General features: G+C 62.3%; 45 protein-coding genes and 3 pseudogenes. 22 read left to right on the top strand and 26 right to left on the bottom strand.

Going from position 1 to position 41,033, the window contains the following annotated elements:
- Positions 1-146: 146 nt before the first annotated feature.
- The 8 genes from LPA37_RS25310 to phnS form a co-directional block, all read right to left on the bottom strand.
- Positions 147-707, bottom strand: a complete 561-nt coding sequence (locus LPA37_RS25310; protein WP_228983470.1) for a phosphonate degradation HD-domain oxygenase — start codon at positions 705-707, stop codon at positions 147-149.
- Positions 708-711: 4 nt separating this feature from the next.
- Positions 712-2,166, bottom strand: a complete 1,455-nt coding sequence (gene phnY, locus LPA37_RS25305; RefSeq protein WP_229014013.1) for a phosphonoacetaldehyde dehydrogenase — start codon at positions 2,164-2,166, stop codon at positions 712-714.
- On the bottom strand, positions 2,163-3,422 hold the full coding sequence (phnA, locus tag LPA37_RS25300) for a phosphonoacetate hydrolase (protein ID WP_228983464.1): 1,260 nt from the start codon (positions 3,420-3,422) through the stop codon (positions 2,163-2,165). The genes phnY and phnA overlap by 4 nt, the downstream gene beginning before the upstream one ends.
- Before the next feature lie 22 nt (positions 3,423-3,444).
- Positions 3,445-4,200: a phosphonate utilization associated transcriptional regulator gene (locus LPA37_RS25295; RefSeq protein WP_228983462.1), complete on the bottom strand. Its 756-nt coding sequence runs from the start codon at positions 4,198-4,200 to the stop codon at positions 3,445-3,447.
- Between the two features lie 79 nt (positions 4,201-4,279).
- Positions 4,280-5,143, bottom strand: a complete 864-nt coding sequence (phnV, locus tag LPA37_RS25290; protein WP_228983460.1) for a 2-aminoethylphosphonate ABC transport system, membrane component PhnV — start codon at positions 5,141-5,143, stop codon at positions 4,280-4,282.
- Positions 5,133-6,056 carry a 2-aminoethylphosphonate ABC transporter permease subunit gene (locus LPA37_RS25285; RefSeq protein WP_228983458.1) on the bottom strand — a complete coding sequence of 308 codons (924 nt, stop codon included), beginning with the start codon at positions 6,054-6,056 and terminating at the stop codon, positions 5,133-5,135. The genes phnV and LPA37_RS25285 overlap by 11 nt, the downstream gene beginning before the upstream one ends.
- On the bottom strand, positions 6,034-7,134 hold the full coding sequence (gene phnT, locus LPA37_RS25280; RefSeq protein ID WP_228983455.1) for a 2-aminoethylphosphonate ABC transport system ATP-binding subunit PhnT: 1,101 nt from the start codon (positions 7,132-7,134) through the stop codon (positions 6,034-6,036). The genes LPA37_RS25285 and phnT overlap by 23 nt, the downstream gene beginning before the upstream one ends.
- A gap of 50 nt (positions 7,135-7,184) precedes the next feature.
- The gene (gene phnS, locus LPA37_RS25275) at positions 7,185-8,273 is read right to left on the bottom strand and encodes a 2-aminoethylphosphonate ABC transporter substrate-binding protein (protein WP_228983452.1); all 1,089 of its coding nucleotides are present in this window, start codon (positions 8,271-8,273) and stop codon (positions 7,185-7,187) included.
- Between the two features lie 279 nt (positions 8,274-8,552).
- Between phnS and LPA37_RS25270 the strand changes: the two genes are divergently transcribed.
- Positions 8,553-9,719, top strand: a complete 1,167-nt coding sequence (locus tag LPA37_RS25270) for a 2-aminoethylphosphonate--pyruvate transaminase (protein ID WP_407672620.1) — start codon at positions 8,553-8,555, stop codon at positions 9,717-9,719.
- 51 nt (positions 9,720-9,770) lie between these two features.
- On the opposite strand, the gene LPA37_RS25265 is transcribed toward LPA37_RS25270, so the two are convergent.
- Positions 9,771-10,526, bottom strand: a complete 756-nt coding sequence (locus LPA37_RS25265) for a DeoR/GlpR family DNA-binding transcription regulator (RefSeq protein ID WP_228983451.1) — start codon at positions 10,524-10,526, stop codon at positions 9,771-9,773.
- A 155-nt stretch (positions 10,527-10,681) separates the two neighbouring features.
- Between LPA37_RS25265 and LPA37_RS25260 the strand changes: the two genes are divergently transcribed.
- Positions 10,682-12,238 carry an ABC1 kinase family protein gene (locus LPA37_RS25260; RefSeq protein WP_229014012.1) on the top strand — a complete coding sequence of 519 codons (1,557 nt, stop codon included), beginning with the start codon at positions 10,682-10,684 and terminating at the stop codon, positions 12,236-12,238.
- 123 nt (positions 12,239-12,361) lie between these two features.
- Positions 12,362-13,231, top strand: a complete 870-nt coding sequence (locus LPA37_RS25255) for a DMT family transporter (RefSeq protein ID WP_229014011.1) — start codon at positions 12,362-12,364, stop codon at positions 13,229-13,231.
- A 185-nt stretch (positions 13,232-13,416) separates the two neighbouring features.
- Here LPA37_RS25255 and LPA37_RS25250 read toward each other — a convergent pair whose 3' ends face one another.
- Positions 13,417-14,403: a L,D-transpeptidase gene (locus LPA37_RS25250; protein ID WP_229014015.1), complete on the bottom strand. Its 987-nt coding sequence runs from the start codon at positions 14,401-14,403 to the stop codon at positions 13,417-13,419.
- A gap of 317 nt (positions 14,404-14,720) precedes the next feature.
- On the opposite strand from LPA37_RS25250, the gene nadE reads away from it, so the two are divergent.
- Positions 14,721-15,572: an ammonia-dependent NAD(+) synthetase gene (gene nadE / locus LPA37_RS25245; protein WP_228983448.1), complete on the top strand. Its 852-nt coding sequence runs from the start codon at positions 14,721-14,723 to the stop codon at positions 15,570-15,572.
- A gap of 36 nt (positions 15,573-15,608) precedes the next feature.
- Here the strand turns inward: nadE and LPA37_RS25240 are convergent, their stop codons facing one another.
- The 4 genes from LPA37_RS25240 to LPA37_RS25225 form a co-directional block, all read right to left on the bottom strand.
- A complete protein-coding gene (locus LPA37_RS25240) occupies positions 15,609-15,872 on the bottom strand; it encodes an RNA-binding protein (RefSeq protein ID WP_228983447.1) in 264 nt (87 codons plus the stop codon).
- A 12-nt stretch (positions 15,873-15,884) separates the two neighbouring features.
- A complete protein-coding gene (locus LPA37_RS25235; protein ID WP_229014010.1) occupies positions 15,885-16,094 on the bottom strand; it encodes a hypothetical protein in 210 nt (69 codons plus the stop codon).
- 406 nt (positions 16,095-16,500) lie between these two features.
- Entirely contained in the window at positions 16,501-18,156 is a 1,656-nt protein-coding gene (locus LPA37_RS25230; RefSeq protein WP_229014009.1) for a S10 family peptidase, read from the bottom strand.
- Positions 18,157-18,274: 118 nt separating this feature from the next.
- On the bottom strand, positions 18,275-19,834 hold the full coding sequence (locus LPA37_RS25225) for a S53 family peptidase (RefSeq protein ID WP_229014008.1): 1,560 nt from the start codon (positions 19,832-19,834) through the stop codon (positions 18,275-18,277).
- A gap of 292 nt (positions 19,835-20,126) precedes the next feature.
- On the opposite strand from LPA37_RS25225, the gene LPA37_RS25220 reads away from it, so the two are divergent.
- Positions 20,127-20,642: a DUF1993 domain-containing protein gene (locus LPA37_RS25220; protein ID WP_229014007.1), complete on the top strand. Its 516-nt coding sequence runs from the start codon at positions 20,127-20,129 to the stop codon at positions 20,640-20,642.
- Positions 20,643-20,817: 175 nt separating this feature from the next.
- Here the strand turns inward: LPA37_RS25220 and LPA37_RS25215 are convergent, their stop codons facing one another.
- The gene (locus tag LPA37_RS25215; protein WP_229014006.1) at positions 20,818-21,138 is read right to left on the bottom strand and encodes a YnfA family protein; all 321 of its coding nucleotides are present in this window, start codon (positions 21,136-21,138) and stop codon (positions 20,818-20,820) included.
- Between the two features lie 159 nt (positions 21,139-21,297).
- Between LPA37_RS25215 and LPA37_RS25210 the strand changes: the two are divergent.
- Positions 21,298-21,468, top strand: a pseudogene (locus LPA37_RS25210) (DUF1289 domain-containing protein); the annotation flags it as partial.
- A gap of 43 nt (positions 21,469-21,511) precedes the next feature.
- Here LPA37_RS25210 and LPA37_RS25205 read toward each other — a convergent pair.
- Positions 21,512-22,141: a LysE family translocator gene (locus LPA37_RS25205; RefSeq protein ID WP_228983435.1), complete on the bottom strand. Its 630-nt coding sequence runs from the start codon at positions 22,139-22,141 to the stop codon at positions 21,512-21,514.
- Positions 22,142-22,277: 136 nt separating this feature from the next.
- Here LPA37_RS25205 and LPA37_RS25200 point away from each other — a divergent pair, with 136 nt between their 5' ends.
- Together LPA37_RS25200 and LPA37_RS25195 are read left to right on the top strand one after the other, a co-directional pair.
- Positions 22,278-22,745: an Lrp/AsnC family transcriptional regulator gene (locus LPA37_RS25200; RefSeq protein ID WP_229014005.1), complete on the top strand. Its 468-nt coding sequence runs from the start codon at positions 22,278-22,280 to the stop codon at positions 22,743-22,745.
- Between the two features lie 91 nt (positions 22,746-22,836).
- Entirely contained in the window at positions 22,837-23,070 is a 234-nt protein-coding gene (locus LPA37_RS25195; RefSeq protein ID WP_228983428.1) for a hypothetical protein, read from the top strand.
- 16 nt (positions 23,071-23,086) lie between these two features.
- Here the strand turns inward: LPA37_RS25195 and vapC are convergent, their stop codons facing one another.
- Both vapC and vapB read right to left on the bottom strand, forming a co-directional pair.
- Positions 23,087-23,497, bottom strand: coding sequence for a type II toxin-antitoxin system tRNA(fMet)-specific endonuclease VapC (gene vapC, locus LPA37_RS25190; RefSeq protein ID WP_229014004.1), 411 nt, complete (start codon positions 23,495-23,497; stop codon positions 23,087-23,089).
- Positions 23,497-23,727, bottom strand: a complete 231-nt coding sequence (vapB, locus tag LPA37_RS25185; protein ID WP_229014003.1) for a type II toxin-antitoxin system VapB family antitoxin — start codon at positions 23,725-23,727, stop codon at positions 23,497-23,499. Before vapB ends, vapC begins: the two co-directional genes overlap by 1 nt.
- Before the next feature lie 80 nt (positions 23,728-23,807).
- Here vapB and LPA37_RS27940 point away from each other — a divergent pair.
- Positions 23,808-23,913: pseudogene (locus tag LPA37_RS27940) on the top strand (IS630-like element ISCARN69 family transposase); the annotation flags it as partial.
- Between the two features lie 148 nt (positions 23,914-24,061).
- Here the strand turns inward: LPA37_RS27940 and LPA37_RS25180 are convergent.
- Complete coding sequence (locus tag LPA37_RS25180; protein WP_229014002.1) at positions 24,062-24,955, bottom strand: LysR family transcriptional regulator; 894 nt, start codon at positions 24,953-24,955, stop codon at positions 24,062-24,064.
- Between the two features lie 155 nt (positions 24,956-25,110).
- Here LPA37_RS25180 and LPA37_RS25175 point away from each other — a divergent pair, with 155 nt between their 5' ends.
- Positions 25,111-25,437 carry a carboxymuconolactone decarboxylase family protein gene (locus tag LPA37_RS25175; protein WP_228983420.1) on the top strand — a complete coding sequence of 109 codons (327 nt, stop codon included), beginning with the start codon at positions 25,111-25,113 and terminating at the stop codon, positions 25,435-25,437.
- 72 nt (positions 25,438-25,509) lie between these two features.
- On the top strand, positions 25,510-26,514 hold the full coding sequence (locus LPA37_RS25170; RefSeq protein WP_229014001.1) for an aldo/keto reductase: 1,005 nt from the start codon (positions 25,510-25,512) through the stop codon (positions 26,512-26,514).
- 51 nt (positions 26,515-26,565) lie between these two features.
- Here the strand turns inward: LPA37_RS25170 and LPA37_RS25165 are convergent, their stop codons facing one another.
- Entirely contained in the window at positions 26,566-27,465 is a 900-nt protein-coding gene (locus LPA37_RS25165) for a LysR family transcriptional regulator (RefSeq protein ID WP_228983416.1), read from the bottom strand.
- A 151-nt stretch (positions 27,466-27,616) separates the two neighbouring features.
- Between LPA37_RS25165 and LPA37_RS25160 the strand changes: the two genes are divergently transcribed.
- The 8 genes and pseudogenes from LPA37_RS25160 to LPA37_RS25125 all read left to right on the top strand — a co-directional run.
- Positions 27,617-28,600, top strand: a complete 984-nt coding sequence (locus LPA37_RS25160; RefSeq protein ID WP_228983415.1) for an aldo/keto reductase — start codon at positions 27,617-27,619, stop codon at positions 28,598-28,600.
- 70 nt (positions 28,601-28,670) lie between these two features.
- On the top strand, positions 28,671-29,165 hold the full coding sequence (locus LPA37_RS25155; protein ID WP_228983414.1) for a hypothetical protein: 495 nt from the start codon (positions 28,671-28,673) through the stop codon (positions 29,163-29,165).
- Between the two features lie 11 nt (positions 29,166-29,176).
- Complete coding sequence (locus tag LPA37_RS25150; RefSeq protein ID WP_228983472.1) at positions 29,177-29,539, top strand: nucleotide pyrophosphohydrolase; 363 nt, start codon at positions 29,177-29,179, stop codon at positions 29,537-29,539.
- A 214-nt stretch (positions 29,540-29,753) separates the two neighbouring features.
- Positions 29,754-30,482 (top strand): FadR/GntR family transcriptional regulator, encoded by a 729-nt coding sequence (locus LPA37_RS25145; RefSeq protein ID WP_228983413.1) that lies wholly within the window; start codon positions 29,754-29,756, stop codon positions 30,480-30,482.
- 122 nt (positions 30,483-30,604) lie between these two features.
- Positions 30,605-31,096, top strand: a complete 492-nt coding sequence (locus tag LPA37_RS25140) for a VOC family protein (RefSeq protein WP_229014000.1) — start codon at positions 30,605-30,607, stop codon at positions 31,094-31,096.
- 103 nt (positions 31,097-31,199) lie between these two features.
- Positions 31,200-31,601, top strand: coding sequence for an SRPBCC family protein (locus LPA37_RS25135; RefSeq protein ID WP_229013999.1), 402 nt, complete (start codon positions 31,200-31,202; stop codon positions 31,599-31,601).
- A 248-nt stretch (positions 31,602-31,849) separates the two neighbouring features.
- Positions 31,850-32,602 (top strand): SDR family oxidoreductase, encoded by a 753-nt coding sequence (locus tag LPA37_RS25130; RefSeq protein WP_228983410.1) that lies wholly within the window; start codon positions 31,850-31,852, stop codon positions 32,600-32,602.
- Between the two features lie 104 nt (positions 32,603-32,706).
- Positions 32,707-32,784 (top strand): annotated as a pseudogene (locus LPA37_RS25125) (3-oxoacyl-ACP reductase); the annotation flags it as partial.
- Positions 32,785-32,934: 150 nt separating this feature from the next.
- Here the strand turns inward: LPA37_RS25125 and LPA37_RS25120 are convergent.
- The gene (locus tag LPA37_RS25120) at positions 32,935-34,677 is read right to left on the bottom strand and encodes an IlvD/Edd family dehydratase (protein WP_229013998.1); all 1,743 of its coding nucleotides are present in this window, start codon (positions 34,675-34,677) and stop codon (positions 32,935-32,937) included.
- 342 nt (positions 34,678-35,019) lie between these two features.
- Here LPA37_RS25120 and LPA37_RS25115 point away from each other — a divergent pair, with 342 nt between their 5' ends.
- From LPA37_RS25115 to LPA37_RS25105, 3 genes are read left to right on the top strand one after another with little or no spacing between them, the layout of a single operon-like run.
- Positions 35,020-36,099, top strand: coding sequence for a sugar ABC transporter substrate-binding protein (locus LPA37_RS25115; protein WP_228983408.1), 1,080 nt, complete (start codon positions 35,020-35,022; stop codon positions 36,097-36,099).
- Between the two features lie 8 nt (positions 36,100-36,107).
- On the top strand, positions 36,108-37,100 hold the full coding sequence (locus LPA37_RS25110; protein ID WP_407672619.1) for an ABC transporter permease: 993 nt from the start codon (positions 36,108-36,110) through the stop codon (positions 37,098-37,100).
- The gene (locus LPA37_RS25105; RefSeq protein WP_228983406.1) at positions 37,100-37,870 is read left to right on the top strand and encodes an ATP-binding cassette domain-containing protein; all 771 of its coding nucleotides are present in this window, start codon (positions 37,100-37,102) and stop codon (positions 37,868-37,870) included. Before LPA37_RS25110 ends, LPA37_RS25105 begins: the two co-directional genes overlap by 1 nt.
- Before the next feature lie 151 nt (positions 37,871-38,021).
- On the opposite strand, the gene LPA37_RS27765 is transcribed toward LPA37_RS25105, so the two are convergent.
- The 5 genes from LPA37_RS27765 to LPA37_RS25085 form a co-directional block, all read right to left on the bottom strand.
- A complete protein-coding gene (locus LPA37_RS27765; protein WP_407672618.1) occupies positions 38,022-38,456 on the bottom strand; it encodes a HipA domain-containing protein in 435 nt (144 codons plus the stop codon).
- Positions 38,392-38,649: a HipA domain-containing protein gene (locus LPA37_RS27760; protein ID WP_267478195.1), complete on the bottom strand. Its 258-nt coding sequence runs from the start codon at positions 38,647-38,649 to the stop codon at positions 38,392-38,394. The genes LPA37_RS27765 and LPA37_RS27760 overlap by 65 nt, the downstream gene beginning before the upstream one ends.
- A 135-nt stretch (positions 38,650-38,784) precedes the next feature.
- Positions 38,785-39,636, bottom strand: coding sequence for a 3-hydroxybutyryl-CoA dehydrogenase (locus LPA37_RS25095; protein ID WP_229014014.1), 852 nt, complete (start codon positions 39,634-39,636; stop codon positions 38,785-38,787).
- A gap of 34 nt (positions 39,637-39,670) precedes the next feature.
- Positions 39,671-40,858, bottom strand: coding sequence for a beta-ketothiolase BktB (gene bktB, locus LPA37_RS25090; protein WP_228983404.1), 1,188 nt, complete (start codon positions 40,856-40,858; stop codon positions 39,671-39,673).
- Positions 40,859-40,917: 59 nt separating this feature from the next.
- A partial coding sequence (locus LPA37_RS25085) for a 4Fe-4S dicluster domain-containing protein (RefSeq protein WP_148092860.1) occupies positions 40,918-41,033 on the bottom strand: 116 nt, incomplete at its 5' end.

Raw genomic sequence — 41,033 nt, 5'->3', positions numbered from 1 at the left:
CCCTTGCCGAAAGCGCGAAAGATCGAGATTCTAGCCACCTCCTCCATGCCTGGCAAGCGTTATTTTTGAGAACATCAAGGCGACGCCTGAACACGGCGATTGAGGTGAACAGAGGGGTGGTTTCCGCTAACCAGAGATGTCGTCGATCAGACGATGGCCGGCTTTTCCATCAGCCGTCCGACGATCCGCAGAAAGTGATCGACGGAAGGTGTGTCGCGATTCGCTTCTTTCGCGCGATCGTCCCATTTGCGCAGGCGCAGTGCATCTTCCGCCCAGGGTCTGGCCAGGAAGATCTGAGCTTCTTCGCTGCTATAGATACCCCCCTGCAATTCGAGGCTTCGCACAGAATCGGCCGAGAGCTGCCCGAAGTACGTCTCATCGATCGCGCAAAGGCAGCGCTTGGCGTCCACATGCAGACGGATCGGTTCGAGTACCGCCTCAGGCAGCACTGGCCGCAGGAACGGTAACGCGAAATATTGATGCAGGTCGTCGATGCCGCGCACCGTCGGCGTCTCGCCCTGCTGGTTCAGCAGGTGTCCGAGATCGTGCAGGAAAGCCGCGGCGATCAGTGCATCGCTCGCACCTGCTTCTTCCGCGAGCGCGCCACTCTGCAATGCGTGTTCGAGCTGCGTGACCGGCTCGCCGCTATAGGCGAGTTCGCCGTACTGCTCGAACAACGTACGGATGTCGTCCAGACTTAATGCCACGCTCTTACTCCCACGGTAACGAAAACGTCTTGAGGTTCGTGAAGCTCTTCATCGCTTCCTGTACGCCTTCCTTGTAGCCAAGGCCTGAATCCTTGATACCGCCAAACGGCGTCAGTTCCGACCGGTAGCCCGGCACTTCCCATACGTTCACCGTGCCAACACGCAGTTCGTTGACGAAACGGATAATCGCGTCCTGACGGTTCGTGCAGACGCCCGATGACAATCCGAACGCCGTGCCGTTGCTGATCCGGATCGCGTCGTCGAGCGTATCGAAGGTGATGACCGGCGACACCGGACCGAACGTTTCCTCGCGCACGAGCGCCATCGAAGGGTCGACCTGATCGAGAACCGTCGGCGAATACAGCGCACCGCGACGCTGGTTGCCCACGAGCAGCCGCGCGCCCTGCGCGACCGCTTCGTTCACGCGCGATTCGAAGAACATCGCAGCAGCTTCGTCGATGACGGTACCCATCTGGCTTGCCGTGTCGAACGGATCGCCGTAGGCCCAGGCGCGTGTCTTCTCCACCACGAGCTCGGTGAAACGCGCCGCGACGCTCTTCTGCACGAGCATGCGTTTGACCGCCGTGCAACGTTGCCCGGAGTTCTTGTACGAGCCCTGCACCGCCAGCGTGGCCGCGCGTTCGAGGTCGGCGTCCTCGAGCACAATCAGCGGATCGTTGCCGCCCAGTTCCAGCACGACGCGCCGGTAGCCCGCTCTCGCCGCGATGTGTTTGCCGATTGCCACGCCGCCCGTGAACGACACGAGTTCCGCGCGCGGATTCGTCACAAGCTCGTCGGCGATTTCGCGCGGATCGCCCGTCACGACCTGCAGCATCGGCGCGGGCAAACCGGCTTCGTACAGGATGTCCGCGAAATAGTACGCAGACAGCGGCACTTTCTCCGACGGCTTCAGCAACACGCAGTTGTTGGTCGCGATCGCCGGCGCCACCTTGTGCGCAACCTGATTCATCGGATGGTTGAATGGCGTGATCGCGACGATCACCCCCGCGAGCGGCTCGCGCTGCGTAAACACGCGACGCTTCTTGCCATGCGGCGTGAGATCGCACGAAAAACTCTGGCCGTCGTCGCGCAACGCTTCGATCGACGCAAACTTCAGCACGTCCGCAACGCGTCCGATCTCGTAACGCGAATCCTGCTTCGACAAGCCGGATTCGCGCGAAATCAGATCCGACGCTTCTTCAGTGCGTTCCCGCAGCAGTGCGGCAGCGCGCTCAAGAATGTGCGAGCGTTCGTAGCGCGTGAGCGTCGACTGATACGCGGCTGCGTATTCGAATGCGCCGCGCACATCGTCGACACTTGCAAGCGGCACGGTACCCACACGCAGCCCCGTATAAGGATCGAATACATCGAGCGTGCGATCGCGCATCGCGCGCTCGCCCCTCAGACGCAGCGCTTCTGCACGAAACGCGGGGTGATCCTTATGTGTGAGCGCATTCATGATTTCACCACATGGTTGAGCGCAAGATCGAAGATGTCGAAATTACGCAGGCGCCGGCCTTGCGTCGCGGAACGCTCAATCGGGCGATTGAAAAGCAGCGGCACGGTCTGCTCGGACAAACCGCCGTGCGAGCGCAGCGGCACCGTCAGACCCGAAAGATCGTGCTGCTCGCGGCGCGTGCCCAGCACGACGTTGCGCGTGCTGACCACGACGATGTCGCCCACGCGGTCGTTCGGCAATTCGAAACGCTCGCATGCGGCCTTGTTGTCGAGCACGACCTCGACGCCCGGCAGACCGCCAATGCGTTCGATGACCTGTGCGGCGCTGACGTCACGCGGCAGATAAACCGTCGCGAACGAACCGAGCGCGCCGTGGTGAACCACGTAGGGATCGGTGATCGGCAGAATCACGCGCGCGGTCCGCGCGCCGAGCCAGTCGTCCAGCACATCCTGCAGATAAATCACATTGGGCTCGCCCGTCTCCGGATCGTGCTTTGCGTTCATGCCGTGGTCGGCGGTCAGCGCGACCACCCAGCCAAGTGCGTCAAGCTGGGCGAGGTAGCCGTCCATCATCGCGTAGAACGCATTTGCGCCTTCGGTGCCCGGCGCGGACTTGTGCTGCACGTAATCGGTGGTCGACAGATACATCAGGTCGAGCTTGCGGGTTTCAGCGAGCCGCACGCCCGCCGCGAACACGAATTCCGACAGTCCGGCGCTGTAGACGTCCGGCACCGGCAGGCCGACCAGATCGAGTACGTTGTCGATGCCGTTTTCCTCGCGCGTCACGCTGTCGGCCTTTTCGGCGGAAAAGCAGATGCCTTTCATCTGCCAGCCAAGCAGACGGCGCAGCTTGTCTTTCGCCGTCACGACCGCCACTTTCGCGTCCACTTCCGACGCCGCGGCGAGCAGCGTGCCGGCACGCAGATACGCGGGGTCGTTCATCATGACTTCGGCGCCCTTGCCGCCGTTCGCGTCCGGATCCCAGAAGTAGTTGCCGCAAATACCATGCACCGAAGGCGGCACGCCACACACGATCGACAGGTTATTCGGGTTGGTAAAGGATGGAATCACGCAGTCGCCCTTGAAGGCCGCACCGCCCTTCAACATCTTGCCGAGGAACGGCGCGACGCCGGCCGCGACCGCGGCTTCCAGATAGTCGTATTCGCAACCATCGACGCACACGACAACAACCGGCGTGGACGGAAAGGCGTACTGGCGGCCATTGGCTTCGAAACTGCGTTGAGTCTGGTTTGACATCGTCTTCATCCATTCGCGTCGATCACGCGCGTTCTTCATCAGTCGAGACTGGAACGGCCGCTACCGCAGACCGCATCGACCGCGCTCCAGCCGGTTCACAAGCTTCATGCGCACGCTGCCGGCCACCGTTCACGTGCGCGCGCATCAGCGCCGCCGCGTGTTCCGCATCGCGCGCGGCAAGCGCCGCGAGGATCGCGCGGTGCTCGTCCAGCGAGCGCTCCATCGCATCGTCATGCGCGACAAGCGCCGCACGACGGAAAAGATTCAGTTCGCCAACCAGCCGCCGGTAGGTCTCGTACAGCTTGCCGTTGCCCGTCGCGACCACGATCGTGTCGTGAAACGCGACGTTGGCGCGCGTGTACGCGTCCTTATCCTGCACGGCGAGCGCGTCCTGCATGCTCTCCACCCAGCCGCGCAGCTTCGCGAGCTGTATTCCGTCGAGACGCGCCGCCAGCATCCGGCACGCCGCTTCTTCCAGCACCGCGCGCACGGCGTAAATCTCGTCGGCCTCAGCGAGCGTCACGGTACGCACGAACACGCCACGGTTTTTCTCGGTACGCACGAGCCCGGCCTGCTCCAGCGCGCGAAACGCTTCCCGCACCGGCCCGCGCGATACCTGCAACCGCGCGGCCCAACCGGCTTCGTTGAGCTTGTCGCCAGGCGCGAGGTTGCCGTCGGCGATCTGGCGCTCGATCGCATCGCGCACCAGGGTTGTCAGCGAATGCCTGCGCACCACGTCAATTGCATCGACGGCAACAGTTTGCATATTTTCGGTCATTTCGACATATTTTGCCACATCGATATGCGCGATGCGCCAACGAGGGCACATCGCGGGAAAATTTTTGAACGGCGGCCGGTCAGTCCACGCGACGGCGTGGTACGCGAGCGGCAATCAGCAGCAGCGCAGCGAGCGAGACGAGCAGAAGAATCAGCGAAAGTGCGGAAGCCGGCAGGTAATAACCACGCTCGACCTGTCCAACGACGACGATCGGCACGGTTGCAAAACCCGGCGGATAAACAGTCAGCGTCGCGCCCAGTTCACCGAGCGATAACGCAAAGCCGAGCGCGAGACTCGCGCGGATCGCCGGTACGAGCTGCGGCAGCACCACGCGACGCAACACCATCGCAGGCGGCGCACCGAGACTGGCCGCCGCTTCGCGCAGGATGGTCAATTCGGGGCGCAACGCGGCGCTTGCGCAGCGATAGCAGAACGGCAAGACGAGCGCGAGCTGCACGAACACGACGATCGCAGCCGAACTCGACAGGTCGACGGGCGCCTTGTGATACGCGATCAGCACGGCCAGACCGAGCACGACGCTGGGCACGCCGTTGGGCATCATCGCGATCGTATCGACGAGCACGCCAAGCCCGCGGCGATCGCGTCCTTCGAGCGCCAGCGCAAGCCACAAGCCAAGCGCGGTGCCGAGCACGGCAACGCCGAAGCCGATTTCGAGGCTCGTGGTGAGCGCATCGAAATCGCTGGAACCAAGGCGTTCGAACCAGCGCATGCTGAAACCATCGGGCAGGATCGTGCCCGACCAGTGCGCCGCGACGCTCGAGAGCGCGACCACGACCACAGGCAACACGAACAGCCAGAAACACAGCAGCGCAGCGAGACCGAGCAGCACGGAGCCCGCGAAACGCACCAGTATGTTGCGCTTCACCGGCCGTGCGCGATGATGGATTGCCGGCAGCGGAACCGGGTCGAGTTCAGCGTCCATGGCCTGCGCCTCCTGCCTTGCGTCGGTTGACCTGGCGATACAGCGCGTAAAGCGACAGCGACATCGCCAGCATGACGACGGCGCCCGCCGCCGCGGTGGGCAGATCGAGGTCGACCGTCGCCGAACTGTAGATCGCCACCGGCAGCGTGATCAGATGCGCGCTGCCAAGCACGAGCAGAATGCCGAACTCGTTGAGCGTCAGCAGGAAACAGAGAATCGTGCCGGCCGCGATGCCCGGCCACGCGAGCGGCAGGATCACGCGAAACGCGACCATCCAGCCGTGCGCGCCGAGGCTGCGCGCCGCTTCGATCAGACGCATGTCGAGCGTGGCGAACGAAGCGAGTGTCGGACGCACGACGAACGGCGCGTAAAACACCACTTCAGCGAGAATCACGCCGCCAATGCCGAACAGAAAGTCGAGCGGCGGGTTCTCCAGATGAAAAAGCCGTTGCAGCCCGATACTGACCGAGCCCTGCGAGCCGTACAGAAAGATCAGCGTGAACGCGACGAGAAACGATGGAAACGCCACGAACAGTTCGAGGAACCGCGTCACCATCCGCGCGCCGGGAAACGGCTTGAAGAACAGCAGCGACGCCAGCGCGACGCCCAGCAGCGACGCGAGCCCGGCGCTCGCGAACAGGATCCACAACGTCGTGCCGACGACGCCGCTCGTCTCCGGATTCTGGAAGAACTGCGCGTACGCGTGAACACCGAACCCGTGCGGGCCGGAGAGGCTCAGCAACACGAGCCGCACGAGCGGATAAATCACCAGCGGTCCAAGTACGACGACGAGGAGAAACAGCAGATGCCATTGCGCCGCGCGCTCGCGGCGGCGCACCGCCGCCCGGTGCGCCGCGCCGCTGGCCGCGCGATGTGCGTCGGCGAGCGCTTCAGGGCTGGATAAGGACGACATCGTCAGCCTCATAGTGCAGGGAAATGCGCTCGCCCTTCTCCGGCATCATGCCGTGGCTGCGTTGCATCTGGACGAGAACGGGATCGTTCGGCATGGCGTCGAGCGTGACCGATACCGACAGCACCGCGCCGTACCACTCCACGGAAGCGATCGTGCCGTGCAACTGCCCTTCGCCCAGCGGCACGATGCGCATGCTCTCCGGGCGCAGGCACGCCACGCGTTCACGTTCGTTGTAGCGGGCATCGCCCATCGCGAACGCGACCTGCGGCGGCATCAGGTTCGCCGCGCCCAGATAACGCGCGACAAACGCGTCGTTCGGCGCGTCATACAGCTGTTGCGGCGTGCCGAGCTGCGCGATACGGCCGTCGCGCATCAGGAGCGTCCGGTCGGACAGCACGAGCGCGTCGTCCTGATCGTGTGTCACGCAGACGATCGTCAGGTTCGGCAGGCGCTCATGCAGCGCCTTGAGTTCAGAGCGCACCGACGCGCGCAGATTGGCGTCGAGCGCGGATAGCGGTTCGTCGAGCAGAAGTACGTCGGGCTCGATCACGAGCGCGCGCGCCAGTGCGACGCGCTGCTGCATGCCGCCCGACAGCTGCGCGGGCATCACGTGCCCGGCGTCGCCCAGCTGCACGAGCTTCAGCACATCCGCGACGCGTCGCGCGATATCCTTCGCGGGCGTGCGGCGCGCCTTCAGCCCGAACGCGACGTTCTCGTACACGGAAAGATGCGGAAACAGCGCGTAGCTCTGGAACAGCAGGCCCAGATTGCGACGATGCGGCGAGACATGCGTCAGGTCGCGACCCGCGACCGTCAGCGTGCCCGCCAGTCCGTCGGCTTCGATGAAACCGGCGATAAAGCGCAGCAGCGTCGTCTTGCCGCAACCGCTGCGGCCCAGCACGGTCAGTAATTCACCGCGCTGGATCGTCAGCGACAGATCATCGAGTACCGTGCGCGAACCGAAGCGCACCGTCAGATGATCGATCTGCACGCCGCCCGGCGTGCCCGAACGCGCATCGCCGAGCGCGTCCGGTTCGGCGCCAAGCGCGCCTGGATGAGCAAGACTGGCCGTATTCACCGGTTTCATCCTCCAACATGGATAGTGCTAGTACAGGGAACGATCGCGCGTTACTTCGGTTTGACGACTTCGAGCTGCTTGCCCGACGAACCGATCACGTCATTCTTCCAGCGTGCCGTCCAGTCAGCCTTCTTCGCCATCACCTGATTCCAGTCCACCGGGATCACCTTCACGCCTGCCGTCGCCTTCTTCACGATTTCGCCGTTCTTGCCGGTCAGCGCAACGTCCGTACGACCCGGGATACCGAAAATATCCGGCACCTTCGACTGCACTTCCTTCGACATCAGGTAGTCGATCAGCTTCTTGCCTTCCGCCTGGTTCGGGCCGTTCTTGATCAAACCAATGGCATACGGCAGCTGGAACGTCGTCGGCTGGCCGCCTTCGTGCGCGAGGAAAATCGGCTTGAGCGACAGGCCGCCGTTGGCCGCGTCGTCGAGGTCCATCTGCAGGTCGCCGTTCGCGAGCGCGATTTCGTTACGCGAGAGCAGCACGTCGAGGTAACCCGTGCCCTTCGTGTGGAACTTCGCGCTCTGCTCGAGCTTCTTCAGGTAGTCGAACGCCTTGTCTTCGCCCATCAGCGCGGTCGTGAGAATGATCACGGCCATGCCGTCGCCCGCCGTTGCCGGGTTCGAATACGCCACCTTGCCGGCGTAATCCGGATGCAGCAGGTCGGCGAACGTCTTCGGCTGGGTCTTCGTGACTTCCGGGTTGATCGCGAACGTGAAATAGTTGTTCACGAACGTCGCCCACGCGCCATCCGACGCCTTCGCGATCGCCGGCACGTTCTTGTAGTTCACGCTTTCGTAATTCTGCAGGAGGCCCGCCTGGCCCGCCTGCTGGATGAACGGCGGCAGCGTGACGAGCACGTCGGCCTTCGGCGCATCCTTTTCGATCGTCGCGCGGTTCACCACTTCGCCGCTACCCGCGGTGACGATGTTGACCTTCACGCCTTCTTTCTTCTCAAACGCGGGCAGCACGTCCTTGTAGAGGTTCTCAAGGCCGTCGGCGGTGTACAGCACCACCGCGTCAGCCGCGTGTGCCGGCAAGGCCGCGCCGCCGAATGCCGCCGCGGCCACGAGTGCCGGAAGCAGTTTGCGGACGATGCCGGCCGTCGTGTGAAGGTGATTCTTCTCTGTCATGTCGCTCTCCGAAAGGCAAAAACCAGACGGTCGGGAAAACCCCATACCTGTTGTGATTGAAACGGCGCGTACGCCGTGCCCGTTTTTTTTTGCATTGCCACAGCCAGATTGCAGATTGCTGACAACCTTACTGATTCATTTCCAGCGAGACGTCCGGCCGGCGGATTGTTCCGTAACCCCATGCCTTGCCTGACCGGGCACGGCAAGAATCACAGGTTTCCGTGACAGCGGCATGACTATTTTCACGAATTCCAAAAAATGACACAATTCGCCAATAATATGCATATTGCTCGCGCACGCAAAGTGCGCATTTCATCTGACTACGGAGGTTGTGTGATTCTCGGAAACGATCCAATCCTGCTGACGCCGGGGCCGCTTTCGACCTCGCCCGAAACCCGCCAGGCGATGTTGCGTGACTGGGGATCGTGGGACGTCGCCTTTAACCAGATGACGCAAACCGTCTGCGCCGACCTGCTCGAAATCGTACATGGCGAAAATGACTACGTGTGCGTGCCGATGCAGGGCAGCGGCACATTCTCCGTGGAAGCCGCCATCGGCACGCTGGTGCCGCGTAACGGTTGCGTGCTCGTGCCGAACAACGGCGCGTACTGCACGCGGATCATCAAGATCCTGCAGCGCATGGGTATCGCGTACGTGGAGCTTGCGCTGCGCGACGACGAGCCGGCGAGCGCCGCCGCGATCGAGGATGCGTTCAACAGCGACGCGCGCATCACGCACGTCGCCCAGGTGCATCTGGAAACGAGCGCGGGCCTCCTGAATCCTCTCGATGACATCGCCACGCTGTGTCAGCGTCATGGCAAAAGCCTGATCGTCGACGCAATGAGTTCGTTTGGCGCGCTGCCGATCGATCTGCGCAAAGGCGGCATCGACGCGCTGGTATCGGCGAGCGGAAAGTGCCTCGAAGGCGTGCCGGGCATGGGCTTCGTGATCGTGAAGCGCAGCGTGCTGCTGGCGAGCGAAGGCCAGTCGCCGTCGCTCGCACTCGATCTGCACGACCAGTACGCGTACATGCAGAAGACCACGCAGTGGCGTTTCACGCCGCCGACGCACGTCATCGCCGCGTTGCGCAATGCGCTCGACCGCTTTATCGCCGAAGGTGGCCAGCCGGCGCGCGGAGCGCGTTACCAGCAGAACTGCCGAACGTTGATCGACGCGATGAAAGCGCTCGGCTTCGAGCCGTTCCTCGCGGCCGACGTGCAGGCGCCGGTGATCGTCACGTTCCACGCGCCGAAAGACCCGGCGTGGCGTTTTGTGGACTTTTACGCGGCCGTGCGAGATGCCGGTTATATCCTGTATCCGGGCAAGCTCACGCAGGTGGAAACGTTCCGCGTGGGCTGCATCGGTGCTATCGATGCGAACGAACTGCACAGCGCGGTGGCTGCGATCGACCGCTCGCTCAAAAAACTGGGCGTGCGCATGCGCTGACGGCAGACGCGGCGGCGGAATGCAGGGGAAGGCCGTGGAAATGCGGGTGCCTCAGGCGATCAGGATTTCCGGGCCGCGCGTCGCGATCGCTTTCGCCAGCGCGCGGTCCGGCGCCAGCTCGGTCACGAGATAGCGGGCCGACTCGAAACCATTGATCCGCACGGGCGTGACACGGCCGAACTTCGAGTTGTCCGCGACGACGATCACCATTCCGGCTGCCGCGATCATCCGGCTGCGCACTTCGGCGGCCATGCGCGAGTAATCGGTGAGCCACGCATCGGCTGAAATACCGCCCGCGCCGATCAGCGCGAAATCCGCGTGGTATTGGGCCAGCTGATGGATCGTATCGAGGCCGAACGTGGCGTCTTCCAGATCCGACAGCTCGCCGCCGAGCAGCGTCACGCGATTGTCGTTGCGTCTGCCGAGCAGCAGCGCGATGCGCCAGTCGTTGGTGTAGACGGTGAGCCGGTGCCGGTCGGTCAGCGCGCGCGCGACGGCCTGCGTCGTGCTGCCCGAATCGATGATGACCGATGCGCCGTCGGGAATGAACTGCGCGGCGCGTTCGCCGATCGCGCGCTTGGCGCTGGCGTTCGCTGCTTCACGCGTATCGAGATCGGGCTCGCGACGGTCGCTCGACAGCGCGCCGCCGTGAGTTGTCACGATCAGGCCGCGGCCGGCCAGCGTATTCAGATCGCGCCGGATCGTCTCGCGCGAAACGTTCAGCTCGCGAACGAGTTCAGCGACCGACAACGCGCCGTTTCTGGCGACCTGCGACAGGATGTATTGATGACGTTGTTCTGCGAGCATCTCTGGGGGCGCCGGGCTGACGGCACACGTGAGTTCGGAAGGCCGGCGTATTGTATTACGCGATCCGCGGGAACGCTCCGCCCCATGTGCTTCCCTGCTACCCTGTGCGCTCCCGTCACGCATCGTCGATGCGCGCTCCGTCACACGAACTACCGATGCGCCCACTGTTTCGCCGACTCCTGCTGCTGTTTCACGCTTTGCGCTACGGCGCGCGGCTTATCTGGCTCGCGGCGCCGGAACACCACAAGCTGCGCTGGGCCGCGACACTTGTAAGCCGTCTGCATGGATCGGACAAGGCGCGCGCAAGCCTTCATGGCGCGCTGCCGCAACTCGGCCCGCTCGCCAGCGCGTTCGCCGCCGCGCTCGTCGAACATCCGGAGCTCGCGGGTGGCACGCTGCACGACGTGATCGACGCCGTCGACCACATGCAGGCGCCGCTACCGCCGCAAGCGGTCGAACGCGCACTGGAGGCGGCCTTCGAACGCCCGCTCACCACGCTGTTCGCATCCGTCGATCTCGTGCCTGCACGCAACGGCTTTGCCGAACAGACGCATATCGCACGTCTGATCGCGCCCGTCGACGGTCACTGCAACGTGTCGATCAAGCTGCTGCGCGAGGCGGAAGTCGAGCAGATCAGCGACGAGGCCGCGCTCCTGCGCTGGGTCGCGCGCTGGCTCGAGAAGTTTTCGGGCACCGCGCGCCGGCTGCAACTGCGCTCGCTCTCCGGATCGTTCACGCAGGAGTTGCTGCGTCGCTTCGACCTGCGCGCCGAAGCGGCCAATCTCAGCCAGACCGGTCATCACTTCGATCGCGACACGCGGATCGCCGTACCAGCCGTGATCTGGGACCTGTGTACGCCCACCACGCTCGTCGCGCAGCGGATCGACACCCTGTCGGTCGCGAACGTCATTGGACTGCACGCACATCACATCAAGCTCGCGACGCTCGCCGCGCATATCATCGAAGTAGTCAGCGAGCAGACGTTCGAGCATGGCTTCTTTCACGCGGCGCTCGACGCCGAACGCGTGCGGGTGAGTATCGAACCCGATACATGCGGACGCCTCGTGCTGGCGGATTTCGCGATCATGTCGAGCCTCTCCTCGCAGGAGCGCCACTTTTTCGTTCATGGCGCAAGCGCGCTTTTCGGGCAGCAATACGGTCACCTCGCCGACCTGCACCGTAATGCCGGTCACGTGCCGTCCAGCACACGCACCGAGGTGCTCGAAGCGGAACTGCGCACCCGCGCGGAAGCCCATTTCGCGGATGAACCCGAAGCGCGTTCAGCCGGCGCACTGTTCCATCATCTCCTGCATGCGGTGCAGCCATTCGGGGGCGCCGTGTCCACGCGCCTCGCGAATGCGCAGCGCTCGTTCGAGCAGGCCGAGGCATTGGCGCGCGCGCTGCACCCCGGCGTCGATACATGGAACATCGCGCGACGCACGCTCGCGGGCATCGCGCGACGCGATCTCGGCCATCACGGCTGGATCAGGCGCATTTCGCAGGAATTGCCGCACCTCGCGCATATCGTGCCGCGCATGCCGCAGCTGGCCGTGCTCTACCTCCAGCATCAGCACGACCAGACACGCTCACAGCGCGATGCCGAACTGACGCGCGAACTGGGCCGCGAAATCAGGCGCACCCGCGCGCTGCTCTGGGCGTGCGCCGTGAGCGGCGCCGTGCTGGGCGCAGGCGCGATTCTGCTCGCGCAGTAACGCCGGCCGGACTTCGCGCGCCCGTCGCCCAGCTTACGCGCCGCAGTGCAGGTTCGAACAAGACGCACCGTCCACGGTGGATCACACTGCCGTTTTCGTTCGTCGCGAGCCGTTCGCCGTTCCATGTTCGTAGCCATCAATGCTGTGCTGTTCGTCGTGCTGTGGTCGACGGGCTTTGTGGTCGCCCGCGCGATCACGCCGTTTGCCGATCCGAATCTCTTTTTGCTGGCGCGCTTTGGCGGAACCGCCGTGCTGTTCACGCTCGTGGCGCTCGCGACGCGCGCCGCGTGGCCACGCGGCCGCGATCTGGGCAAGCATCTGCTCGCCGGTGCGTTGTTGCAGGGCGTGTATCTCGGTGCGGGTTACTGGGCCGTCGCACAGGGGATGAGCGCGGGTGTGATGGCGCTACTCGGCGCGCTCCAGCCGCTGCTGACCGCCGCCGTCGCCGCGCCGCTCCTTGGCGAACGCCTGTCCCCGCGCGGCTGGAGCGGCATGGTACTTGGCCTGACCGGCGTCGCGCTCGTACTGGAGCCGAAGCTCGCTGCCGCCGCGCCCGTGCCGCACGGGAGTGCACCGCCGTGGCTTGTCATCGTCATTTCGATTCTTGCTGTCGTTTCGATCACGGCGGGCACGCTGTTTCAGAAGACGTCGCTCGCGAAGGCCGATCTACGCAGCGCGAGCGCCGTGCAGAATCTGGGCGCGGCCGCCGTCGCCGCAGTGCTGGCGCTCGCGCTCGGCGAGCACCGCTGGATTTCCTCGACATCGCTGTGGGCATCGCTTGCGTGGGGCATCGTGATGCTTTCGGGCGTCAGCGTGACGCTGCTTGTCTGGATGGTCCGTCGCGGCGACGCGTCACGCGCGACGGCGCTCCTGTTTCTCGCGCCGCCACTTGCCGCCCTCGAAGGCTATATCGACTTCGGGGAAATGCTGCTGCCCGTGCAGATCGCCGGTTTCGTGCTTGCGCTCGCGGGCGTCTGGCTCGTGCGGGCCTGACCATCACGCGTTGCTTCACGTGATGTTGCGTTGGGTTGGGTTGGGTTGCGCGATCACGATGCGTCGGAACGGCGTCGCGACGATAAACCCAGTTGTCGACGCACACCTGATCTGCCCGTCGCCACCCGGGTACGCGGATTGCATTGACCGTTTCCGGACCCAGTTGCGTGGTGCCTCATGGTGCCCTAGTCCGCGTTGTCGCCGCCGGCCGGCATTTTCGCGTGAGCCTTGCTGCCGGGCGCCGGAGACCACGCGGGCCGCGTCTTGCGCCCTGAATCGACCACGACGATGTAACGTCCGGCCCACGGCGTTGCCTGCCGGTCCGGGTGCAGCACCCAGAGCGACTGGCCGGACGCGACGAGCGCTTCGTATTCGGCGTCGAGAATGCCGTGATGATCGAGAAACACATTCAGCGACGCGGGAATGCGCACGCATCCCTTCGAGTGACGGATACCGAGCAACGGTTCGAGCCGGTCAGGATCGGTTGCATGCATCTGGAAGCGCATCTGCGACACGCCGCCTTTCCCCCAGCCGCGCTCGCCTTCGGCCCAGCCCAGATCGAAGATGCGCATATCACGCTTGCCGTAGCCGCGAATGCCGTTCTGGTTCATCGTGCCTTCGGCACGAAAATCCATGTTGTCGGGCGTATGCTCGAAAACACCGAGCGGCGTGATGAAATGGTCGAATTCGCCCGGCCGGCCCGTCGCGACCGGCGATGCGCCGATCATCTGCCAGTTGTCGGCCGGCGTCGCGCGGAAATAAATGAAGAGCGCCTGCACCTTAGCGTTGCGATCCACCAGCACCACATATTCACCCGCCAATCCGCCGAGATCTTTTGCCGCCAGCGCCGCCTGCAGACGCACGCCGTACGCCGCCTGATCCACCGCCGGTACCTTCAGGCGACGTGTGACTTCGCGTGCGAACGTATTGCGCATCAGCAGTGCCCGGCGCGGATCGGCCACGCGGCCCGCATCGGGCGCAGCAACCGGCGCCGACGCGGGCTGCGATGCGCTTGCCGGCGCGGCAGGGGTTGCCGGAAGCAACGGCGGCATCGGCGGGACCATCGATGCCGCGCCGCTCGCCGGCGCCGCCGTCACGGTCGATGCGGGACTGGCGGCAAACGCGAGCGCGCACGACAATGCACACACCGAAGCCACGGCCGCGCGGCCCATCCAGCGATGACACCGGTTGAATTGCCGAACGCCAGAAAACCCGGCGACCGTGCCTGTTATTCCATTTTTTTCGTCGGCCTGATCACGACATGTGTCGATGTTCATCTCGTCTCTTCGAGCAAGCCCGTTATTGAATTGTTCAACTTCATCAACCCGCACGCGACAGGCCCGAAACATATTACCAGGATTGCTCATCGTGACGATCGGACATCGAATGCCGGCCGGCGAATGGGATTTTAGCGATCGCATCGTGACAGGCCCAATCAATGCGCGATACTCGCAAGACGAAAACCGTCAAATACGCCGAAGGAAAACCGATGACTCAGACAGATTCTGCCCTGCTTCAACGGCGCATCATCGAAGAAATGCATGTCGCCCAGCGATTCGATGCGGTGCAGGAAATTGAAAGAAGGGTCGCGTTTCTCGCGCGCTATCTACACGACAGCGCATTGAAGACCTACGTGCTCGGCATTAGCGGCGGCGTCGATTCGACGACTGCGGGACGGCTCGCGCAACTCGCCGTCGAACGTCTGCGTGCTGGCGGACACGATGCGCGCTTCGTTGCGATGCGCCTGCCTTACGGCACACAACACGACGAAAAGGACGCCCAGCAATCGCTCGCGTTCATCCGCGCCGACGAAAATCTGACCGTCGACATCAAGCCGGCCGCCGATGCCATGCTCGCCGCCGTTGTCGCAAGCGGCACGCCGTTCAGCGACGACGCGCATCGGGACTTCATTCTCGGCAACATCAAGGCGCGTCAGCGGATGATCGCGCAGTACGCGGTGGCCGGCGCGCGGGCCGGCGTTGTGATCGGCACCGATCATGCGGCTGAATCCGTGATGGGGTTCTTTACGAAATTCGGCGATGGGGGTGCTGACGTATTGCCGCTGGCGGGACTGAACAAACGCCGGGTACGCGAACTGGTGCGTGCGCTGGGCGCCACGGAAGCCATGGCGTCGAAGACACCTACGGCCGATCTGGAGACGCTGCGTCCACTACGCCCCGACGAAGATGCGTATGGCATCACCTACGAGCATATCGACGATTTTCTGGAGGGCAAGCCGGTCAGCGACGCAGTGTACGAGACCGTTTTTCGTTTCTATCACGCGACGCGACACAAGCGGGCGCTGCCCTATACGCCATTCGACTGGCCGGTGAACGAATAGCTGGAGAGCACGACGGACCCGCTCGCTGCTTCACTGTTACCGCTGGGGCGGTTCGTCGCTAAATAGCGAGGAGCTGGCCTCGAGTGCCACGCCGTTCAGATGGAGCGCATTAACCTGCCGCGCGATGACCTCACCGACGTACGGCACGCTCGCGTCCAGCTCGATGACGGCGTATGCAGTGGGCGTACCCACCTCGTGCACCTCGATCCCGGACGCGTAGTGCCCTAACTCTTTCTTGAGAAAGTCACGCACTTCCTGCTCAGTACACGACTTCGGAATATTCCTGACGGTGAGATTCATGGCGAACCATGATCACCGGTTGGGCCGCGCACTACTGCGCACACGAACCGGCTGCAGGCGCTCGCGCCTGTTCTTCGCAGCCGCATGACGGATAATCGCCGCGCCGAGCAACGCCACCGAGACATAAAGAATAATCATTTCAAATCTCCCCTTTGCATTTCGTCCTGATGTCAGGATAGTCAGAACCTGCTGCAAATGCGACACGACAGTTTGCCATGACATGACCTGCTCACATGACATGACCGCAAGACGTTATTAGTGAACTGTACCTGATTGAACGGCAAAAAAATGGCAATACCATTTTTTTCATGGTCCTTTTCATTGTCCGTCACACAGGGCAGAAACGGGGGTAGTAGCGACCGGTTGCCATAAAACAGGCATTCCGGCGGGTTATCGAGGTTGTACAGGTTGTTTTACGGGGCGGCTGGCGTGCGCATCGAATGCGACACGTCGGCATCGTCCGCCGTCATGCGGTGGGCGAACGCGAGGAAAAGGGCTGCACGCGGCTATGCGGTGGCGAGCCCTTGCCAGACTGTCGCGTGCATCGCGGTTTGACGCATGTGTGCAGTAACAAGTGGGGCGGCGGGCCGGCTTGCGTCAGCCCGCCGTTTCTATTTGTGCCCCATCCTCAGCTCTTGTTGCGCGCCTGTAGAGACCGGATGCGCATCATCGCACCCGCATTGGCGACCGCCGATTCATACATTTTCGCGAGATCGGCCTTGAGCGCCGTACGCGATCCGGCGTCGAGGTAAATCATGTGCCCTGACGGATAAAAGCGCGCCGACAGGTTCTGGCGAACCTGATTGCTCACGAGCGGCATTTCCTGCAGATCGAGGATGGTCTGATAGAACGGCGTGACAAAGTCGTAAAAACCGTTCGCCGACAGCACTTTCAGATCGACATTAAGCGCCATCACCGCAGCCAGATCGCCTGCCGTGTACAGGATGACATTGCGCTTCGAATCAATGCCTTTCTGCGCCCCGGTCGGGTCGATGTGACTGAAGTCCCAGTTGGCGAATGCCTGATCGTTGAGATCGGTGAACGAGGAATTCGACGTGAACTTCAACTGTTCGTTCAGGTAGACATTCCACATCGCCGTGTACACGCCGGTGACGGCTGTCATCGTGGGATCGTTACCGCCCGAGTTCGGGTCGATCTTGCCGGCGATGCCCGTCTCGATCCCGGTGACGCGACCGTCATATTCCCCAAGTGCAAGTCCTTTCGATTTCAGCAACGTGGTCAGGAAAAGAGAATTACCCCGACTGTCGTAAGCTGCGATATCAAGACTCCACGCGAGCAGGGTTGTCTTGTCGATGCCCGTGTATTCGCTCAGCTTTTCGACCGTCGCGCTGTCGGTGGTCGGGAACTTGCGCAGCGCGGCCAGGTAATCCGTGCGCGCGAACTGGGCGACTTCTTCAGCGAATGCGCCGAGATCGGTCGGCGTTGGCGCGACGCCGAGCTTGCGGTGATACCACGCGTCCGCGGCCGCGGTGGGCAGCGCCCCAACCGGATTACCCGCCTGCGTGTAATCGAGAATCGACGACTGCAGCGTGATGCCGTTCAGATCGACACCGTCTTCGTGCAGACGGTACGCGAGGACACAACTGCGCGCGGTGCCGTACGATTCGCCGAACAGGAACTTCGGCGAATTCCAGCGGCTGTTCTTCGTCAGAAAACGCTTGATGAACTGCTTGATCGAATCGGCGTCCTGATCCACGCCCCAGAAATCGCGGTTCTTATGCGGTGCGATGGCCGCCGAATAGCCCGTGCCGACCGGGTTAATGAAAACGAGGTCGCTCTTGTCGAGCATGCTGTCAGGATTGTCTTCCATCGCATACGGCGCCGGCGGTGTGAAACCCGGCATCGATGTCTTGATGCGGCGTGGCGCGAACGACCCCAGCAGCACGAACACGGAAGACGACCCCGGGCCGCCATTATAGAAAAACGTGACCGGGCGCGTTTCTTCCTTCTGGTTGTCCTGCGTGAACGCCACGTAGAACATCTTCGCACTCGGTAGTGAACTGCTCGAATCGACCGTCACGAGATGACCTGCCGTCGCCGTGTAGTTGATCTTGCGCCCGCCGATCGTGGTGGTGTGCTTTGTGATCGCAGCGTTCTCGGTGCTGTCGGTCACGGCGTCGTCGGGACCGTTGCCGTAGGCGACTGGATCGAAGAACGGCTTGTCTCCTGCCCGATGCGGCACGGCCGCCGCCATCGGCGATTGGGACGCCTGGGAATTGTGCGGCGACTGCGGACTACCTGAAGCTGACTCGGAATTCGTCATGATCGCTCCATTGGATTCGTTGACGTCTTGTGAAGCCCTGCACGATGCTGCCCATCATCGACGCAAACGGACTACCAGCGCCACACCTTCGTGACAGACTGGCAACCCGCTCGCAAAACTATAGTGCTGCCGCCACCTTCTTTCCATCGGGACTGCCGAGACCCGTGCACGCATCCCATCCCGGACCAGCAGAAAAGCTGCCGTTGTTCCCCTGCGTGATGTCGTTGCAGACACCGTGAGCCTGATAGAGCTTTGGATTCACGAATCCGGCAGGCTGCCCTTTTGCCGAGTTGATGCGGGCGATCAGTGCAGCCCAGAGCGGCGCCACCGCACTCGTGCCACCGACCACCGTGCTCGCGCCATCGATCAACACGTCGTAGCCCGTGGTGGGCGACGCATCCCCCGCCACATCGGGTACGCCGCGCCCGCTGAGTGCAGTCTTGCCGCCATTCGCAGACGTCGCAGACAAGCCTTTCTGCCACGCAGGCACCGGGAACGCAGTACTGACGCCGCCACCGCCCGCGCCGCCGTCTGTCCCGTCGTTCCAGACGACCTCCTGCGTTATCGACGTGCCAGACGCCTGCAGGTGCGTGCCGCCGCACGCGAGCACGTACGGGCTCGACGCTGGAAAATCGACGTGCTCGCCGCCATCGCCGACGCCGTCGGACGATCCGCTGTCGCCCGATGCCGCACAGACCGTCACGCCCATGGTCGCGGCAGCCTGCAATACGTTGTTGAACGCGTTCAGCGACTGCGCGGTCCAGATCGATTCCGGTCCACCCCAGCTGATCGAAATGACCGAGGGTTTGTGTGTCGCATCGTGCACAGCACGGCTCACCGCATCGAGGAAACCGGCATCGCTGTTGGCGGTGAAGTAGACGGCGATCGTCGCGCCCGGCGCGATGGCCCCCGCGATCTCGATGTCGAGTGTGACTTCGCCGTCGGGTCCGCTCGGGTCCCCGCCCGGCTGGTTGCTGCCCTGATCGACGCCGACGGATACCACCTTCGGCACGGCAACCCCGAGCCCCGAAAAATAGGACTTGAGATCGGCTGTCTGATAGCCCCCGCCGAGTTCGATGATGCCGATGCACTCGCCATGGCCGTCGCCAGCCGGAAAGTCGTATAGCTGCGCGAGTTGCAACGGCGTGAAGGTGGCCTGATGTGCTCGTGCCGCTGCGAAAGGCGGCCGGATGCGAAAGTGCGGCCGCGCCTGCGGGCGATTGTCGAGCCCCAGCACGGCCGTAACGATCCCGTGAAGATCGTCGGGCACACTGATCGCGCCGGTTCGGCCGCGGTACAGGCCCATCGAGTGATGCTCGAAATGCTGCAGATGCACGTCGAACGCGCTCTGGAAGTTTGCGATCGTGCCGCTCAGCACGACGGTGGCAGCAGCAGCGTCCTCGCGGACGATGCTCAACCCATGTGTCTGCGCGAACGCTCTCAGCTTTGCAATATCGTCGGGCGCGGCGGCGAACCGCCTGGCGAATTCCTCACGCGAGACGGGCTTCGCTTTCGGGTCGCCCGATTCGATCTGTTTCATCAGCGCCTGGAACTGCGGTTCGCCCTGGCGACGCAGCATGACGACAACCTCGATGGTTTCCGCAGGATTGCAGCTGCCGACGACCTTCGAACCTGCCTGCACCGCCCGATTGCTTCCAGCCAGTGGATGTTTTGCCATGGTATGGATACTCCTCCGTGCACGGACCTGACGCCACGCGGCTTAAACCGCGAACTTCGCGCGAACTTCGGGAAGACCGGCCCTCTGCGCCCCGAAACCCGCGCTGTGCCTGCGTTTCAACGACATCGCTGAACGGTCCGACAGATCCATTCAAACACAGTTCCTGGTGTCGTCACACCTGGCCGTCCGGCCAGTTTGCAGCGTCAGCCGCCCCCGGTACGATATTCCTGACCGCGCTATGATTGCGCGGCGCTGCGAATGCAGCACGACCAGAGAATTAAAGGAACCTCCCATGTCCATTTCAATGTATCAAGCATCCGTGCCTGTACTCGTGCGCGGCCTCACGAACCTGCAGGCGGTTCTCGGCAAGGCCGAAGCGCATGCGGCGGAAAAGCAGATCGATCCGCTCGTGCTCACTGGCGCCCGCCTTTTCCCCGACATGCTGCCGTTGCAGCGTCAGGTCTATATCGCGACCGATACGGCAAAGGGCTGCGCCGCGCGTCTCGCCGGTGTCGAAGCGCCGAAGTACGAAGATTTCGAACAGACCTTCGACGAACTCGACGCCCGTATCCAGAAGACGATTGATTATTTGAAGGAATTCAAGCCCGAGCAGATCGACGGTTCGGAAGCACGCCCGATCACGCTCAAGATGCGCTCGGGGGCGGTCGAGTTCGTCGGCCTTAACTATCTGCTGCATTTTGCATTGCCCAACTTCTTCTTTCACACGACAACCGCTTACGACATCCTGCGTCATAGCGGCGTCGAACTGGGCAAGCTCGATTTTCTCGGGCGCGACCCGGCCGGCTGATGTAAAGCTGCCCATGCAGGCAGCGGCGACGCGTTTCGATGCGTTGCCGCGCGTGACGCGCGGCGCGCGCTTCGATACGCGTGCGTGGGTCATGTGCCGGCTTGAAGCAAGACCTGACGCAGGATTTGAAGCACGACTTGACACGCGACACACGTCGCGTGTCATGCGCCGCCGGTCACACTCGCGGCTGGAACGCGATGATGCTCATGCCGAGGAGCGTCACCGCGACGCCTGCGATATCCCACAGCGTCGGCCGAATCTGATCGACGACCCACAACCACAGGATCGCGACCGCGACATACACGCCGCCATATGCGGCGTACACGCGCCCCGCCGCTGTGCCGTGCAGTGTCAAAAGCCAGGCAAACAGCGCCAGACTCAGCGCGCCCGGTATGAGCAGCCATGCCGAGCCGCCTTCCTTCAGCCAGCGCCACGGCAGATAGCAACCAGCGATCTCCGCGACGGCGGTCACGGCATAGAGCAGGAACGTCTTCATCGATGAGCGTGCGGTGATGAGTGTGATGCGTCGGCAGGCAGACGCGGCGCTGCATCGGAGCAACGCTGGCCGGCCTGTCGCCTTTATTAACACAATCACCTTGCGGGCGGTGCGATACGCATGCGAAAGTCAGCGTATCCCCAATCTGCCCGGTGTTTCATGACCGTTCAATCTCCCTGCGTCGATATCTGCAAGTTCGACGACAAGACCGGCCTGTGCATTGGCTGCCTTCGCACGCGCGCTGAATGCAAGAACTGGAAGAAGATGAAGGACAAACACTGTCGCAAGATCATCGACGACAGGCCACGCCGTAAGTTGAAGCTGAAACAGCAGGTCGGCTGGACGGGCTCTCACGTCGCACCGCTCTCGCCACTCAGTCAAGCGACAGTCGCAGTGCGAAGCCGACCAGCGCGGCAGAAAACGTCCAGCGCTGAACGGTCTGTGCGAGCGGATGAGTCCGCATCCAGTTCGCAATCCGCGCGGCACCGACTGCACAGGCCGCATCGAAACATGCGCCCATGATCAACAGCACGACACCCAGTTCCACCACCTGCGCCGCGACCGGCCCCGCCTCGGGCCGGACAAACTGCGGCAGCAACACCGAGCAGAACAGCAATGCCTTTGGATTCAACAGGTTGGTCAGCAGCCCCTTGACGAACGCCGCGTGCAGCGGACGCTGCCCGGATACCGCCACACCTCCGGCCGGCAATGCGAAAACCGGCGACCTGAAAATCTGGATCGCAATCCACGCGAGATACACCGCGCCGCCATACCGGACGACCTCATAAAGCCACGGCGCACTGCGCAACAGCGCGGCGACGCCACATGCGGACAGCGTGACATGCGTGGCGCGCGCCATAGCCAGACCGCCGGCCGCCGCGAAACCGCTGCGAGTACCGCGCCCGATACTCGTCTGCATGACGAGCGCCATGTCCGGCCCGGGCACAGCGTAGACGACAGCCAGTGCGGCAACAAAAACGACCATCAGATGCGCTGAAACCATGATGAACCTCGCGTTTTCCAGCGCTCTATCTTGCTATCGCGGGGGGAGCGATTGCTGGCGATTTTCGTGACAACAACGCACTGCAATGGTGTATTACGCTATCATTTTTCATATTGATAGCGCTTTTCACCCATACATGAACAACGATCTCGACAAGATTGATCGCGCCATCCTGGCCGCGCTGCAAACGGACGGACGCATGTCCAACGCGCGTCTCGCCGAAACCGTCGGGTTAAGCGAAACGCCCTGCGCGCGCCGGTTGAAGCGCCTCGAAAACGACGGCTACATCGAACGCTATCGCGCGATGCTTTCGCGCGCGGCGCTCGGGCTCGGCGTGGTCGCGTTTGTCTACGTGCGGTTTGCCGTGCACGACAGGGCGGTCGCCACGCGTTTCGAGCGCGAAATCCTTGCGATCCCGCGCATCCTGTCGTGTCATAACGTGTCGGGCAGCGCAGACTACGTGCTGCAGGTCGTCGCGCGCGATCTCGACGATTACGGCACGTTCATGCGCGATCAGCTACGCAGTCTGCCAGGTGTGACGTCCGTGGAATCGTCGCTGTCGCTGCGGGAAATCAAGGCAAACGGCGGCCTGCCGCTGCCCTGAGCCTGTTGCCACGGACGGCTGCGCCCGCCATCGACCCATGGCATAGTGCGCACCGGCCAACTATTTTTACCAGATGAACCTCGGAGTTTTCATGAACCACGAACAGGCGCGAGCCGAAGAAAGCAGCGCGATGGAGCGCGTGCTCAACGCAACGAAGAAGGTACAGACAGCGTTCACATCGTTGCAATCGCAATTTCCGCCCGCGGGCGATGGCCGCCCCTCGCAGATGGCCTTGCAGACCTTCGATGCAGCGCTGCAGGAACTCGAGGACGCGCAGGCCGCATTCGATGGACTCCTCGGCGATCTGCTTGACGGCAACCGCTAGGGCACTGCCGGACAGATTACCGACCCGCGTGTACCCAGTCTTCAACCCGTAGACCGGGTACCCGGTCGAACTCGCGAAGGTTATTCGTTATCAGGATCAGGCCTTGAGATCGGGCGTGCCCGGCGATCATCTGGTCGTAGGGGCCAATCGGCCTGCCATTTTTTGCCAGCTCGGCCCTGAGCTGGCCGCTATGTGCGGCAGCCTCGTGGTTGTAATCCAGGACGTCCAGGCGGGCGGCAAAACCCTCGACGACAGCCAGATTTTTCTCCGGCGATGCCGACTTCTCTGCACCATAAATCAACTCCATCAAGGTCACCGTGCTAATGCAGAGTTGGCCGTGGTAGCGGTTGAACGCCTCGCGAACCTCATGAGGCTTGTTCTTGATGGTGAAGATGCAGATGTTCGTATCGAGCATGTACTTGAGCATCAAAACGCCTCGCGCTCCTGATCGGTGGGCTGGTTGCGCGTGGACATGAAGTCCGGGCTGACTCCTTCGCCATCAAACCAGCTATCCCAGGATTCTCCGGCAGGGGTGAGTATGCGGATGCGACCGATGGCCACCACGTCGACCCGTTTGACATCGTCAGGAAGCGCCACGGATTTTGGCAGGCGTACCGCCTGACTACGGTTGCTTTTGAAGATGGCACCTTGTTCCACGATGGGCTCCTTGGGATATGTCGAATGTATATCCAATTATAGGAGTGCGTGTGGATATGTCAATGCGATATACCGATCAGATGCACTTCACTCCCCCCGGCATCATGGTTGAACATGGTCGGGCGCTTCTTCCGCGATATCACGACCAAACGCCCGTACTACGGCGTATTCGCCAGCGTGCCGGAGTGAGTTGAGGCAATCGGAAACTAGCCAGACTACCCCCTTCCTGTCAGACCGCTTTTGCCTTGTGCCGCGGTTCACGTCCTTCATGCCTCGCACGTCGACCCAATCCGCAGAGGCCGGAAGGGCCTGACCGTTAGTTGCGTTAATTAAGCTAACGAACATATCGCAGCGCGTCGACGAGTACGCCCAGTGCGCGTGAAGACTGGCGGCGGCTCGGATAGTAAAGGTGATAGCCCGGAAAGACCGGACACCAGTTCTTGAGCACCGGCTTGAGCCGCCCTTCGTCGATATACGGCAGTGCCAGATCAGCTGGAATGTAGGCAAGCCCGCAACCGGACAGCGCGGCCTGCAACATCTGATTCGTTCCGTTGAACACCAGTTGACCATCGACGCGCACCCTCACCTCATGTCCCGCCTTTGTGAATTCCCATGCGAACAGGCCGCCATGCGTCGGTAGCCGCAAATTGATGCAGTTGTGGCCGGTCAGATCCTGAGGTGTTTTCGGCCGCGCCCGGTTCGCGAAATACGACGGCGCCCCAACCACCGCCATGCGCATATCCGGTGCGATGCGCACGGCGATCATGTCTTTCGCGACCTGATCGCCGAGCCGCACGCCCACGTCGTAGCGCTGCGCCACGATGTCGGTCAGACCAAAATCGACCACGATTTCGACCTTGATGTCCGGATAGTCCGGCAACAGTCGCGCCAGTTTCGGCTGAAGGATGGTGGACGCGGCGTGCTCGTCTGTCGTGATGCGGATCGTGCCCGCCGGTTTGTCGCGAAGTTCGGTCAGCGCCGCCAGTTCTTCATCGATTTCATCGAAGCGTGGCCCGACGGTCGCCAGCAACCGCTCGCCCGCCGGCGTCGGCGAAACGCTGCGTGTCGTGCGCGTCAGAAGCCGCAGCCCGAGCCTGGATTCAAGTCCGCGGATCGTATGGCTCAGCGCCGACTGCGACACGCCCAGCTTCGCGGCCGCCCGCGTAAAGCTCTGCGCGCGCGCCACGGCAACGAACGCCAGCAGGTCGTTAAGATTTTCGCGTGCCATTCATGAGCCCCATTCATAAGAGTTTGCCGATTCTACCGTCTAGTCACATGCTCCGGCAGCCAGTAAATTGCGTGCTGTAGACGATCGAACTGGCCCGCGCGCAAGGCTTTCGCGTGACGGACCGCAACCCCGACCTGCGTTGGAGATGACCTGAAATGACCCAGCAGTCCACTGTCGCGCGCGATGCGTTCGGCGACCTGGCACCCGCCCTCGCGGATTACACCGACCGGGTCCTGTTCGACGATGTCTGGCAGCGCCCCGGCCTTTCGCCGCGTGAGCGCAGCCTCGTCACCGTCGCGAGCCTCGTCGCGCTTTATCGCACCACCGAACTGCCCTATCACCTCGGCAAGGCGCTCGATAACGGCATCACCCGCGACGAGTTGATCGAGACAATCACGCATCTCGCGTTCTATTCGGGCTGGCCCACTGCCAGTACGGCGCTCGCCATCGCGAGACGCGTGTTCGAGGAACGCAGGGTCTGACACGTCAGCCTCAGCCCCAACCTTTTTCGCGGCATTTTCTGGCGCAGGTCTACCCTGCATGGAGCATCAAGAATGGATTACCGGTATCTCGGAAAGAGCGCCCTCAAGGTTTCGCCGCTGTGTCTCGGCGCGATGATGTTCGGCGGCGAGACCGACGAGGCAACATCGAAACGCATCATCGACAAGGCATACGATCAGGGCGTCAATTTCATCGATACGGCCGACGTCTATCACGCTGGCCGCTCCGAGCAGATTGTCGGGCGCGCGATTGCCGAGCGGCGCGACAACTGGGTGATCGCCACGAAATTCGGTTATCCCACGTCGCAGGGTCCCAATGAACAGGGACAATCGCGCAAGTGGATCATCCAGTCCGTCGAAGCGAGTCTGAAGCGTCTTGGCACGGATTACATCGACATCCTGTACTTTCACCGCGCGCTCGCCGATGCGCCGCTCGAAGAAGGCGTGCGCGCCATCGGCGACCTGATCCGTCAGGGCAAGGTCCGCTATTTCGGCGTGTCCAACTTCAAGGGCTGGCGTATCGCCGAGATGGCGCGTCTCGCCGATCAGTCCGGCATCGACCGGCCCGTCGCGAGCGAGCCGCTCTACAACATCGTCGACCGCACGGCGGAAGTCGAGCAACTGCCGGCGGCCTCGCACTACGGCCTCGGTGTCGTGTCGTACAGCCCGCTTGCGCGCGGCGTGCTGAGCGGCAAATATGCGGCCGACGCGCCACCGCCCGCCGATTCGCGCGCAGGTCGCGGCGACAAGCGCATCCAGCAGACCGAGTGGCGGCCGGAATCACTCGCGATCGCGCAAACCATCGCAGCTCACGCGGCGAAGCGCGGCACGACCTCGATTGCATTCGCGCTCGCGTGGGTGCTCAAGAACCGGCTCGTCAGTTCGACGATCGCGGGACCGCGCACCGAAGCACAATGGGACAGCTACGTCGAAGCGCTAAAGCTGCAACTCGGCCCCGACGACGAAAAACTCGTCGACAGTCTCGTGACGCCGGGTCACGCGTCGACGCCGGGTTACACCGATCCGGGTTATCCGGTCGAAGGACGGCGCGTCGTTTAAACGCGGCGCCCGGGCGTTCGCGCGCGATGCCGCGGCCTGGGCAAGATGCTGCTACCGGGTGCTGGCCCAGTCGCGCACGGCCTGCGCGAACAGTCTCAAGGCTGTCGGCGGGTGCCGGTTCGCGGGGTAATACAGGCATAGACCAGGAAAGGAAGGACTCCACTCGGGCAGCAGATGAACCAGTTCGCCCGACGCCAGATGCGCCACGACGTGATGTTCCGTCACCCATGCGATGCCGATGCCGGCGAGCGCCGCCTCGACCATCAGATTGAGATTGCCGAGCGTCATCGGTCCATCGACGTCGATGCTGGCGGTTTTGCCGCGATGTTCGAGATCCCAGCGATACAGCGCGCCGCTCTCGAAACGGAACCGGATGCAGCGGTGCTGCGCGAGGTCGTGCGGCGCTTTCGGCGCGGGGTGACGCGACAGATAGTCCGGCGAGGCCACGGCGGCAAAGCGCATGTCGGGACCGAAGCGCACGGCGATCATGTCGCGCGGCACGTCCTCGAGAACGCGTATGCCGGCGTCGAAACCGTCGGCGACGATATCCACGAGACGTGTATCGACGACGAACTCGACGTGGATATCGGGACAGGCGGCCAGAAAATCCGGAAGAACCTCGCGAATGATCGGCCGCGCCGCGGATTCCGACGCGCTGATGCGAATCGAGCCCGACGGACGGTTGCGCGCCGAAGCGACTTCGTTCACTGCGTCCTCGAGGTCGGCAATCGCGGGCCCCGCGCGCCGCAGCAACTGCGCGCCCGCTTCGGTCAGCGCGACAGAGCGCGTCGTACGATTGAAGAGCCGCACGCCGAGGCGCGCTTCGAGCCCACGCATCGAATGGCTGAGCGCCGAAGGCGAAACCCCGAGCACGCGGGCAGCCGCGCGAAAGCTCCGCTGTTCGGCGATCGCAACGAAAGCAGTCAGTTCAGACAGGCCGGCGCGCAGCATAGATGAATTTTCCTCAACACCTCGTGCAAGTCTAGCTGGATTGTTGAGAGAAACACAACGGCCTAAGCTTCAATCCTGCTCAACCGCCTGACAGGCACCGCCCCGGCAAACGCCAACCGTTCGTTCGCGGCGATTCGAAAGGAGAAACATCATGCAAAAGCGCAACCTTGGAAACAGCGGCCTCGAAGTATCGGCGATCGGCCTTGGCTGCATGGGCTTGAGCTTCGGCTACGGCCCGGCGACTGAAAAGTCCGAAGGCATCAAACTGATCCGCTCGGCGTTCGAACAGGGCGTCACGTTTTTCGATACTGCCGAATGCTACGGTCCGTTCGTCAACGAGGAACTCGTCGGCGAAGCGCTCGCGCCGATCCGGGATCAGGTTGTCATCGCGACGAAGTTCGGCTTCCAGGACGGCGACTCGAAAAAGCCGCTCGACAGCCGCCCCGAGCGTATCCGTGCGGTTGCCGAGGCTTCGCTGAAGCGTCTGAAAACCGATCGCATCGACCTGTTCTACCAGCATCGCGTCGATCCGGACGTACCGGTCGAGGACGTGGCCGGCACGGTCAGGGATCTGATCCGGGAAGGCAAGGTCAAGCACTTCGGCATGTCCGAGGCCAGCACGCAGTCAATCCGTCGGGCGCACGCCGTGCAGCCGGTAGCGGCGCTGCAGAGCGAGTATTCGCTGTGGTGGCGCGAGCCGGAGCAGAAAGTGCTGCCGACGCTCGAGGAACTGGGCATCGGCTTCGTGCCGTTCAGCCCGCTCGGCAAGGGCTTTCTGACGGGCGCGATCGATGCCGCGACGGCGTTCGACAAGACCGACTTCCGCAACGTCGTGCCGCGCTTCTCCGAGGAGAACCGCAAGGCGAACGCGGGCCTCGTCGACGTACTCGGCCAGATTGCCGCCGACCGCGGCGCGACGCGCGCGCAGATCGCGCTTGCGTGGCTGCTGGCGCAAAAGCCCTGGATCGTGCCGATTCCCGGCACGACGAAGTTGCATCGCCTGAGCGAGAACGTCGGTGCCGCCGCGGTCGATCTGTCGGCTAGCGATCTCGCCGCCATCGAAGCAGCGCTGCAACAGATCACCGTGGTGGGCGATCGCTACCCGGCTCACATCCAGCAGCGCGTCGATCGCTGATTTATCGTGGGTATTCACCGCGGCCGGTACGCTGCTGGCGTTCGACGCGAGGACCGGCTGGGGCGGCCTGATGGGTCTTGTCATTCCGCCCTTCCTGTTCGTATCCGCCGCGGGCTTTATCGTGACCAACCCGATTGCCGGCGCGCTGTCGAACTGGCCCGAACGTGCGGGCGCGGTGTCGGCGCTGATCGGCGCAATCCAGTACGGCACAGGCATTCTGGGCTCGGCGATGGTCGGCATCTTCGCGGACGGTTCGCCCTGGCCGATGGGTGGGTCATTGCGCTTTTTGGCGTGGGCAGCCTGCTTTGCGCACTGTGCCTCGTGCCCGCCTCCCCCGCTGCCGCCCGCGAAGCACCCGTTACGGGCTAAACGAATACGCCGCTCGTGCATTGCTGCAAATGCCCGCCGGGTAAGACGGTCATCGCGCGCACTGCGCTGTAACATCGAAGGATATGTCGCCACGCCAGGCCCGATCCGCGGCCTGCTGCGAGACGACTGCGAGCATCCCCATGCGCAGGGTGCGCACGGAGCGATCATTCCAGACATGCCACAGGAAGCAGTGTGAAAAACGCCGAAATGCAAAATGACCTGATGGAACTGCGCGAACTCGTTCGTGAGTTTGTCAGCGAGCGCGACTGGGACAAATTTCACACGCCAAAGAATCTCGCGACAGCACTCAGCGTCGAGGCAAGCGAATTGCTGGAGCCTTTTCAGTGGCTTGTATCCGGTGACAGGAGCGAGTTGAGCGATGCGAAGCTCACCGCCATCCGGCACGAAATGGCTGACGTTCTCGTGTATCTCGTTCGTCTCGCAGACAAGCTGGATGTCGATCTCTTCGCCGCCGTGCTCGAAAAGATGGCAATCAATCGTACAAAATATCCCGCCGACAAGGTACGTGGCGACGCGCGAAAATACTCCGAATACGACGACAGGGAATAAAGCCCGCGCGAAACCCGTTGCCATTGCTGAGCACGACGCACCCGTCGCCGGCAGGCTCAGCCCGGAAAATCGCGTGCTATGCTTGATCACGCAACGGAGCTTCGCGAGACAGGCTTCGAACCGCGCCGGCAGCGAGACAGCGAACCGGATATGACCTCGAACGCTGTACAGGTCGTCGTGGAAGAGAGGCCACGCAAAAGCGCAATCGCCAACCATGGACTATCGTCATCTGCAGGAACGCAAGAGTCTGCATGGCCGCATCGTGCAGGACCTCGGCATGGACATCGTGGGCGGCAAGGTGCAGCCCGGTCAGCGCCTGCCCGCTGAAGCGATGCTATGCGAGCGCTATGGCGTGAGCCGCCCCGTGTTGCGCGAAGCGACACGTGTGCTCGTCGCCAAAGGACTGGTTGTCTCGAAGCCGCGTGTCGGCAGTGTCGTGAAGCCGCGCGCGGAATGGCACATGCTCGATCCCGATGTGCTGTACTGGACGATCAAAAGCGTGCCGGAAGGCGAGTTCTTCAGCTCGCTGCTGACGGTGCGTCGCATTATCGAACCCGCTGCCGCCGCGCTCGCCGCAGCCTCGGCGACGAGCGAAGACCTCGAGCACATCGCGTCGGCCTATGAGCAGATGGAAAATGCGGAAACCGCCAGCGCGTTGCTGGACCCCGACCTCAAGTTTCATCGCGCCATCATGGCCGCTACGCACAACGATCTGCTGGGCTATATCGGCAACATGCTTTCGCTCGCGCTATCGGAATCCATCAAGCTGACAAGCCGGCATCCCGACACGCATACGTTGTCCCTGCCGCGTCACAAGGCGATCCTCACCGCGATCCAGAGTCGTGACGCGCTCGGCGCGCGCCATGCGAGCCTCGTCCAGCTCGACAACGCGCGCGCCGACGCCGAGAGCATTCTGGAAATCGCCAACCGCGACACTGCGTGAATATCAGGATATCCGGATTCAGCGGTTGACGTTCGCGATGCATGCTGCGTTGCGAGAATCGGGCGTCCTGGGCATCCGCGGGACATCGGGCGCATGTCAAACCCTCTTCAGGAGACACGAAAATGATCAGCAGGAACACGATCTGTCTGTGGTACGACGGAGGCGCCCTTGACGCCGCAAACTTCTATGCCGAAACATTCCCCGACAGCACTGTCGGGGCCGTCCACCTCGCACCGGGCGACTATCCCGCCGGTAAGCAGGGCAATGTCCTGACGGTCGAGTTCACTGTCGTCGGCATCCCCTGCCTCGGGCTGAACGGCGGCCCCCATTTCAGGCACAACGAGGCCTTCTCTTTTCAGATCGCGACCGACGACCAGGCCGAAACCGACCGCTTGTGGAATGCGATCGTCGGCAATGGCGGCCAGGAAAGCGCATGCGGATGGTGCAAGGACCGGTGGGGACTGTCATGGCAGATCACCCCGCGCGCCCTCACCGCGGCGATATGCGACCCCGATCGCGCGGCGGCCAGGCGCGCATTCGACGCGATGATGACCATGCAAAAGATCGACATCGCCGCGATAGAGGCGGCACGGCTGGGCCGAAACATATCCTGAAGTTGATGGCGCGCACGCGATGATATTTGAGTATCCGCATCTGCATGAGATTCAACAACACGGTATTCATTCGAACGCTTGAGGCAAGCCTGGAGACATCGCGATGCAAACGGCCGAATCGAAAATGATCAGCATATCGATCCAGCGGAGCCCGCAGGACGTATATGACTTCACGGCGCCGCCTGCCTCGTTCGCGCGCTGGGCATCGGGGCTCGGCAAGCCGCTCGGCAACGAAGGAACCGTGTGGCGATTCGAGGGCGAGAATGGCCCCGTAAAGATTCGCTTCACCGAACCCAACGCATACGGCGTGCTCGATCACTACGTCGAGTTGCCAGACGGCAGCGAGATTTACGTGCCAATACGCGTAATCGCAAATGGCACGGGTACCGAAATGCTGTTCACGCTGTTCCGCGTGCCAGGGATGAGCGACGAAAAATTCGCCGCCGACGCGGGATGGGTCATGCGCGACCTGAACACGTTGAAAGAACTGCTGGAAGCGGAGTAATCCTGGCGATGCGGAATCGCGCGAGTCAGGTTTATACCTGAATGATCATCGGGCCCAGCGCTTCAGGCAGGCCAGGGGAGCGCAAACGACATGGACTAGTCGAATCGACAATTCCTGGCACTTCTCAGTAGAGCATGATTCTTCCACAATGGCCTCACGCGATGGGACAGCGGCGAACACTTTCACGCAATACAACTCCTGCCAGGCGTGCCCGCGCGTTCCTTGTTTTTTCCTCTGGAGAAACTGCCATGAAGATAGTCGTAATGGGTGGTTCCGGCCTGATCGGGTCGCGCCTCGTCACGCTGCTCAGCGAGGCGGGCCATGAAGCGCTCGCTGCGTCGCCACGTAGCGGCGTGAATGCCGTCACCGGCGAGGGACTGGGCAACGCGCTCGCGGGAGCGGACGTCGTAGTGGATGTGACCAATGCGCCGTCATGGGAGCCGCAGGCGGTGCTCGACTTCTTCCGCACCTCGGCGCGCAATCTCGGCAAGGCTGAAGTGGCCGCGGGAGTACGCCATCATGTCGCGCTATCCATCGTCGGCTGCGACCGTACGCAGGAGAACGCGTATTTCACTGCCAAGGTCGCGCAGGAAGATGTGATCGAAGCAGCGGGTGTGCCATACACAATCGTGCGCGCGACCCAGTTCATGGAGTTCATCGGCGGTATCGCGGATTTCGGCACGGACGGCGGCACGGTGCGGATCGGCGACGGACTGTTTCAGCCGATCGCCGCGGACGATGTCGCGGCGATCCTCGCGCAGATCGCGCTCGCCGCGCCACTGAACGGCACGATCGAAATCGCCGGCCCAGACCGTGCGCCCTTCGCGGAGATTGTCGCGCGTTATCTGAAGTCGGCAGGCGACCCACGCCCGGTGGTGACGGATCGCGAGGCGCGGTACTACGGTGGCCGTGTCGAGGAACAGTCGCTCGTGCCGCTCGGCGACGCGCGGATCGGTCGCGTCAGTCTCGACCAGTGGCTGGCAAAGGCGAAAGAGGGTTGATCGCCGGTTAAGGCGAAACCTGAATCAACGCACCTTCATTTGCCTTGATCTGGGCTGCCAACCCGATCGGCGTTGCAGCCGAACAATAATTTCCTGGGTCAAGCATGAGCACGTCACAAAAGGTTGTCGTCGTTACCGGCGCATCGCAGGGCATAGGCGCCGAAGTCGTCAAGGCGTTTCGCTGGGATGAGGGTCCGCAGATGGCCGTTCGGCGTCCAGGAAGTAACGACCGCCCCACGCAGCGACTGTTGTGTCGCACACGCAGAAACCAGCCATGGAATCCGGATATCCAGATGGATCCCGCGCGGATTCGCCCACGCGGGTAACGCATGTCAATGCGAATGTCGGGGCACCTCGGCGCCCCGGCAACCCACCAGGAAATCGAAATCGCACCCCTGGTCCGCCTGCAGGACGTGCTCTACGTACAGATGCCGGTAGCCGCTTGCGTCGGCGGGATCGTCCCTGTGCGTCGCGCGCCACGCTGCAAGCCGCGTAGACAGTTCTGCGTCGCTTATGTCGAGATGCAACCGCCCCGCATCACAATCCAGTACGATCCAGTCGCCGTCCTGAACCACTGCAAGCGGGCCGCCCGCGCGCGCCTCGGGCGCCACGTGCAGCACCACCGTTCCGTACGCGGTGCCGCTCATACGGGCATCGGAAATGCGCACCATGTCGGTCACGCCTTGCGCCAGCAATTTCGGCGGCAGTCCCATGTTGCCCACTTCGGCCATGCCGGGATATCCCTTCGGGCCGCAGTTCTTCAACACCAGCACGGAATCGGCCGTGACGTCGAGATCGGCCGCGCCGATGCGCGCCTTGTAATCCTCCAGGTTCTCGAACACGACAGCGCGTCCACGATGCCTGAGCAGCGCGGGTGTCGACGCTGAAGGTTTGAGCACCGCCCCGTTCGGCGCGAGATTGCCACGCAGCACGAACAACCCGCCATCGGGGAACACGGGTTTGTCGAGCGGGCGGATCACTGCGTCGTCGTAAAGCGGCGCGTCCTTGCAGTTGTCCCACAGCGAATGACCATTCGCAGTCAGTGCATCCGGATACGGTAAAAGCCCAGCCTCGCCAAGGCGACGCACCACCGCCGGCAGGCCGCCCGCGTAATAGAACTCCTCCATCAAATAACGCCCTGACGGTTGCAGATCGACGAGCGTCGGCGTGCCGCGACCGATGCGGGTCCAGTCGTCAAGTTCAAGACTTACGCCGATGCGCCCCGCGATCGCCTTCAGATGGATCGCCGCGTTCGTCGAACCGCCAATCGCCGCATTCACACGAATCGCATTTTCGAACGCTTCACGCGTAAGCAGTTGCGACAGACGCAGATCATCGAGCGCCATCCCGACGATGCGCATGCCCGACATGTGCGCGAGAACATAGCGGCGCGCATCCACGGCGGGAATCGCGGCGTTGTGGGGAAGCGTGACGCCCAACACCTCTGCCATGCATGCCATTGTCGACGCCGTGCCCATCGTGTTGCAGGTGCCCGCGGAGCGCGACATGCCGGCTTCGGCCGACATGAAATCATGCAGCGAGATCTTGCCCGCCTTCACCTGCTCGCTCAATTGCCAGACGATCGTGCCCGAACCGATATCGCGGCCCTGATGCTTGCCGTTGAGCATCGGGCCGCCGCTTACGGCGATCGCCGGCACGTCGCAGCTTGCCGCGCCCATCAAAAGCGCCGGCGTGGTCTTGTCGCAACCGACGAGCAGCACGACCGCGTCGACCGGATTGCCGCGTATCGATTCCTCGACGTCCATGCTCGCGAGATTGCGCGTCAGCATGGCCGTGGGACGCAGGTTCGATTCGCCGTTGGAAAACACGGGGAATTCGACCGGAAAACCACCCGCTTCCAGCACGCCGCGCTTCACGTGTTCGGCAAGCTTTCGAAAATGTGCGTTACAAGGTGTCAGCTCGGACCACGTATTACAGATCCCAATAATTGGCTTTCCGCCGAACTCGTGATCGGGAATGCCCTGGTTTTTCATCCAGCTCCGGTACATGAAGCCGTTTTTGTCGGCCGAACCGAACCATTGTGCAGAGCGTAGTGGGCGTTTTCCCTGGCTCATGTCCCTTCTCCTCCTTGAAAGCACCTCGATAGTAATACTATTCAAGTGGCGCTTCGTGAAGATCATGTCGACCAGGCGCTCCGTCATAAACGTGCTGTGCTGCACAGCTCTCCGTACTTCCACGACCTCTGGCGCACCGCGCGGGTTAATTAGTCGGACTAGTTAAGGGTATACATCGATTAATAGGTAAAAGGGCGTGATATAGGATTTTCGGCAACGTTGCCATGCGTGTGCGCATGCCCGCGGGGTTCATTCAGGACGTGATGCCCGGCTACGGTGCTTTTCCGGCCTGCGCCGTCATGCACAGTGAAGTGTCTGATAACTGAAAGACAGGAGACTGAGATGGCGCAAGACAAAGAAGACAAAGGTGAAGTCCAGGGCATGCGTCGCGGGCTGCTGCAGGGTGCGGGTCTGTCTGCCGCACTTGCACTGCTAGGTGGCGCGATCACGCCGGCGCAGGCGGCCGAAGGCGGATCCTTTCCCGCGCACAAGCGCTGGAAGATCGTTTTCGTCAACCACGTCACGACGAATCCGTTTTTCGTTCCGACGCAATACGGCATTCAGGACGCCACTGCCCTGCTCGGCATGGATTATCAGTGGACCGGTTCGGCCAACGCCGACATCGCCGAAATGGTGAACGCGGTCAACGCCGCGGTGGCCGCGAAGGCCGACGCGATCGCCGTGCCGATCGTCGACCCAAGAGCGTTCGACAAACCGATCCAGGCCGCGCTCGATGCCGGCATTCCCGTCTTTGCCTATAACGCGGATGCACCTTCGGGTTCGACGAATCCGCGTCTTGCGTATATCGGACAGGACCTGTACCTGTCGGGTTACCAGATGGGCGAGCGCATCGTGAGCCTGATCGATAGCGGCCTCGTCGCGCTCTTCATCGCGACGCCTGGCCAGCTCAACATCCAGCCGCGGCTTGACGGCGCGGTCGCGGCCATCAAGAAGTCGGGCAAGAAAATCGACGTGCAGACCATCGCAACCGGCGCGACAGTCAACGAAGAACTATCGAAGATCAAATCATTCTATCTGGGCCATCAGGACCTCAAAGGCATGTTCGCGGTCGATGCGGGCAGCACGCAGGGCGTTGCGGAGGTCATGAAGGAATCCAGTCTGCCATCGAAGGGTGTTCATGGCGGCGGCTTCGATCTGCTGCCACGCACGGTCGACCTGATCCATGACGGCTTCCTCGATTTCACGATCGACCAGCAGCCGTACGTTCAGGGTTTCTATACCGTGGTCGAAGCGTTCACCTTCCTTGCCTCCGGTGGCCTTGTTGGACCCGCCAACATCAACACGGGTCTGAAGTTCGTCACGAAGGGCACGGTCGATCCTTACCTGACCACCTCGACACGTTATGAGGGCAAGAGCACCAAAGCCCAGATCGTGCCACGTACGGGTGCGATCAAAGGGTGACGTCATCCGTGACGGATACCACTCAATCCGCCAAACGCCCGAGGCGCTGGTCTGGCGCGCTCGGGCGTTCCAGCGAGATTCGCATCTTCGCGGTCGCGCTCATCCTTAGCATTTACTTTGAAACCGTCAATCATGATTTTCTGCTGACGAGCGCAAGCCTTCAGAATCTCTCGCAGTTCATCGCTCCGGTGGCGATCATTGCGTTTGGCGAAATCATGCTGATGATCGGCGGCGAGATCGATCTTTCGGCCGGGATGGTCTTTGCATTTGCGCCGTTCATCATGCACTTCGCGCACGAAGCAGGCCTGCCCCCATGGCTCTCGTTGCTGAGCGGTGTTCTCGCCGCCGGCGTGGTCGGCCTGATCAACGGCGCGGTAACGGTGTATCTTCGCATCCCCTCTTTCGTCACGACGTTAGGCACACTGTTTTTCGTCAATGGTCTCACGCTGACGATTTCACGCGGCACGCCGGTTGCGCCGCCGGAGGATTCAACCTTTTTTGCGGCATTCATGGGCGGCTGGGGCTACAGCGAGATCATCTGGACGGTCGCGATTGCCGCGATGATGCACGTCCTGCTTCGTTATACGCGCTGGGGACTACATACGATCGCGTCCGGCGCCAATCCACTTGGCGCGAGTGAAGCCGGCATACATGTCAGCCGCCTCAAGCTCGGCAACTTCATCCTTGCCGCGTTGCTTGCGGGCTTTACCGGCATCCTGGAAGGCTTTCGCATCACGTCGATCGATCCGCAGGCGGGCGGCAACCAGATCATGTTTCTCGCGATTGCCGCCGCCGTGATTGGCGGCACGCCGCTTGCCGGCGGCTCGGGCACGATCATCGGCGGGCTGATTGGCGCGGCGGTGCTCGGCATCCTCAACGATGGCTTCACGCTCATCGGGATCAATGCCTTCACGTTCAACATGATTCTTGGCGCGGCGATCCTTGGCGCGATGATCTTCAACATTCACGTCGTTCGTCTCGCGCGCAAGGGAGAGTTGTGATGGCCGAAGTGATCGAGGCGCTGCGCGGCGAAGACATCGTCAAACGTTTCGGCGCGGTCACCGCGCTTGACGGCGTTTCGCTCACGCTAAGACAGGGCGAGATTCTCGGCGTGCTTGGCGACAATGGCGCCGGCAAGTCGACGCTGATCAAGATCCTGACCGGGTTTCATCAGCAGACCACGGGCAAGCTTTTTGTGGGCGGCGAGGAAACGTTGTTGCGTTCCGTCGATCATGCCCGTTCGCTTGGCATCGAGTGCGTGTACCAGGATCTCGCACTCGCCAATTCGCTCAGTATTTACCACAACATGTTTTTGAACCGCGAGATCATCCGTCGCGGTCCAATAAGGCTGTTGAACAATCGCGCGATGCGTGCCCGCGCCGCGGAATGTCTCGAGGAAATCGGCGTGCATGTTCCTTCGGTGGATCTGCCGGTCGAGCAGCTTTCCGGCGGGCAGCGACAGGCAATCGCCGTTGCGCGCGCGGTCAATTCGAATGCGAAGATACTCCTGCTCGACGAGCCGCTCGCCGCAATGGGCGCACGCGAGGCAGGGCTGATTATCGACCTGATCCTTCGGCTCAAGGAGAAAGGCGGCCTGTCCATCATCATGATCATGCACAACTACGCACAGACGCTCGATATCGCCGATCGCGTGATGCTGATGCAGCGTGGCCGCGTGACCTATCAGCGGGAAGCCGCAAGCACGTCGGTCGCGGAGCTGATGGATATCGTGCGCCGCGAGTATCGGGCAATGCGCGCCACGACGAACTGAAACCTGCCTTCACGCCCGCGCCTTCGGTTGAGTCTCGTATTCACCATCACCCGCGCCCGGGTTCGCCCGCACGTCGAAGGCACCGCCCGTCAGTTCTGGCTTGATGCACCCCGCAGGCTCGTCGCGTCAGGCCTGGACCATCGCCTGAATGTCAGGCCATGCGGCTCCGGTTGGTGTCGATTTTTTTTGCGATCTGCTCGACCGTTGCCTTCCGGATCGGAAAGCGCCTGGCGGTTTTGGTGAAGTCTGCTGCGACGGCGCTGATGCGCTCGATGGCGGCGATGGCGTCCACCCTTTTGATGTTCGTCTGGCTTGCCAGTTTAAGCAGATCGGCTTTGGCCGGCGTGCGGCCCTCGCCGCAAATATCCATTTGATGTTCACCGCCCGGACCTTCGCTGAAGGTCAGGCCATAGGCCGGAGAGAACCGCCAGTGGCCGCGATCGTTCATGCGGAAGGAGAAATTCTTCGCGTGATCGTCGCGATTGTGAAAGATCACATTGAACACGCAGCGTTCGTAAGCCTTAAGGATTTCGCGGACATCGCGCGTCATGAAACCTGTGAGGCGCAGCATGGACGTGTAGTCCACGGACGACGGAACGCGAAAGTTGGCGTTTAGCGCACCGAACGGTATGGACCGGCACACGCAGGCCACCTTCGCGATCAAAACGGGCGATACCGAAAGCTGCCAGCTTCGTATCCACATCAAACCAGGCAGTTTCTGGCATATCCAGACCACAGTCCCGTGCCAGTAAGGCATAGGTTGCCTCAATGGCGCACACCTCCTTGTGCTCGGACTCGCCCTGGAATTTCCCGAGCCGGCATTGGACCGGCAGCAGGCCTAACGATTATCGAACGACAGCCCCGGCCGGCCCTGTCGACCTTCAGGGAAGTCAGGGCCAGACAGGCGGCTGAATCTAGCCGTACTGATACACACCGCGCTTCGTTTTCCGTCCGAGTTGCCCGGCGGCTACGTATTCCCTCAGCAGCGGACACGCACGGTATTTCGAATCGCGAAAGTCATTGAAGAGAACATCCATCACCGACAGGCAGACGTCCAGACCGATCAGATCGGCGAGCGCCAGGGGGCCGATCGGGTGATTTGCGCCGAGGCGCATGCCCGCGTCGATCTCTTCTGCCGTGGCCACGCCCTCGGCCAGCACAAAGAACGCCTCGTTGATCATGGGCACGAGAATCCGGTTGACCACGAAACCCGGGGAGTTCCTGACGCCGACCGGCGACTTGTCGAGACGCAACGTGAGCTCGCATACGGCTGCTTCGGTTTCAGCGCTGGTCTGCAAACCACGAATGATTTCCACCAGCGCAAGCAGCGGCACCGGATTAAAAAAGTGCATGCCGATGAAGCGCGATGGGTCCGCCAGCGTCGCACCGAGTGTGGTGATCGAAATCGACGACGTGTTCGACGCAATAATCGCATCGGGCCGGACCGCGGCTTCGATCTGTCGCAGGATACGGTTTTTCAGTTCGCCGTTTTCCGTGGCTGCTTCGATCACGATATCGACATCAGCGAGACGCTGATAGTCAGTCGACGTTTCGATACGGGCGAGCGCATTGTCACGCGCGGCTGCATCGATTTTGCCTTTTGATACAAGTCGTTCGAGACTACCCGCCAATGTCGCCAGACCCGCTTCCAGCGCAGTCTCGTGGATATCTATCATGACCGCCCTGAGTCCCCCCATCGCGACAGTCTGGGCGATACCGTTGCCCATCGTGCCCGCTCCGACGATCCCAACCGTTTCGATTTTCATCACCATTTTCTTTCTCCCGATGCAGTGCGTCGCGCTACTGCATATTCTCAAACACGGCGGCAATGCCCTGTCCACCGCCAATGCACATGGTCACAAGCGCATGGCGGCCACCGATCCGCTGCAGCTCATAAAGCGCTTTCACGGTAATCAATGCACCCGTCGCGCCGATCGGATGTCCAAGTGAAATCCCCGACCCATTCGGATTGACCCTGGCCGGGTCGAATTGCAATTCCTGACTGACCGCGCATGCTTGTGCCGCGAAGGCCTCGTTTGCCTCAATGACGTCGAGGTCTTCGATTCGTAGACCGGCGCGCTGAAGCGCGATGCGCGTAGCGGGGACCGGACCGATTCCCATATAGCGCGGATCGACGCCCGCATGCGCATACGAAACGAGACGCGCCAGCGGCTTCAGGCCACGTTGCCGCGCGGTTTCGCGCTCCATCATCAGTATGGCGGCCGCCGCGTCATTGAGACCGGACGCATTGCCCGCCGTCACGGTGCCTTTGGCCTTCTGGAACGCGGGACGAAGCTGTGCAAACTCATCCGGATCGAGCTGATGACGCACGTGCTCGTCGGTATCGAATGCGATTTCCTTGCCCTTCACCCTGCGCGTGACAGGCAGGATCTGCTCCTTGAAGCGGCCCTCTGTGATTGCGTGGGCCGCGCGGCGATGCGATTCGATTGCGAGCGCGTCCTGTTGCTCGCGTGTGATGCCGTATCTCGCTGCGACATTCTCGGCGGTAACGCCCATATGCATCGCATGAAAAGGATCGTTCAACGCGCCGAGCATCATGTCGACGAGACGCGTATCGCCCATTCTTGCGCCAAAGCGCACGTCGGACGTAATGTAAGGTGCACGGCTCATGTTCTCCGCGCCGCCGCCGATCGCGATGTCGGCGTCGCCGAGAAGGATTGTCTGAGCGGCAGAGACGATCGCCTGCAGACCTGAGCCGCACAGGCGATTCACGGTGAAGGCCGGCGTCGCTTCCGACACACCACCATTGAGTGCCGCAACACGCGCCAGGTACAGGTCCTTCGGTTCTGTTGCAATGACGTTGCCGAACACAACATGTCCGACGTCGTCTCCCTTCACTTCGGCACGCGCCAACACTTCCCTCACGACGAGCGAACCGAGTTCAGTCGGCGGCAAATCCTTCAGGCTGCCACCGAACTTGCCGATGGCCGTACGCACACCGCTAACAACGACGACTTCTCTTTGCATCTTTCACTCCTTGACTCAAACGGTGCACGCGGACTGTCTTGTCGAGTCCGCCTCGCGCTTCACATATTCGGATAGTTAGGCCCACCGCCGCCTTCGGGCGTGACCCACACGATGTTCTGCGTCGGGTCCTTGATGTCGCACGTCTTGCAGTGCACGCAGTTCTGCGCGTTGATCA

This window comes from Paraburkholderia gardini, assembly GCF_907164545.1.
Classification (GTDB): domain Bacteria; phylum Pseudomonadota; class Gammaproteobacteria; order Burkholderiales; family Burkholderiaceae; genus Paraburkholderia; species Paraburkholderia gardini.
This window is presented reverse-complemented; position numbering and strand designations above follow the sequence as displayed.

Excerpts from the sequence above, each read along its gene's own strand:
- phnY (WP_229014013.1), bottom strand. The coding sequence starts at position 2,166 with ATGAATGCGCTCACACATAAGGATCACCCCGCGTTTCGTGCAGAAGCG.
- phnA (WP_228983464.1), bottom strand. The coding sequence starts at position 3,422 with ATGTCAAACCAGACTCAACGCAGTTTCGAAGCCAATGGCCGCCAGTAC.
- LPA37_RS25295 (WP_228983462.1), bottom strand. The coding sequence starts at position 4,200 with ATGACCGAAAATATGCAAACTGTTGCCGTCGATGCAATTGACGTGGTG.
- phnV (WP_228983460.1), bottom strand. The coding sequence starts at position 5,143 with ATGGACGCTGAACTCGACCCGGTTCCGCTGCCGGCAATCCATCATCGC.
- LPA37_RS25285 (WP_228983458.1), bottom strand. The coding sequence starts at position 6,056 with ATGTCGTCCTTATCCAGCCCTGAAGCGCTCGCCGACGCACATCGCGCG.
- phnS (WP_228983452.1), bottom strand. The coding sequence starts at position 8,273 with ATGACAGAGAAGAATCACCTTCACACGACGGCCGGCATCGTCCGCAAA.
- LPA37_RS25270 (WP_407672620.1), top strand. The coding sequence starts at position 8,553 with ATGCATATTGCTCGCGCACGCAAAGTGCGCATTTCATCTGACTACGGA.
- LPA37_RS25265 (WP_228983451.1), bottom strand. The coding sequence starts at position 10,526 with ATGCTCGCAGAACAACGTCATCAATACATCCTGTCGCAGGTCGCCAGA.
- LPA37_RS25260 (WP_229014012.1), top strand. The coding sequence starts at position 10,682 with ATGCGCCCACTGTTTCGCCGACTCCTGCTGCTGTTTCACGCTTTGCGC.
- LPA37_RS25255 (WP_229014011.1), top strand. The coding sequence starts at position 12,362 with ATGTTCGTAGCCATCAATGCTGTGCTGTTCGTCGTGCTGTGGTCGACG.
- LPA37_RS25250 (WP_229014015.1), bottom strand. The coding sequence starts at position 14,403 with ATGGGCCGCGCGGCCGTGGCTTCGGTGTGTGCATTGTCGTGCGCGCTC.
- nadE (WP_228983448.1), top strand. The coding sequence starts at position 14,721 with ATGACTCAGACAGATTCTGCCCTGCTTCAACGGCGCATCATCGAAGAA.
- LPA37_RS25240 (WP_228983447.1), bottom strand. The coding sequence starts at position 15,872 with ATGAATCTCACCGTCAGGAATATTCCGAAGTCGTGTACTGAGCAGGAA.
- LPA37_RS25235 (WP_229014010.1), bottom strand. The coding sequence starts at position 16,094 with ATGTCATGGCAAACTGTCGTGTCGCATTTGCAGCAGGTTCTGACTATC.
- LPA37_RS25230 (WP_229014009.1), bottom strand. The coding sequence starts at position 18,156 with ATGACGAATTCCGAGTCAGCTTCAGGTAGTCCGCAGTCGCCGCACAAT.
- LPA37_RS25225 (WP_229014008.1), bottom strand. The coding sequence starts at position 19,834 with ATGGCAAAACATCCACTGGCTGGAAGCAATCGGGCGGTGCAGGCAGGT.
- LPA37_RS25220 (WP_229014007.1), top strand. The coding sequence starts at position 20,127 with ATGTCCATTTCAATGTATCAAGCATCCGTGCCTGTACTCGTGCGCGGC.
- LPA37_RS25215 (WP_229014006.1), bottom strand. The coding sequence starts at position 21,138 with ATGAAGACGTTCCTGCTCTATGCCGTGACCGCCGTCGCGGAGATCGCT.
- LPA37_RS25205 (WP_228983435.1), bottom strand. The coding sequence starts at position 22,141 with ATGGTTTCAGCGCATCTGATGGTCGTTTTTGTTGCCGCACTGGCTGTC.
- LPA37_RS25200 (WP_229014005.1), top strand. The coding sequence starts at position 22,278 with ATGAACAACGATCTCGACAAGATTGATCGCGCCATCCTGGCCGCGCTG.
- LPA37_RS25195 (WP_228983428.1), top strand. The coding sequence starts at position 22,837 with ATGAACCACGAACAGGCGCGAGCCGAAGAAAGCAGCGCGATGGAGCGC.
- vapC (WP_229014004.1), bottom strand. The coding sequence starts at position 23,497 with ATGCTCAAGTACATGCTCGATACGAACATCTGCATCTTCACCATCAAG.
- LPA37_RS25180 (WP_229014002.1), bottom strand. The coding sequence starts at position 24,955 with ATGGCACGCGAAAATCTTAACGACCTGCTGGCGTTCGTTGCCGTGGCG.
- LPA37_RS25175 (WP_228983420.1), top strand. The coding sequence starts at position 25,111 with ATGACCCAGCAGTCCACTGTCGCGCGCGATGCGTTCGGCGACCTGGCA.
- LPA37_RS25170 (WP_229014001.1), top strand. The coding sequence starts at position 25,510 with ATGGATTACCGGTATCTCGGAAAGAGCGCCCTCAAGGTTTCGCCGCTG.
- LPA37_RS25165 (WP_228983416.1), bottom strand. The coding sequence starts at position 27,465 with ATGCTGCGCGCCGGCCTGTCTGAACTGACTGCTTTCGTTGCGATCGCC.
- LPA37_RS25160 (WP_228983415.1), top strand. The coding sequence starts at position 27,617 with ATGCAAAAGCGCAACCTTGGAAACAGCGGCCTCGAAGTATCGGCGATC.
- LPA37_RS25155 (WP_228983414.1), top strand. The coding sequence starts at position 28,671 with ATGGGTCTTGTCATTCCGCCCTTCCTGTTCGTATCCGCCGCGGGCTTT.
- LPA37_RS25150 (WP_228983472.1), top strand. The coding sequence starts at position 29,177 with ATGCAAAATGACCTGATGGAACTGCGCGAACTCGTTCGTGAGTTTGTC.
- LPA37_RS25145 (WP_228983413.1), top strand. The coding sequence starts at position 29,754 with ATGGACTATCGTCATCTGCAGGAACGCAAGAGTCTGCATGGCCGCATC.
- LPA37_RS25140 (WP_229014000.1), top strand. The coding sequence starts at position 30,605 with ATGATCAGCAGGAACACGATCTGTCTGTGGTACGACGGAGGCGCCCTT.
- LPA37_RS25135 (WP_229013999.1), top strand. The coding sequence starts at position 31,200 with ATGCAAACGGCCGAATCGAAAATGATCAGCATATCGATCCAGCGGAGC.
- LPA37_RS25130 (WP_228983410.1), top strand. The coding sequence starts at position 31,850 with ATGAAGATAGTCGTAATGGGTGGTTCCGGCCTGATCGGGTCGCGCCTC.
- LPA37_RS25120 (WP_229013998.1), bottom strand. The coding sequence starts at position 34,677 with ATGAGCCAGGGAAAACGCCCACTACGCTCTGCACAATGGTTCGGTTCG.
- LPA37_RS25115 (WP_228983408.1), top strand. The coding sequence starts at position 35,020 with ATGGCGCAAGACAAAGAAGACAAAGGTGAAGTCCAGGGCATGCGTCGC.
- LPA37_RS25105 (WP_228983406.1), top strand. The coding sequence starts at position 37,100 with ATGGCCGAAGTGATCGAGGCGCTGCGCGGCGAAGACATCGTCAAACGT.
- LPA37_RS25095 (WP_229014014.1), bottom strand. The coding sequence starts at position 39,636 with ATGAAAATCGAAACGGTTGGGATCGTCGGAGCGGGCACGATGGGCAAC.
- bktB (WP_228983404.1), bottom strand. The coding sequence starts at position 40,858 with ATGCAAAGAGAAGTCGTCGTTGTTAGCGGTGTGCGTACGGCCATCGGC.